Here is a 56,340-nt window from a genome sequence, read left to right as displayed (position 1 = left end):
CCCCATATCCGCGTGGACCTCGAAGTCTCGACCCAGTTGCTGAGCCTGAGCCGCCGGCAGGTCGATATCGCGTTTCGCAATGTCCGGCCCGACACGCCCGATCTCGTGGTGCGCCGCGTGGTCTCCTGGCCCGTGGGCCTGTTCGCGAGCCAGGCCTATCTTGAACGCTTTGGCGAGCCCGTTGCCGACGACGAACTGCGCGGCCACCACCTCGTGGCCTATGGCCCCTATCTGGAGCGCGAACCGTTCCTGACCATGGCCGGCGTGCCCGCGCGCCAGGCGCGGGTGGCGATGGGCGTGAGCTCCAGCCTGCTGACCCGCAAGGCCGTGGCCGCCGGCATAGGCCTGGGCGAAATGCCGCTATGGATGGGCGAACGCGAAGGCCTGGTGCGCATCTGGCCGCAACGCCGCCGCGCGCACGACTATGAAGTCTGGCAAGTCATGCATCCCGATCTGCAGCGCACGGCGCGGGTCAGGGCGACGGCGGAGTTTTTGTCGGGGGCGCTGGTGGGGGAGTGAGCTTTCCCGCCACCTGCGAGCGCGCATTCGGCTGCGCCGGGGCGCCAGCGGCGGCCCCGAAATGCGATCACCCAGCGCTCACGACCGCTGGCTTCTCCCATAGAGGTTCTCAAGGCTCGACCAGACCTTGGACGTCAGGGGTTTGGTCTGCTCGGTGGTGCGCTTGTACAGGCGCACATGGAGGGGCACGTCCTTGTCCGCGCCGGCGGCGCGTGCCAGGCGTCCCTGCGCAAGGTCGGATTGGACCAGGGTCTGCGGCAGCCAGGCCAGACCCAGGCCCTGGTGGACCATGGCGTGCAGCGAATCCGCCAGATCGGCCTCGCAGACCGTGCGCAGGCGCGAGGTGTCGCACAGCGCGTGGATATGGCTGCGCAGGATTTTTCCCAGCGACATGCTCTGCGCGTACGACAGAAAAGGCACGAGCGGGCCGCCGCCGTGGCCGGGCAGCGCATATTTTGGCAGTTGCGCGACGAGGGGGATGCTGACGGGAATCAGCGTGTCCTGGCCCACGGGCAGATAGGTCAGGTCATGCCCTTGCAGGCTGCTTTCTATCGATGGCTGGGCATGGCACAGCAGCAGGTCCACCTTGCCCTGCAGCAGCATGTCCACGCCGTAGTCCAGGCTGGTGGTGATCACTTTCCAGCACAGGTGCGGCATGGCTTGCTTGATGGCCGCAATGCTGGCCGGCAGCACCGTGTGCGACAGCGTGCGCCCCGCCGCGATGGTGATGGTTTCGTCGCGCGCACGGCGCGGGCGCTGCAGCAGGCTGTGTGTCTGCTCCAGAATGCTCAGCACTTCGTGGGCCGAGGCCAGCAGGGTCTTGCCGGCCGGGGTCAATGTGGTCGACTGGTGACCGCGCTCGACCAGCGGCGTGCCCGCCCATTCCTCGAGCGCACGGATGCGGCGGCCAAAGGCCGGATGGGTGATGTGGCGGCGCTCGGCGGCCTTGTAGAGGCTGCCGGTCTCGGCCAGGGCCTGCAAATCCTGCAGCAGTTTGACGTTCAGTTCGTGCATGGATGCCTGGAGGCTGGAGGTGTGCCGAAGCGGCACAAGGTGGCTGCAATTGGCACAGCAGAAAGTGCCAGCGAATCTAGCATGCTCCCATGCAAGAGACACGTTTATATGCCGAAATTTGCCTGCGGAAGATGCAGAGTCATTTCATCGGCGGCACGCAGCGTTCGGTGCTGGATCTGCCGATCCAGCACAGGGAGGTGGTGCGCAATGGCGGCGAGCGGTGCCTGAACATGAACGGCAGCTATGCCGTGGGCCAGATGTATGCCATGGAATACCGGCTGGCGCGCCCGCGCAGTTCCTTGCCGGTGCTGCTGTGGCATGGCGGCGGCATGACCGGCGCGCAGTGGGAGTCCACGCCCGACGGCCGCCAGGGCTGGCTGTGGCAACTGCTGCAGGCGGGCCATGACGTGGTGGTCTGCGATGCCGTGGAGCGCGGGCGCGCGGGCTGGGCGATGTTTCCCGAAATCTACGCCGAGGCGCCGGTGTTTCGCAGCGCGCAGGAGGCCTGGCGCTTGTTTCGCATTGGCCATGACGCGCCTTCAGGGTATGGCGCGCCATTTGCGGGCCAGCGTTTTCCGTCCGAAAGCTTCGGTGAACTGGTCAAGCAGATGGTGCCCCGCTGGCTGGGCCATGAAGCCATGGCGTCAGCGGCCTACGACGCGCTGCTGGAGCAATTCGGCCCCTGTGTGGTGATGGGCCACAGCCAGGGTGGAGGTTTTGCCGCGCATGCGGCCTGCCGCAAGCCCGAGTGGGTCAGAGCGGTCGTGGGCCTGGAGCCCACGGGCATGCCTGCCCTGCACGACGGCCCCCACCCCGCGGCAACGGTTGCGCACCTGGCGGTATGGGGCGACCACTTCGCCCACAGCCCGCAATGGCAGACCTACCGCGGCCAGACCGACGCCTACTGGCAGGCCCTTGCCCTGGCCGGAGGCCGTGCCGATGTGCTGGATCTGCCGGCCGCCGGTGTGCCCGGCAACTCGCATTTCTGCATGCTCGATACCAATGGCGACGAGGTATTGAAGCGTGTGCTGGACTGGCTTGAAGACTTGACGCAATGAAAATTCAATAAGGAGATGATTCGTATGCAACGCCGTATTTTTGTGACCAGCAGCCTGTCTGCCGCCTCGGCACTGGTGGCCGTGACCGCCATCGCCGGCCTTCAGCCCGCGATGGCCGCCGATGCCGCCTGGCCCAGCCCGGACCAGCCCATTCGCCTGGTGGTGCCGTTTCCGCCCGGCGGCACGGCCGATGTGGTCAACCGCCTTTTCGCCCAGCAATTGGGGCAGGTGCTCAAGACGACGGTCATCGTGGAGAACAAGGCCGGTGCGGGCGGGTCCGTGGGCACGCGCCAGGTGGCCGACGCCAGGCCTGACGGCTACACCTTGCTGGGCGCGACCTCCAGCACCCACGGCACGAACCCCGCCGTCTACACCAAGCTGCCGTACGACCCGGTCAAGGATTTCACGCCCATCACCCAGGTCATCACCGTGCCCGGCGTGCTCAGCGTCCATCCCTCGGTCAAGGCCAGCAACATCAAGGAGCTGATTGCGCTGAGCAAGGCCCAGCCGGGCCAGCTCTCCTATGCGTCTGCGGGTGCCGGCGGACTTGGGCATCTGGCCATGGAGCTGTTCAAGGCCAGAGCCGGGATCGAGTTGATGCACATACCCTACCGCGGCGCCGGCCCGGCCTTCACCGATCTGATCGGCGGCCAGGTGTCCATGCTGTGGGAGCCGCTGCCGGCTTCGCTGCCGCATATCAAGTCCGGCAAGATCCGCCCCCTGGCCGTGGCCACGGCCCAGCGCAGCAGCGAGTTGCCCGATGTACCCACCTTTGCCGAGTTGGGCGTTCCAGGCTATGCCGTGCAGGCCTGGAACGGACTGCTGGCGCCCAAGGGCCTGCCCAGGGACATTCGCGACAAGCTGCACAAGGCCAGCGTGCAGGCCTTGGCCGACCCGCAATTGCGCCAGCGCCTGGCGGAGCTGGGTGGCACGGTGATTGCCAACGCGCCGAACGAATTTGCGGCCATCATTGAAAACGATGTGGCGACCTGGAAGCGCGTGGCAGCAACGTCCAGGATCAGTCTGGATTGAGCGGGTTTGCTCGATGCATGGTTGGCCCACCAGGCGTCGCGGCGCTCGGGCACGCTGTTTTGCGAAGTGGCCGAGTTGAGCGTTGAAGTTGCGGGACACGGCGTGCGCTACCTGACTGGCACGATCACGATCTAGCCCGCGGTTGGCGTACGACCCAGTCCCGCCGCCGATCTTGACTTTTGGCGCTCAGCTGGCGAAGTCCGCGAGCACCTGCACGACGCTGTCCACCGCCAGATTCGGTGCCTGCAAGTGCCGATGCGCGACGGCCATCGGCCGCATGAGCTGCGGCGACAGGTGGCGTATCTGCACATCGGGTGAGTTGCGCTGATCCTGCACCTCTTCGAGCGGCAGGAGGGCGGCACTCTGGCTGGCTGAGGCCAGGCTTTTGAGGGCGCCGGGATAGCTCAGCGTCAAGAAGGGGCGTGGATTGAAACCAGCCTGCCCAAACCAGGCGGTGATAAGGCCATGCATCTGCGTTGCGGGCGCAAAGGATGCCCAGCGGCGGCCTGCCAGCCATTCGGGCGTGACCAGCTCGGGCGCGTCCCAGGAGGAAGGCAGCAGCACCACCATCGGGTCATTGCGCCAGGGCGTCAGGCGGATATTTGCAACCGCTGGCTGAGGGCTGGCAACGATTCCAATGTCCAGCGTTCCCGCCTTGAGGCGCAGCATGGCTTCGGCGGAGCCCACGGCTTCAAGCTTCACTTCGACGCCCGGGCTGCGCTGTGTCAACGCTTCGAGCATCAGTGGCAACAGCCTGGTGCTGACCCCCGCCGAGACCCCCACTTTCACCAGCCCCTCGCGCCCCGTGGCGCGGCGCTGTACCAGGTCGATCAGGTCGTCGCTGGCTGCCAACAGCTTGCGCCCTTCGGCGACCAGGGCATCGCCCGCGGGTGTCAATTCCGCATGCCTTCGGCCGCGCACGACCAGCGCGGCTTGCATGCGCGATTCCAGCTCCTTGATATGCAGGCTCACGGTGGGTGGCGCGAGGTGCAGCGCCTGTGCCGCTGCGGCGAAGGTGCCCAGGTCCGCGATGGCAATGAGCGTCTGCAGTTGGTCGAGGTTCAAATTACGCATCAGGAATTATGAAGTTAAGCGTCATTGAATTCAACTTTACAGAGGTCAGGCCTGGCGCGAGCATCGAGCCATGCCAAATCAAACCTACCCCACGCAGCCCATAGACCATCCCGGCAATGCAGAGGTCGACCCGAAAGTAAAAGCAGGAGGCCGCTTGCGGGCGTGGTGGGAGAGCGCGGTGCGCGTGCTGGAGCGCGCGGAGAAAAGCATCACGGAGAATTTCAGGGTGCCGCCCAATGGGGGGTGACAGCGCGGCGCGGCATCTGGCAAGCTGTGGAACACTCATCCAGGCCGGTCGTGCGTCGCTGGAAAGCCTGCTGGAGCCACAGACGGGGAGCCCCGCGCGGCGCTTTGGCAATGGCTTTGCGCTGTCGCGGCGCCAAGTGATCGTAAACACGTTCTAAAGGCGAGCCGCATGAGCATGGCGTAAATGTATTCATCCCCCCAGACCCCCTCAAAGCGGTCGTTCTGAATGAGATGCGCCTCCCGGCGCATGCGCAGGCGCTCGACCACGCCCACCGATCCCGCATTGAGCGCATCGAGTCGGGCAAAGATCCGGTGGCAGTCGAGCGCTTCGAAGCCCAGGCCCAGCATGGCGCCCACAGCTTCGGTGGCATAGCCCTTGCAGGCGAAATCCGGGTGGAAGATATAGCCGACTTCGGCCTGCAGCGCGGCAAGGCTGGCGATCTTCAGCAGGACTGGGCGTACTGGCCAAACACTTCGGTCGCATGCAAGCTGGGTTTCATGCGAGCACCAGCACGCCGTCGGCCGCGCGCACGCCCTGGCCTGCGGGCAGCACGAAGACCGGGTTGATTTCGGCCTCGAGCACGCGCTCGCCCAATTGCGCGGCCATGGCCGAGAACGCGACGATGGCGTCGACCAGCGCCGGCACGTCGGCCAGGGGCCGGCCGCGAAAGCCATCGAGCAGCGGCCAGGTCTTGAGTTCCTGCGCCATGGCCAGGGCCTGGGCGCGGCTCAATGCCGTGAGTTTGCCGCTGTCATGCGGCAGCAGGCGCAGCGTGGTGTCCTGGAACAGCTCGGCCGTGACGCCGCCCATGCCCAGCAGCACGGCCGTGCCCAGCGCGTCGCGGTGCAGGCCCAGGATCAGCTCGGTGCCGCCGGCGACCATCTGCTGCACCAGGAATTGCTGGACTTGCACGCCGGCCTTGGCTTCGACGTCGCTGCGCATCTGCGCCAGCCGCGCGCCAATGGTCTCGGCCGTCAGGCCCACGGCCACACCGCCCACATCGCTCTTGTGGGTGATCTGCGCCGACAGGATCTTGAGCACCACGCGGCCACCAAGTTCGCGCGCCGCCGCCTCGGCCTCTTCGGCCGTGCGCACCACGCGCTCGGCCGCGCAGGGCAGGCCAAAGCGGCTGAAAATGGCCTTGGCCTGGGCTTCGTCCAGCGAACCGCTGGGCAGCTGGCCGATCTCAATGGGGGCCGGCGCGTCGGCCTGGGCTGCGGTGGCGGGCTCGAAGCGGCTCACGCCCAGCATGCCGGCGAGCGCGGCGGTGCAGCTCTCGGCCGCGGCAAACGCCGGCACGCCGCGCTGCGTCAGCAGCGCGGCTATCTCGGGCGCATGCGGGCTCACATAGGCCAGCACCGGCTTGTCGGAGTTCGGCAGGCAGTCCTGAATGGCTCCGGCCAGCAGCTCGGGCATGGCCAGGCTGGACGAGCCGACAATGATCACCAGCGCGTCGTAGCTGGGGCTGGCGAGCAGGGCGTTGATCGCGCCGCGCAGCAGGTCGGGGCGCAGGCCCGCAAGCGTGACGTCGATGGGGTTGCGGTCCAGCACGGCCTCGCCGCCGGTCTGTAGCGCGCGCAATGCGTCGGCCGTTGCAGCATCGGGGGCCGGCGTCTCGAAGCCGGCCACGCCCAGGTCGTCGGAAACCAGGGTGCCGGCGCCGCCGGTGGAGGTCAGGATGGCGACGCGCCTGCCGCGCAGCACGCGGCCTGTGGCCAGCGCGACCGGAATGTCCAGGAGGTCGGCAAAGCTTTGCGCGCGGATCACGCCGACCTGCTTGAACAGCGCGTCGTACATGCGGTCGGCGCCGGCCATGGCGCCGGTGTGCGAGACCGCCGCCTGGGCACCGGCCTCGGAGCGCCCGATCTTGAATGCCACCACGGGCTTGCCGGCGCGCGCCGCCTTGAGGCAGGCCGCGCGGAATTTCTCCGGATTGCGCACCGTCTCCACATACAGCGCGATGACCTTGGTCGCGGGGTCGTCGGCGAGATGGTCTATGAAGTCGGCCAGCTCCAGGTCGACTTCGTTGCTGGTGGAAATCAGCTTGGACAGGCCTATGCCGCGCGCCGCGGCGCGCGACAGCAGCGAGCCCAGAATGCCGCCGCTTTGCGACACCACGCCTATGCTGCCGACAGGGAACTCGTCCATCTCGAGCGCGCCGGATGGCGACAGCACGATGCGGTCCGTGAGGTTGACCAGGCCTATGGTGTTGGGCCCGAGCAGGCGCATGCTGCCCGCGGCCTCGACCAGTTGCTGCTGGCGGCGCGCGCCGTCTTCACCGGTCTCGGTGTAGCCGCTGGCCAGCACGATGGCGGCCGCGCAGCCGCGTGCGGCGAGTTCCCTGACGGCCAGATGCGCGCGCCCGGCACCCAGCAGCACGACGGCCACATCGGGCACTTCGGGCAGCGAGGCGATGTCGGGATAGCAGGGCAGGCCGTCGATGTGGTCGACCTTGGGGTTCATGGGCAGGATGCGGCCCGCAAACCCGTGTTTGCGCAGATAGGCCACGGGGCGGCCCGCCGTCTTGCGCGGATCTGCCGAGGCACCGATGATGGCGACGCTGCGCGGCGACAGCAGCTTGGCGATGGCTTGGCTCATTCCATCACTCCTTGGCGGCCGTCTTGGCGAGAAAGGCTTCGACCGAAGCGCGGTGCTCGCTGCTGGTGTAGCAGATGCCCTGGGCCTGGCTGCCCTGGGCGAAGACGTCGTGCGACGACAGCTCGAAGCTCTGGTTCAGTATGGTCTTGGTCAGCGCCAGCGCCGTCGCGGACGCGGCCGACAGCTCCACGGCCCAGGCCTGGGCGTCGGCCAGCAGCGTTTCGGCACTGGTCTTGCGGTCGACGATGCCCAGCGCGAGCGCCTCGTCCACCTTGAGCTGGCGGCCCGTGAAGATCAGCTCCTTGGCCCTGGCCAGGCCCACCCGGCGCGGCAGGAAGTACATGCCGCCGCCGTCGGGAATGATGCCGCGCAGCATATAGCTCCAGGCGAAGCTCGCCCATTCGCTGGCGATCACGAAGTCGCAGGCCAGCGCGGTGTCCGCGCCCAGGCCCGAGGCCGCGCCGTTGACGGCGGCGATCACCGGCTTGGGCATGGTGTGCAGCAGCGCCTGCACATGGTGTACGCGCTGCTGGCGCTGCCAGCCGTTGAAGCCGATCTCGCCCGCGGGAGCGTTCATGCGCTTTTGCATTCCGCTGATGTCTCCGCCCGCGCAAAAGCCCTTGCCGGCACCGGTCAGCACCAGGGCCTTGATGGCCTTGTCGGCCGCGACATGCTCGAGCGCGGCGATGAACTCGGTGCGCATGTCGTCGCTCATGGCGTTGCGCTTGTCGGGCCGGTTCAGGGTGATGGTTGCCACCGCATCGGTGACCTGCAGTTGAATCAGGGTGTAGTTCATGGTGCTCTCCAAAGACGATCGCTTGGCTGGGCGATCAATCGGGTTTGATGTTGCTTTCCTTGACGATCTGTGCCCAGCGCCTTTCTTCGGTCTGGACATAGGCCTCGAGTTCTGCGGGGGGGCCGGCGTTGATCACCAGGCCTTCGTGTTCGAGCTTGCGCACGAAGTCGGGAGCGCGCGCGGCCTTGCGCGCCGCGGCGTTGAGCCGGTCGATGACGGCCGCGGGCGTGCCCGCCGGGACATACAGTCCGTACCAGCTCTCTACGCGGTAACCGGGAACGCTGCTGGCAATGGTTGGCACGCCCTTGAACGCGGCCGAAGGTTCGGCGGTGGTGACGCCGAGCGCGCGCAGCTTGCCATTGCCGTTGCCGATGAAGGGGGAGACGGCGGCGGCGGTCGCGAACATCATGTCGACCTGTCCGCCCATGAGGTCGGTCAGCGCCGGGCCCGCGCCGCGATAGGGCACATGGGTGAGCTTGACTTTGGCCTGGTTGGCGAACAGCTCACCCGCGAGGTGGGCGGAAGTGCCTGCGCCTTGCGAGGCATAGGTCAGCTTGTCGGGCTGGGCCTGGGCGGCGGCCAGCACGTCGGCCACGGTCTTGTAGGGGCTCTCGTTGCGCACCACGAGCACGTTGGGTCCGCGGCCGATCAGCATGACGGGCGCAAAGGCCTGGTTGCTGCCATAGGGCAGCTTGGGCTGCAGCGCGGGATTGGTCGCATGGGCAAACGAGGCGACGACTACCGAGTAGCCGTCGGGCGCGCTCTTGGCGACGTTGTCGGTGCCTATCATCGTGCCCGCGCCCGGCTTGTTTTCGACGATGACGGGCTGGCCCAGGTCCTTGGACATCTCCGTGCCCAGCGTGCGCGCGATCAGGTCCGTGCCGCCGCCGGGAGCGAAGGGCACGACCATGCGCACCGGCTTTTCCGGAAAGGCGGCGAAGGCGCCTGCGGCGCCGATGAGTGCCGCGAGAAAGACCGTTGAGGCCGCGCTGCGGCGAGCGATGGAATGAAGCATGGCGTTGTCTCCTGGATTTTTACGGTCATGGACCGGATCTGTTCTTTGGCCTTCGCAGCAAATGCTGATGCCGGCTGCGCCAGCTTAGGGGATGGCTGGCCATTTGTGACCCCATCAGTTCCAGCAGGTGGAATTGGCCGCCCATGCGGCGTGCGAGAATGCAGCACGACGCTGCGCGCAGTTCCTGCCCATTCCTATGCGAAAGACTTCCAGCACCATGGACCATGGACGTTCCGAAATCCTCCACGACAAGCCCGGGCAGTCACCCGCGAACCGATCGCTGGAGCGCGGCATAGAGATACTGCGGGCGTTCAGGCCCGGCTCCGAACTGCTGGGCAATGGCGATCTCGTGGAGCGCACGGGGCTGTCCAAGGCCACCGTGAGCCGGCTGACCCAGACCCTGGTGGGTGCGGGCATGCTGCAGGTCGACCCGCAGCGGCGCGCCTACCGCCTCGCACCCGCGGTGCTGAGCCTGGCGCATGCCATGCGCACCGGCTCGAGCGTGCTGTCCGTGGCCGCGCCGCTGATGCGCGCGCTGGCCGAAAGCCGCAAGATCAACGTCGGCCTGGCCTGCCCCGACCGCGATGAAATGGTCTATCTGGAGTCGATACGCTACAGCCGGCGCATCGTGCTGCGGCATGTGGTGTCCGGGCAGCGCGTGCCCATGGAGCTGACATCGCTGGGGCGCGCCTATCTCGCGGTCGCGCCCGAGGCCAAACGCGAAGCGCTGCTTGAGCGCTTCCAGGCGAGAAGACCGGCGCAGTGGGCGCCGCTGCACCGCGAAATCCAGCAGGCGATCCGGTCCGTGCAGGTGCATGGCTTTTGCGCCGCGGCCTGGCAGCCCGAAGTGGTGGCACTGGCGACGCCGCTGGTCACGGCCGATGCGGTCTATGTGCTCAATTGCAGCCTGTCCACGGCCGAGCCGCTGGCGCGTGTCGCCGAGGAGCTTTGCGCGCCGCTGCTGCAATTGCGCCGCGAGATACAGCAGGGGCTGGATGCGGCGGCGGCATTCTGAAGGGCGCAGTCTTGCGCTGCGCGCAGCCTGGGCGCGTTCACGCGCGAGCCCGATCTGCACTACACCGAACTGTTCGACGACCCGCTGGTCGCGGCACTGCCTGTCCAGCACCCGCTTGCAGCGCGCGCGGCTATCGTTGCCGCCGATCTCGAGGCCCTGCCGTATGTGAGCTATCCCAAGGTGGCCAATGCGCACTTTTCGCGCCAGGTGCTCAACATCCTGGCGCAGGCCGGCGCCCGCGTTCAGGTCGGCCACGAAGCCAAGGAGATCCACACCGCGCTGGGCCTCGTGGCGGCGGGCCTGGGCACGACCATCGTCGGGCGCAGCGTGGCCGCGAACAACCGCACCGACATCCGCTTCGTGCCAATCGCGGACCTGCGGGAGAAAAGCAAGGTGCTCGCGGTGCGCAAGAACGGCCCCGCCCATTCGCTGGTTGACGCGTTTCTGGCCAGGCTGCGCGAACAGGTGCCGGACTGATGCGCGGCAGCGGGGCTTTTTAGCCGCTAAAAAACGCTGCGCTGCTCAGAAACGGCAGCTTGCGGTGCCGGTGGCGCGGCCCGCGATGCCGTGACGGCTTATTCTTATTTGAAAGCCAATAATTCAACAATTGTTGTATTATTGATTTATGCAAGAAACCCAAGCCATACGTTCCCTCGCCGCGCTGGCCCACGAAGCCCGGCTGCGCGTATTCCGTGCGCTCGTGGTCGCCGGCCCCGAAGGCCTGACGCCCAGCGCGCTGGCCGAGCAACTGGGCATCGCGGCCAACGCGCTGTCGTTCCATCTCAAGGAGCTGGCCCACGCCGAGCTCGTGAGCCAGGAGCGCCAGGGCCGCAATGTGCGCTACCGCGCGGCGTTTGCCGCAATGAACGATCTGCTCGCCTATCTCACCGAAAACTGCTGTCAGGGCGCGCCGTGCCTCCCCGCTTCTGCCACTTCCAAGCCCTGCTGCTGAACCACCATGCCTGATACGACCACGCCTCTCAATGTCCTGTTCCTGTGCACCCACAATTCGGCGCGCAGCATCCTGGCCGAAGCCCTGCTCAACGATATGGCACGGGGCCGCTTCAAGGCCTTCTCGGCCGGCAGCAGCCCTCGGGCACAGCAGCAGCCCCACCCGCTGGGCCTGCAGGTGCTGCAGCGTGCCGGCGTATCGGTGCAAGGCCTGCGCAGCAAGAGCTGGGACGAGTTCGCAGTCGCGGGTGCGCCGCAGATGGACTTGATCATCACCGTCTGCGACAACGCGGCGGGCGAGGTCTGCCCGATCTGGCCCGGCCACCCGGCAACCGCCCACTGGGGCTATGCAGATCCTTCGGAAGGTGAGGCTGGCGAAGAAGCCAGGCTCGAAGCCTTCCGGCAGACCATGCACATGATTCGACGCCGGCTGGAGTTGCTGGTCAACCTGCCTGCCGAAAAGCTGGAGAAGGCGCGGCTGCAAAGCACCGCCCGTGAACTCCCGGGTCAATGAGCGGGCCCGCTGCGGCGCACCCATAGGCAAAAGCTCCACTCCTTTCGACTCCTCTGACAAACCAATGCGTCATGCTGACCGCTATCCTGATATTCGTTCTTACCCTGGTCCTGGTCATCTGGCAGCCGCGTGGCCTGGGCATTGGCTGGAGCGCGTCGCTGGGCGCCGCGGCTGCATTGCTGCTGGGCGTGGTGCAGTTCGCGGACATTGCCGTGGTCTGGCGCATTGTCTGGAACGCGACCGCCACATTTGTCGCGATCATCGTCATCAGCCTGGTGCTCGATGAAGCCGGCTTCTTTGAATGGGCGGCGCTGCATGTCGCGCGCTGGGGCGGCGGCAAGGGGCCGCGGCTGTTCGCTTTCATCGTGCTGCTGGGCGCCGCGGTGTCGGCGCTGTTCGCCAACGATGGCGCGGCGCTGATTCTCACGCCCATCGTCATGGCCATGCTGCTGGCCCTGGGCTTTTCGCCCGCGGCGACGCTGGCCTTCGTCATGGCGGCAGGCTTCATTGCCGACACCGCGAGCCTGCCGCTGCTCGTGTCCAATCTCGTGAACATCGTGTCCGCCGACTTCTTTCAGATCGGCTTCAACGACTACGCGGCCGTGATGCTGCCCGTCAACCTGGTGGCCGTGGCGGCGAGCCTGGCCGTGCTGCTGCTGTTCTTCCGGCGCAGCATCCCCGCGCGCTATGACTTCGCCCAGCTCAAGTCGCCGACCGAGGCGATCCGCGACCGCGCGACTTTTCGCGCCGGCTGGGCGGTGCTGGGCCTGCTGCTGCTGGGCTTTCTTGTGCTCGAGCCGCGCGGGGTGCCGGTCAGCGCCGTGGCCGCGGCCGCGGCGGCGCTGCTGCTGGCCGTCGCAGGGCGCGGCCGGGTCATCAGCACGCGCCGGGTGCTGCGCGGCGCGCCCTGGCAGATCGTGGTGTTCTCGCTGGGCATGTACCTGGTCGTCTATGGCCTGCGCAATGCCGGGCTGACCGATGACCTCGCGGCGCTGCTCAACCTCTTTGCGCAGGGCGGCGTCTGGGGTGCGGCAATGGGAACGGGACTGCTTGCGGCCCTGCTGTCGTCGGCGATGAACAACATGCCCACGGTGTTGATAGGCGCGCTGTCCATAGACGCTTCCACGGCCACGGGGGTGGTCAAGGAGGCCATGATTTATGCCAATGTGATCGGCTGTGATCTCGGTCCCAAGATCACGCCCATAGGCAGTCTCGCGACGCTGCTGTGGCTGCATGTGCTGGCGCAAAAGGGCATGCGCATCGGCTGGGGCTACTACTTCAGGGTCGGTGCCGTGCTCACGCTGCCGGTGCTGGTCGCCACCCTTGCGGCCCTCGCATTGCGCCTGAGCCTGTTTGTTTGAAGGAAACCAAATGAGCGAGATCTCGATCCATCACAACCCTGTCTGTGGCGCGTCGCGCAATGTGCTGGCGCTGATCGGCAACAGCGGTGAAGAACCCTGCGTCATCGTGCCCAGCCATGATCTGCCCCATCTCGACGCGCAGGCATTCGCGGCGCCCGCGCTCGCGCAGTTGCTGCCTGCGCAGCGCGCATCGCATGCGCCGCGCATTCTGCTGCTCTATGGCTCGGTGCGTGAGCGCTCGTATAGCCGCTTGCTGACAGAGGAGGCCGCGCGGCTGCTGCAGGCCATGGGCGCGCAAACGTGTATTTTCGACCCGCGCGGCCTGCCGCTGCCCGACGATGCGCCCGACGACCACCCCAAGGTGAAAGAGCTGCGCGAACTCGCGCTGTGGGCCGAAGGCATGGTCTGGACCTCGCCCGAGCGCCATGGCGCGATGACCGGCATTCTGAAAGCGCAAATCGACTGGATTCCGCTGGCCGCGGGCGCCGTGCGCCCCACGCAGGGCAAGACGCTGGCCGTGATGCAGGTGTCGGGCGGCTCGCAGTCGTTCAATGCCGTGAACCAGCTGCGCGTGCTGGGTCGCTGGATGCGCATGCTCACGATTCCCAACCAGTCCTCGGTGGCCAAGGCTTTCCAGGAGTTCGATGGCGACGGCCGCATGAAGGCTTCGCCTTACTACGAGCGTGTAGTCGATGTGATGGAGGAGCTGGTCAAGTTCACGCTGCTCACGCGCGACTGCGCGGACTATCTCGTGGACCGTTACAGTGAACGGCGCGAAAGTGCGCAGGCGCTGTCCGAGCGCGTCAACCAGCGCAGCAGCTAGAACCCCTGCAGCGGCACGGGGGCCGGCGTGCTGCGGGCCCCGCATGGGCAGGCTCAGGCGGCAGTCTCGCCCGGCGCACCCATGGCCTGCGCCAGCGCGCCGTTACCCCGTGCCATCAGCGCCTGGGCGGCTCCGGCCTGGTCGCGCTGCGCCTTGTTCTGGCTGAGCTTGCGCTTGCCCACCAGCGAAGTCACCGCGATCTCGATGCCGACAATCTGGCGCAGCAGATCGTCGATGAACTCGGGTGGCGAATCCGCCATTTTCCAGGGCTGGGGCTCGGTGGCCTCATGGCGGCGTGTGAGTTTGCCCACCATGCCGCGCACGAAGCGCTCATCGTCGCGAATGGTCAGCAGGCCGTGGGCGTGCACCACTTCGTAGTTCCAGGTCGGCACCTGCCGGTGCGCCTGGTGCTTGCTGGGGTACCAGTTGGGCGAGATATAGCCATCGGTCGCGCGGAAGATCACCATCACCGGCGTGCCCGTGGGGCAGCGCTGCCAGACTGGGTTGGCGCGCGCCACATGCGCTGTCAGCAGGCCGCGGTCGCCGGCAGCCGGGTCGAACTCGAACGGCAGGTGGTCGGCATCGAGCCCCTGCGCCCCGTGGGAGACCAGAATGCCCAGGGGGTTCTGGCGAATGATGCGCGTCAGCTCCTGGGGGCGGGTTTCGGAAAAATGCGCGGGTAGGTACATAGGGTCTCCAGATGCGCCCACTTTGGCCGGTGCGCGGCACAATCACAAGATCCAGTTTTCTTTAATTTATATGAGCCAGTTGAAAGCCAAGGCAGACCGCCGCAGAGGCGCGAATGGCGGTGGCCGGCGCGTCTACGCCTTGCTGCGCGCGCAGATCGCCGACGGCAGCCTGGCGGTGGGCGCGAAACTCCCTTCGACGCGCGCGCTGGCCGCGGACTTGGGCGTGGCGCGCAGCACCGTCACGGTGGCCTACGAACAGCTGGCCGCCGAAGGCTTTCTGGCCACGGCGCCCGGACGGGCCGCCAGGGTGGCGGCGCCGCTGGCGCCGGATGCGTTGGCGCAGGCGCAACCGGGATCCCAACCGCGGCTGGCGTCCGTACTCTCGGCGTATGGCCAGCGCGTCGCCGGAATGGAGCTGCTGACGGCCCAGACGTCGGCAGCGGCACCGGCGCGCATTGATTTCCTCTACGGCGCCGTGGCGGCGCGCGACTTTCCCACGCTGGCCTGGAAGCGCGCCTACCAGGCCGAACTGCTGCGCCAGCAGCCCAGCCTCTACTACGCGGCGCCGGAAGGGGACAGCGGGCTGAGGCAGGCGCTGCAAGGCTATCTGCGCCGCGCCCGCGGCCTGGCATGCTCCGCCGAGCAGATTGTGATCGTGCAGGGCGCGCAGCAGGCCATAGACCTGTGCGCACGGCTGTTGCTCGAGCCGGGCAGTGCCTACGTGTTCGAGGACCCGGGCTATGTCATGGCACGCCGCTGCTTTGAAGCCAGCGGCGCGCGCGGCGTGGCCGTGCCTGTGGATGCCCTTGGCATGGACACCTCCAGCCTTCCGTTTGACGCGCAGGTGCGGCTGGCCTATGTCACGCCGTCGCACCAGTTTCCGCTCGGCGGAGTACTTCCCATCGCCCGGCGCCAGGCGTTGCTGCAGTGGGCGCGCCAGCACAATGCGTGGATCGTCGAAGATGACTATGACGGCGAGTTTCGCTACGGCCAGCGGCCCATAGACGCGCTGCAGTCCATCGATGCCGATGGCCGCGTGATCTACATAGGCACGTTTTCCAAGGCGCTGTCGCCGCAGCTCAGACTCGCCTATCTGGTGCTGCCCGCCAGCCTGGTGCCGCTGTTTCGCAAGGCCAAGCGGCTCGCGGACCGGCATGCGCCGGTGATCGAGCAGCGGGCGCTGGCGTCACTGATCGACAGCGGCGCTTATGAACGCCATGTGCGGCGCATGCGCCGCGAGAACGAGCGCCGGCGCAGCGCGCTGCTGGACGCGATCCGGCGCCGCTTGCCCGCGGACGCCAAGGTGGCGGGCACGGCAGCCGGCCTGCACCTGGTGCTGTGGCTGCCATCGCTGCGGCCCGGGCATGAGCCGCAGCTGATCGCCGCCGCACGCGCTGCGGGCGTGGGCGTCTATGCGGTATCGCCGTTGTTTGCCCGGCCGCAGAGCGCCATGCCGCCCCGGCCAGCGGGCCTGATACTGGGATATGCAAGCCTGACGCTGGCGCAGATCGATGAGGGCATGCAGCGCCTGGCAGACGCCATTGCCGCGCTGGCTTGACGCTTGCCCGATCCGGTCCCCGTGCGCCAGTCCGATCGGAAATCGTACTTGGCCGCCGGCAGGAACTTGCGCGGCGCGCTCCTGGCTGAGCTTGCGCCTGCCCACCAGCGAAGTCACCGCGATCGAGTGCCGGCTGGAACCGCTGCGCGCAACTGCTTTTTTACTACCGATTGGAAGTGGCCCAGCAGTATCGGCACCAGCGGATGCGCGGGTGACGGGTTCCACATGGCCTGCAGCACGGACAGCGGCGTCTTCCTGGCCATGGGCTTGAACGCCAGGCCCTGCATGCCCGCGCGCTGCAGGCAGGCGGGAACCAGGGACACGCCCTGGCCCGTGCTCACCAGCGACAGCACCGACAGCCAGTGGCGCACTTCATGGCGCAGCTCGGGGTCGAACCCGGCCTTCTGGCACATGCTGCGGATCACGCGGAAGTAATCCGGCGACACGGCTTCGGAAAACAGGATCAGGCGTTCGTTGGCCAGTTGGGCAATGGCTATATTTGCCTGCTGCGCCAGAGGGTGGCTGGCCGGAATGCAGGCGATGAAGGGCTCGCTGACGATGGTTTGCACGCTCATGCCTACGGGCGGCGCCATGGTGTGCATCAGTCCCAGGTCGATCTTTCCGCTTTGCAGCGCCGCGACCTGGTCGATGCTGTTGAGTTCATGCAGGTCCACGCGCACGTCGGGATACTGGGCGCGCACCAGCTCCAGCGCCTCGGGCAGGCCGCGGTACATGCTCGAGCCGACAAAGCCCAGGCGCAGGCTGCCGGCCATGCCATGCGCCACCGCGCGCGTGTCGACGGCGGCGCGGCGCGTGCGCTCCAGGATGTCGCGCGCCTGCGCCAGCAGATGCCGGCCCGCATGGGTCAGGCGCACGCCCCGGCTGTTGCGCTCGAACAGCTGGGCATCGAGGGCGCTTTCGAGCTGCCTGATGGCGATGCTCAGCGGCGGCTGCGAAATGCACAGCCGCTGGGCCGCGCGGCTGAAATGCAGCTCTTCGGCCAGCACCACGAAGTACTGCAACTGCCGGGTTTCCAGGTGAATCATAGGTGCTTGAGACCGTGTGGGAATGCGATGCCGTGCGCGCTTGCGGCAGAACGGAACGGCCCGCGGATTGATATCTTAAGTATATAGATCAATATATTAATAATATTCGACGCGAATAGGCTTCATCGCCAGAATTTGTTCCATGCGCGCCCTGAGGCCGCCCTGCCACCCAGGAGACAAATGAACATGAAAGCCCACCGATCCGTAGACGCGGCTGCACCCCACCCGGTGCCCGACCGCCATGGCAGCAACCTGTACACCACGGACGCGCAGTTCGCGCCCCTGCTGCGGCTGTACCTGCCGCCGGACGTGGATGCCCACCTGCAGCCGTATCTCACGCGCATGGGCGAACTCGCGGGCGGGCGCCTTGACGAACTGGCGCTGGTCGCCGACAAGAACCCGCCGACGCTCGCGCACCGCACCCGCACCGGCCAGGACGCCCAGCGCATAGACAAGCACCCGGCCTATGTGGAAATGGAGCGTGTCGCCTACGGTGACTTCAGCCTGGCCATCATGTCGCACCGCGAAGGCGTGCTGGGCTGGGCCGGCAAGCTGCCCCCCCTGGCCAAGTACGCGCTGACCTATCTGTTCGTGCAGGCCGAGTTCGGCCTGTGCTGCCCGCTGTCGATGACCGACTCGCTCACGCGCACGCTGCGCAAGTTCGGCGCGCCCGAGCTGGTGGGCAAATACTGGGAGCAGCTCACGGCCACGGACTTCGACGACCAGGCGCAAGGCGCGATGTTCATGACCGAGCAGGCGGCCGGCTCCGACATCGGCAACACCCAGACCCTGGCCGCGCCCCATGCCGACGGCTCCTGGCGCCTGAGCGGCGACAAATGGTTCTGCTCGAATCCGGACGCGGCGTTTGCCATGGTGCTGGCGCGCGTGGAGGGCGACCCCGCGGGCATGAAGGGCGTATCGCTGTTCCTGCTGCCGCGCACGCTAGACGACGGCAGCACCAACCACTACCACATCATCCGCCTGAAGGAAAAGCTGGGCACGCGCTCCATGGCCAGCGGCGAGATCCGCATCGATGGCGCGGTCGCCTATCTGGTGGGCGAGCAGGGCCGGGGTTTTGCCCAGATGGCCGACATGGTGAACAACTCGCGCCTGTCGAACGGCGTGCGCGCCGCCGGCATGATGCGCCGCGCCGTGGCCGAGGCCGAATACATCGCGCAGCAGCGCCACGCGTTCGGCAAGGCCTTGCAGGACATGCCGCTGATGCGCCGCCAGCTCGACAAGCTGCGCATACGCTCGGAGCAGGCGCGCACCATGGTGCTGCAGACCGCCCAGGCCCTGCAGCGCTCGGACGCCGGCGAGGAAGGCGGCTACGCGCTGCTGCGCATTCTCACGCCGCTGATCAAGTTCCGCGCCTGCCGCGACGCGCGCATGGTCACGGGCGACGCCATGGAAGTGCGCGGCGGCTGCGGCTATATCGAGGAGTGGAGCGATCCGCGCCTGGTGCGCGACGCCCACCTGGGCTCGATCTGGGAAGGCACGAGCAACATCGTGGCGCTGGACGTGCTGCGCGCCATTCGCCGCGAAGACTCCTTGACGGCGTTGCAGGCCCATGCGGCCCGGCTGCTGGCTGAAGTGCATGCGGCCCCGGCCTTCAAGCAGGCACTGCAAGGCGCAATGGAGCGCGCGGCAGGCTTTGCCGCGGCGGCCGTCGACGCGGGCGCCGAGGGCGAGCGCCTGGCACGCACCGCCGGCTCGGCCCTCTACAACAGCTTCACGGCCGTTGCCATGGCCTGGGAGGCCAGCCAGACAGGCAGCGCCGAGCGCATGCGCTGGGCCCAACTGGTGCTGGTACACCGCGTGCTGCCGCGCGATCCGCTGCAGGACATGGAAATTCCCCAGGAATGGATGCAGTAAGCCTGGGCGATGCCAAGGCCCGTTGAGCGCGCGAGAACAAGCGCGCAAGATCGGTTTCAACATAAAGGATGGAGACACACAATGAAAACACATAGCTTTTTGCTGGCCTGCGCGCTGGCCTGCACCGCCGCCACACCGGCCCTGGCCCAGGGGGAGGTCTTTCCTTCGAAGCCCATCACCTTTGTCGTGCCTTTCCCGCCGGGCGGGCCCACGGACGCGATGGCGCGCACGCTGGCCGCGGCCCTGACCGAAGAGATCGGCCAGAGCGTGGTCGTGGAGAACAAGGCCGGGGCGGGCGGCAACATCGGTGCCGATGGCGTCGCGCGCGCCAGGCCCGACGGCTACACCATCATGTTCGGCACTTCGGGGCCACTGGCCATCAACAAGAGCCTTTACAGCAAAATTTCCTACGATCCCGTGACCAGCTTCGCGCCCGTCATCCATGTGGGCTACCTGCCCAACATCCTGGTGGTGAACGCCAATGTCCAGGCCGGCAACCTCAAGGAGCTGATCGCGCTGGACAAGGCCAGGCCCCAGAGCCTGAACTACGCGTCGTCGGGCAACGGCGCCTCGTCCCACCTCGCGGGCGTGCTGTTCAACCGCATGGCCGGCACCACGCTGCAGCATGTGCCCTACAAAGGCACGGGCCCGGCGCTCAACGACCTGCTGGCGGGCCAGGTGCAGATGAGCTTCACCGACATCCTCACGGCCATGCCCTACATCAAGGCCGGCCGGCTCAAGGCGATCGGCGTGGCCACGGAAAAGCGTTCGCAGGCCATGCCCGAGGTCGCGTCCATCGCCGAGCAAGGCCTGGCGGGCTACGACGTGAGCGTGTTCTTTGGCGTGGTCGCACCCGCGGGCACGCCGGCCGATCGCATTGCCCGGCTCAACAGCGCCTTCATCCAGGCGCTGCAAAAGGAAAAAGTGCGCACCACCTTTGCCGCCCAGGGCCTGGAATCCGCGACCGACCACACGCCCGAAGGGCTGACGCGCTTCATCAAGGCGGAAATGGCCAAGTGGAAGACCGTGGTCGATGCATCGGGCGCGCAGCTGGACTGAGGGCCAAACACCATGGAAACGACACAACCACGCTGCACCGGCGCGCTCCAGGGCATACGGGTGCTGGACCTTTCGCGCATCCTGGGCGGCCCGCTGTGCGGGCAGATCCTGGGCGACCATGGCGCGGATGTGCTCAAGGTCGAGCCGCCCAGCGGCGACGACACGCGCGCCTGGGGCCCGCCGTTCAAGGAGGGCGTGGCCTCCTACTACCATGGGCTCAACCGCAACAAGCGCATCCAGTTCCTGGATCTGAGCTCGGCGCAGGGCCAGGAAAAAGTGCTGGCGCTGATGGCCCAGGCGGATGTGCTCATCGAGAACTTCAAGATCGGCACGATGGAGAAGTGGGGCATAGGCTTTCGGCAGATGCAGCAGCGCTTCCCGCGGCTGGTCTGGTGCCGCGTCAGCGGCTTTGGCGAGGACGGCCCGCTGGGCGCCTGGCCCGGCTATGACGCCGCGATCCAGGCGATGACGGGCCTGATGAGCGTCAACGGCGAGCGCGATGGCGGGCCCCTGCGCGTAGGGCTGCCGGTCGTAGACATGGTCACCGGCATGAATGCGGTGATCGGCGTGATGATGGCCTTGCACGAGCGCCAGCGCAGCGGCCAGGGCCAGCTCGTCGACGCCGCGCTCTACGACAGCGGCATCTCGCTGCTGCACCCGCACGCGGCCAACTGGTTCATGGACGGCAAGCAGCCGCAACGCACGGGCAATGCCCACCCCAACATTGCCCCTTATGACGTGCTGCAGACCGGCTCGATCCCGGTGTTCTTTGCCGTGGGCAATGACCGGCAGTTCAAGCTGCTGTGCGAACACATCGGCTGCGCGCAGCTGGTGCAGGACGCGCGCTTTGCCACGGCAGGCCAGCGCTCCGTGCACCGCGATGCGCTCAAGGCCTTGCTCGAGCAGGCGCTCGCGGCCTTCGAGGGCCATGCGCTGGCCACGGTGCTGATGGAAATCGGCGTGCCCGCCGCGCCGGTGCAGGCCGTCGATGCGGCGCTGGAGCACCCGCATACGCTGCACCGCGCGCTGCGCGTGGACATGCCGGGCTACCAGGGCGTGGGCTCGCCCATCAGGCTCTCGCGCACTCCGGCGACCTACCGCCATGTGCCGCTGACTCCCGGCGATAGTTTCGAGTAAGGGCGCAGTTCACGTTCTCAGGACTGGGCATACTCCGATGCATCTCGGGGTCTCGCGCCTTGCCTTCGTTGTTTGTCGGACCAGGCACCGCAATCAGCGGGGCGCCCACCACAGTCCCCGCCTTCAACTGCAGCCCTTTGGCTTGCAGCAGCGCATTGAACGCGGCCGGGATGCCGGGATTTGTTAGGCCGGCTTGTAGCGCTCCAGCAAATGCCGAAAGCGTGAGATGCGCGATTTGCTGGAAATCTGTTCATCCTCACCCGAATGGGATAGGCCTGCGAAGTCACGAAACGCGGGAGCGTTGTGCAGCGCTTCTTCCATCGCCGGGTCGCTGAGCTTGAACCAGTGCTGCATGAAATGGATGCGCAACAGCGTCTGCACCGCAAACGGCTGCCGGCCCCTGCGTCTTCTCTCGGGGGCCCAGGGCTCTATCAGCACCACCGGTTCGGGCCAGGGCACCACCAACTCCATCGCATCGATGAATTCGCGCTTGCGAGTGCGCTTGATTGCGACGTTCAGGCCCAGGCTGCTTTGCTTCATGCGCGCCCTGGCTTCTGGCTCTTGCCAGCCCATGAAGCAGGGATTCGTGCAGAGCTTCGCTAGTGGTTAGAATGGGAACGATTATCATTTCTATCATCGGGCGTGTCGCCCCTTCCTGCGGAAACATTGCATGCCCGTCATCGTGGACGCCGCCCACCGCGAAGTTGCGGGTCTTTACAACGAGCATCATCGCTGGCTGAGCGCCTGGCTGCGCAACCGCCTCGGTGACGCCCACCAGGCGGCCGATATCGCCCACGACATTTTCGTGCGCCTGCTGGCGCGCGAAATGCCCGTGGAAGCGCGCGAGCCGCGCGCCTTTCTGACCACGGTGGCGCAGCGTGCGCTGTTCAGCCATTACCGCCGCCAGCAGCTCGAGCGCGCCTACCTCGACGCCCTGGCGCATTGGGCCCCCACACTCGCGGCCTCGCCCGAGGAGCGGGCTATCCTGCTCGAAACGCTGGTGGAGATCGACCGCATGCTTGACGGCCTTCCGGCCCTGGTGCGGCGCGCATTCCTGCTGAGCCAGCTTGACGGGCTCAAGCAGGCCGAGATCGCGCAGGAACTCAATATCTCGCTCGCAACCGTCAAGCGCTACCTGGTCAAGGCCGGCATGCATTGCATGTTCGCCGTCGCGCCATGACCCGGGCGCCAGGCCGTGCAGCGGCGCACGAAATTCCCCAGGAGGTCGCGCGCCGCGCTGTTGAATGGATGCTGGAGTTGCAGTCCGCGCCGGTCACGCCTGCGCTGCGCCAGGCCTGGACCGACTGGCGCGCCGCGCACCCGGCGCATGAAGCCGCATGGCAGCGCATCGAAAGCGTACGCCAGCGGTTCGGCGGCGCGTCGGGCGCGACGGCCGTGGCGCATGCGACGCTGGGCGCGGGCGCGCATTCGCGCCGCCGCGCGGTGAAGGCGCTGGCGGTGCTGCTGTTCGCCGGCGGCGCGGCCCGTACCGTGGAGCAGCGCACGCCGTGGCGCCAATGGGCCGCCGACCACCGCACGCGCCCCGGCGAGCAGCGCCGAATTCTGCTGGCCGACGGCAGCACGCTGATGCTCAACACCGACACCGCGGTCGATGTGCGCTTCGGCCCCACCGAGCGGCGCCTTGTGCTGCTGCGCGGCGAGATCTTCATGGTGACGGCCAAGGACCCGGGGCGACGCTTTCTGGTCGAGATGCCGCAAGGCCTGGCCGAGGCGCTGGGCACGCAGTTCACTGCACACACGGCGGGCGACCGTGCCGTGGTGCGCGTCTTCGAGGGCGCGGTGGAAATCACGCCGGCCGCGGCCGCAGCACCGGCGCAGATCCTGCAGGCCGGGCAGGGGGCGGGGTTCACGGCGCAGTCCGTGGACACGCCGCAGCCCGTGGCCGATGCCGACAAGTCGTGGGTGCAGGGCACGCTCATCGCCAAGAGCATGCGGCTGGCGGATCTGCTGGCGCAGCTCAGTCGCTACAGCCCGCATCCGATTGTCTGCAGCGACGCCGTGGCCGAGCTGCGCGTCTCCGGCGCCTACCCGGTCGCGCAGATTCCGCTGATCCTGGAGTCGCTCAGCGCGACGCTGCAACTGCAGATCGAGACCCAGACCCGCTTTGGGGGCCGGCAGGTGGTGCAGGTGCGGCTGGCAGCGCGCGACGCCTAGAAGAAACCCGCTATCGCCTGAGCTGTTTTCCAAAGTCGTGCGACAGGGAAAGAGAGAGCAGAAATCCTGCTGCTCCCGCATCGCAAACAAGGAACACTTTCATGGCCCATCGTCCGGCGCGGCACTGCCGCACGCTCCCTCTTTCATTCCTGCCCAGCGCGCTCGCGCTGGCCGTGGCGCAACTGGGCGCGGTCGCGCCGCTGTTGGTCACCTCCGGCGCCGCGCAGGCGCAGGCCGCGTCGGCGCGCAGCTTCGACATTCCCGCCGGGCCGCTCGAAGACGCGCTCAATCGCTTCGGCCAGGACGCGGGCCTGGTGCTGGCCTTCGCGCCGGAAACCGTGGCCGGCCTGCGCAGCGGCGGCCTCAAGGGCAGCCACAGCGTGCGCAGCGGGCTTGACGCACTGCTGCAGGGCACGGGCGTGCGGGCCGTGCAGCAGCCCAATGGCGTCTATGTGTTCCAGCGGCAGGCGGCGGCGTCGGGCGCGGATGTCTTGGGCGCAGCCGCCGCGCCTGCGCCCGCGCGTTCGCTGGCCGAGATCCGGGTCCAGGCCCGGCGTGACGCCAACGGCACGACCGAAGGCACGGGGTCGTACACCAACCAGATCACCAGCATCGCCTCGAAGACCGACCAGTCGCTGCGCGAGATTCCGCAGTCGGTGTCGGTCATCACGCGCCAGCTGATGGACGACAAGAAGGTGGTCGATGTCGAGCAGGCGCTGGCGCTCACGCCCGGCGTAATCGTCGCCGACAATTCGGGCCGCTATTTCTCGCGCGGCTTCCAGGTCACGAGCATGCAGATGGATGGCGGCGCGCCGCTGGCGCTGGGCGCCTACACCTACCAGCCCCAGCAGGAAATGGCTTTCTACGACCGCGTCGAAGTCATGCGCGGCGCTTCGGGCCTGCTCGGCGGCGTCGGCGACCCGGGTGGCATCATCAACCTGGTGCGCAAGAAGCCGTTGGCCAGGGCGCAGGTCGATGTGTCGCTGTCGGCCGGCAGCTGGGACCACCGCCGCACTGAACTGGATGTGACCGGCCCGCTCAACGCCGAGCGCAGCGTGCGCGGCCGTGCGGTGCTGGCCTACCAGGACGCGGACTCGTACTTCGATTACGTCAGTATCGAGAAGCCTTCGCTCTACGGCGTGCTCGAAGCCGATCTCACGCCCGACACGCTGCTGACCGTGGGCGCGTCCTATGGCAAGGTCAAGCAGACCGGCGACTACGGCGGCCTGCCGCGTTTTTCCGATGGCCGCCGACTGGGTCTGCCCGGCAATACCGCGTTCTCCAACCCCTGGTCGTTTTTTCATTACGAGAACCAGGAGGTGTTCGCCCAGCTCGCGCACCGTTTCGACAACCACTGGCAGCTCAAGCTCAACGCCTCGCATGCCCAGACCGAACAGAACCGGATGTGGAGCAGCCTGTCGGGCCCGGTCAACCCCCAGACGCTGACGGGCCCGCTGTGGCGCGGCGGTGTGCTGGACTCGTCGAACACGCAGGACATCGTCGACCTCAACCTCAGCGGCCCGTTCTCTGCGCTGGGGCGCCGCCACGAGCTGCTGCTGGGCCTGGACTGGCAGCGCGTGCGCAGCCATTGGCAGAACCTGAGCTTTGCCGACAGCGCCCAGGTGGGTGGCAATGTGTTCGACCTGCAGCCCTGGACGCCGCAGTTCGGCCAGTACAACCTGGGCCTGAGCGAACGCTATGCGCCCTGGGGCCAGGAGCAGGTCGGAGGCTATGGCGTGCTGCGCCTGAACCCGAGCGACCGGCTGCACGTGATTGCGGGCGCGCGCGTGAGCCGCTACGAGTTCACGCAGACCATCTCCAACATCCTCGACACCGCGGGTACGACCGCGCCGCGCTCGGCAAAATCCTTCGAGGAAAGTTCCAAGGTCACGCCCTATGGCGGCGTCATCTACGACCTGAATGCGCAATGGTCGGCCTATGTCAGCTATTCCTCGATTTTCAAGCCGCAGGCGCTGATGATGTCGGGCCCGCTGCCGGGCACGCCGCTCGATCCGATCAAGGGCCGCAGCTACGAGGCCGGCGTCAAGGGCGAGCTCATGGACGGCAAGCTCAACGCCACCTTCAGCGTCTTCAACGTCGAGCGCACCGGCACCGCGGTGCTCGATACGCGTTACACCGCCACCCCCAGCCTCTGGGGCGCGGCCTGCTGCTATCTGCCCCAGGGCAAAGTCACGAGCCAGGGCTTCGACGTCGAAGTTGGCGGCCAACTCGCCGCGGGCTGGCAGGTCGCAGCAGGCTACACCTTCAACGAGACCCGGGACAAGACCGAAAGCAAGGTTTTCAGCAGCATCACGCCGCGTCACCTGTTCAAGCTGTCGACAGCCTATACCTTGCCGGGCGAGTGGTCGCGCTGGCGCGTGGGCGGCAGCGGCCGCGTCCAGAGCGCGCAGTTCGTCTCGGGCACGGTCACCGGTGCCGGCGGCTCCTCGCAGCCCTACGACTTCACGCAGCCGGGCCATGCGGTCTGGGATCTGATGCTGCAATACCGCATAGCTCCCAACTGGAGCCTGAGCCTCAACGTGAACAATGTGCTCGACAAGCGCTACTACCAGACCGTGGGCACGGTGTTCTCGGGCAATATGCAGGGCTTGCCGCGCAATGCGATGGTGACGCTGCGCGGGACGTTCTAGCCAGCCCCCGAGCGGCTTTGCCGCTGGGGCGCTGACAGATCAGCGCGGAAAATCCATTCTTCCGTCGAGACGATTCAAGAAGGTCTGGACGCTCGCACTCCTGAATTTTCAGGAGTGGCGAAGTCCATGGCTTCTTGAACAAACCTGTTCTCCCACGTCCCATGACCGGGGTGGCCGGCTAATGAATCTCAGTACAATGGCGCGTTGCATTCCTTCGGGAGTGAGAGATTGTGCAAATATTCCAATGAATTCCAAAGAAACCATTATTAGCGCTGCTGCCGATTACATTCTTGAAAAAGGCGATCTTTCCGATTCCATTCGGGATATCGCAAAAAATGTGGGCACCAGCCATAGAATGGTCAATTACCACTTCGGCGGGTCGGATGGTTTCTGGGAAGCCTTGGTCAATGAGATAAGAAAAAAGGAAATTCTGCGCATACGGCATCTGCACGAGGAAAACAAATACCCCTTGAGCGTTTCGCCTTATGTGAATACTTTCATCACCCAGGAATACAAGAAGGTTTTCAATATCGTTCTGGAAATCTACCTGAAAGCGCTGAAAAATCCTGAAGGGTTTTCGGCTTTCAGGGATTCATATATTGACGATTGGATTGCATCCATCAGCCAGGGAATTGATAGGCAATATCCGGAAAGCAGGAATATCTCCGGCACGCTGGCGCGTATCAAGGTGGCATTCATTCGCGGAATACTGCTTGATTATTTCATGACGAATGACGCGCAGGCGCTCATGGATGCATGCAAATATATGGACAACATGCTGCAGGAATCGATTGCGCATTGAAGCTGCGCGCGGGCAAGGGCGCCGGGCAGGCGGTCGGCACCCGTCTTGGCGGCCGGTTGCCGCCGGTGCCGGCCGCCCGCGATCACACGTCCAGCGTGACCCATTCGATGTGGGACGGCGTGCTGACCAGCACTTCGGGCGTGTCGCCGACGACGACGGTGTCGTCGATGCGAAAGCCCCCCAGTCCATAGACATAGAGGCCTGGTTCGCAGGAATACACTTCGTTGGCCAGAAGGGGGCGCGTACTGAACGCCATGTCTTCCGGATACTCGTGCAGCATCAGGCCCACGCCGTGCCCGGTGCGGTGGTAGACATATTCGTCAAGCCCGGCTTTGCGGATCACGGCAAATGCGGCAGCATCGATGTCGCATACACGATTGCCGGTTCTCGCCGCCGCCACGCCAGCCGCGGTGGCTGCGCGCGCCGTCTCGAAACAGCGTTTTTGCATGTCGCTGGGCGGGCCCACAAACCAGGTGCGCTCGTTTTCCACATAGTAGCCATTGAGACGCGGAAGAACAAAGTTGACGATGTTGTCGCCCTTGCGGATGATCGCGCCCACGTTCGCACCATCGCCGTGGGGCGAAGCCGACGCGGGGCCGCTCAAGGTCCAGCAGCGCATCAGGTCGAAACTCTCGCCGGGAAAACGTTGCGCGGCTTCTTGCGCAATCAGTGCTGCCACCTGATAGTCCAGCACCTGGGTTTTGAGGCCGGGCTGGTACAACTCCTTGAAGCGTTCCTGGGCCCAGTCGGTCAGTTTCGCGAGCGAGCGCATGATGTGCAGCTCTTCCGCGGTCTTGACCCAGCGCAACGAGCGCAGCAACTGCAACTCACCTGTGGCCACCGTCCCGGGCAGTGCCTGGACGGCTGCGGCGAGCACCGGACCGAGCGCGTCGCAAATCAGCTTTTTTCCCGCGAGTCCCATGCGTTCCAATACCGAGGCCAGCAGTTTTGGCAACTCCTGTATGGTCGCGATCACATTCGTGACCCGAGGGTGCTCCGAGTAGGAGTGGATCTGGTCCTCGGTCAGCCATAGCGTGCCTTTGGCGCGGCTGAACTTGAGGTGGTTGGTCGAAAGCTCGTTGAAAACAGCATTGATCGTGCCGTCCCGGGTAATGATCGCGAAAATCGGCCGCTCCCAAGGGAGTACGTCGACGGCAAAGTTGGTGGCGAACTGGATGAAGTCCGCGCTGGAGAAGACAATCGCATCCGCGCCAGCTTTGTCCATCGCCTGCTGCATGGACTGAAAACGGATGTCGCGCGTGGCCGTGGTCAATTTGTACATTACTGCTGGATTCCGAGTTTGGAGATGATGGGCGCCCATTCGGTGGAGATCTTCTCGGCCTGGAGCATCACATCTTCCGGTTTGCTGACCACGGCCTGCAGCGACTGGGCTTCGAGCCGTTTGATCATTTCCGGGTCCTTGAGTGCTTCGTTGATTGCCGCATTGACCTGGCTGATGATGTCCTTGGGCACGCCCTTGCGCATCACCACCGAGTACCAGCCGGGCACATGGATGTCATAGCCCAGTTCCTTGTAGGTAGGCACATCGGGCAAGGCGGCCAGGCGCACGCTGCCCGTGACCGCCAGGGGCACGAGCTTGTGGGACTTGATCAAGGACATGATTCCGCCCGGTGGAATCGTCATGAACGGCGTGTCGCCATTCATCACGCTGACACTTGCGCCCGCGCCATTGAACGGCGAGTGCTGCAATTGCAGGCCGGTCTTTTGCTTTACCAACTCCGTGGACAGATGCGTTGAATTGCCGATGCCGGCCGAGGCATAGGTGTATTTGTTGGGGTTGCTTTTCACCAGCGCTTCAAATGCCTTGAAGTCCTTCACGCCCAGGGTCGGCGACGTGACGCTGACGAAAGGGGTGTCCGCGAAGATCGCCACGCCTTCGAGGTCCGAATTGCGGTAGCTGATGTTCTTGTAGAGCAGAGGGTTCCAGGCGAGGTTGGAGAAGCCGGCCATGAACCAGGTATGGCCGTCGGCAGGCTGGCTGACCAGGTAGGACAGCCCCAGGATTCCATTCGCGCCGGGCTTGTTTTCAATTACCACGGGTTTGTGGAGCAGCTTGGAGACGGACTCCGCGAGCGTGCGGGCCAGAACGTCATTGGCCGAGCCTCCCGCTTGCGGAATGACGAACTTGATCGGCTTGTTGGGGAAAGCCGGTTGCGCGTGGGCCGGGGCCGCGCCGCAAAGCACCGCCAGGATGGCGGCTGAAAAAACGCTGGGTTGCATATGGACCTTTCTGTACCAGTTGGTACATTTTAGGCAAACAACATGCATTTCGTACAAGGGTTGCTACCTAGTGCTCAGCGTTGGAAAAAATGCAAGAGGGTTGGCAGCGGGCATGCATCTACCCGCAATCTCATGTGCCGGGCTGGCCGAGGCGGCGGCGCGGGCGGCAGTTGGCAGTCCCGCGGCGGTGGGCCGGGAGCTGCGCGCTTCATGAGCCATTGGCGGCATGGCCGCCATGGGCCTGCCGCCTTGAGCGCCCTCAGGCGTAGTTCACCACCGAGCGGATCGACTTGCCTTCGTGCATCAGATCGAAGGCTTCGTTGATGTCGGTCAGCGGCATGGTGTGGGTCACGAAAGGCTCGAGCTGGATGTCGCCACGCATCGCTTCCTCGACCATGCCCGGCAGTTCCGAGCGGCCCTTGACGCCGCCGAAAGCCGTGCCCAGCCAGCGCCGGCCGGTGACCAGCTGAAAGGGGCGGGTGGAGATTTCCTGGCCCGCGCCGGCCACGCCGATGATCACCGACTGGCCCCAGCCGCGGTGCGCGCATTCGAGCGCCGCGCGCATCACGTTGACGTTGCCTATGCATTCGAACGAGTGGTCCACGCCCCAGCCCGTCATCTCGACGATGACCTGCTGGATGGGCTTGTCGAAGTCCTTGGGGTTGACGCAGTCGGTCGCGCCGAAGGTGCGCGCCAGGTCGAACTTCGAGGGGTTGGTGTCGATGGCGATGATGCGCCCGGCCTGGGCCAGCTTGGCGCCCTGCAGCACGGCCAGGCCGATGCCGCCCAGGCCGAACACGGCAACGGTGTCACCGGGCTGGACCTTGGCAGTGTTCTTCACCGCGCCCAGGCCCGTGGTCACGCCGCAGCCCAGCAGGCAGACCTGCTCGGGATTGGCGTCGGGGCTGATCTTGGCCAGCGAGACTTCGGCCACCACGGTGTACTCGCTGAACGTCGAGCAACCCATGTAGTGGTAGATGGGCTTGCCTTCGTAGGAGAAGCGCGTCGTGCCGTCGGGCATCACGCCCTTGCCCTGGGTGGCGCGCACGGCGACGCACAGGTTGGTCTTGCCCGACTTGCAGAACAGGCATTCCTTGCATTCTGCGGTGTACAGCGGAATCACATGGTCGCCGGGCTTGACGCTGGTCACGCCTTCGCCGACTTCGACCACGATGCCCGCGCCTTCGTGGCCGAGCACGGCGGGGAAGATGCCTTCCGGGTCATCGCCCGACAGCGTGAACGCGTCGGTGTGGCACACGCCGGTGTGGGTGATCCTGACCAGGACTTCGCCCTTGCGCGGTGGCTCTACGTCGATCTCGACGATCTGCAGTGGTTGACCAGCAGCAAAAGCGACGGCTGCGCGTGATTTCATGGCGTTTTTCCTTGAGAGTCATCGGGGCCGATGACGGGATGGATGAAGGTGAAGGGCAGACGCCCGCCAGGTCAGGTACACAGGGGCGGGGCGACCAAGCCTGCATTTTCCCATCTGCGCGGCCGTATTGGCGCAAGCCGGGACGAAACGGCGCAAATGGCGCAGCGCCAGCCCGGCAAAGACCTGTCACCTGGGGCTCCCATGCAGACTGTCCGGCGCCAATCGGCCTGGGTGATCGGGCATCATGGCCAAGGATGGTGCTCTGCGCCGCCCGCAGCGCTGCGGCGCTCCGGGGCCGCGACTATACTTTTACAGACACGCGAATGGATTACCTCACCGATGACTGAACCCGGCTCCGATGGCGCATCCAGCGCGCCCCCGCTCGATTACGATTTCACCGAACAGATCGGTCACCTGCTGCGGCGCGCCTACCAGCGCCATACCGCGATCTTCTCCGAGATCATTCCCGACTCGAAATTGACGGCCACGCAGTTTGTCGTGCTGCACGCCGTCAACGAGCGCGGCTCCTGCTCGGTCAACGAAATCGTGCGTGCGACCGCCATCGACCAGGGAACGATGCGCGGCATCATCGAGCGGCTCAAGGCACGCAAGCTGATCCGCATCGGCGCCGACAAGACCGACAGGCGCAAGCTCGTGGTCCAGCTGACCAAGGCGGGTGAGCAGTTGATCGCCGAAGTCGTGCCCTATGCCAAGCAGGTCACCGAGCTGACCTATGGCGACTTCAACGCGGCCGAGCGTGTGGCGGTGGCTTTTTTGCTGCGCCGCATGATCGACGGCGGCACGCAGGCGGTCAACGCCGCGGGCACCTGAACGGTGCTGGCGCGGCAGGCGGCGCTTGCCCGCCTGGGTTACTTCCCGGACGAGAGAAGCTTCAAGCCCACGATGCCCGCCAGGATCAGCAGGAAACAGAGAATGCGCGGCAAGCTGCGGTCTTCATCCAGCATGAGGGCGCCGTAGACCGCCGTACCCACGGCGCCGATGCCTACCCAGACCGCATAGGCCGTGCCGACGGGAATGGTGCGCGTTGCGATCGACAGCAAATACATGCTGAAACAGATGAACACCATGCAGAACGCGCTGGGGCCCAGTTTCGTGAAGCCATCGGTGCGCGGCATGGCAGCGGCGTAGAAGATTTCACACACGCCCGCCAGCAGCAAATAAATCCAACCCAAGTTCAACTCCAAGTCATGTCCGGTGGCGGCCGAGGATAAGGCATGGATGGCGCGCAATCTGGATGACTTCCTGGGGCCCTTGCGTGGTGTCAGGTCTTGCTGCGCGCTGTCCTGCCGGGCGCGGCCTCTGCGTGCCTGTCTGGTCGTTCTTTGTTGTCTTGTGTTGGATAGAGTGTGTACTCTTTATAAATTGATGTATGGAATGGGCCTGCGTTCTCGAAATAGCTGCGAAGGAAGAAATTGCAGCGCATTCCTCAGTGAATTCCTTGACGGGTTTTCTTTTTTCTGGCCCATGCGGGCGATTTTTCTGTTCTGCGCTGTACTTTTGTTAATCGAGTGTCTACACTTCATTTTGTGTTGAACCCCGGCAATCTTGCCGTCACAGGAGCATGAAGATGAAGGACACAACCCGTATTGCCGTCGTTGGCGCTGGTCTGGGCGGCACGGCCGCGGCGGCCTTGCTGCAGCGCGCCGGTTTCAATGTGAAGCTCTACGAGCAGGCGCCGGGCTTTTCGCGCCTGGGCGCGGGCATTCATGTCGGGCCCAATGTGATGAAGATCATGCGCAGGATAGGCATAGAGGACGCGCTCAATGCCATGGGCTGCCACCCCGACTACTGGTACAGCCGCGACGGCCTGACCAGCGAAGTTATCGCGCAGATTCCGCTGGGCGAGCACGCGCTCAAGCATTACGGCGCCAGCTATCTCACGGTGCACCGCGGCGATTTCCACGCGCTGCTGACCCAGGCGGTCACGGGCGGCGTGCTCGAATTCAACAAGCGGCTCACCGCCATCGACGACCAGGGCGATGTCGTGGAGCTGAAGTTTGCCGACGGCAGCAGTGCGCAGGCCGATATCGTGATCGGCGCCGATGGCATCAACTCGCGCATCCGCGAGACGCTGCTCGGCGCCGAGCCGCCCAGGTACACCGGCTATATCGCCCACCGCGCGGTGTTTCCCATAGCGCGCGTCCAGGGCTTTACGCACGAGCGCTGCTGCAAGTGGTGGACCGACGACCGCCACATGATGGTCTACTTCGACACCGGCAAGCTCGACGAGATCTACTACGTGACCGGCGTGCCCGAGCCCACCTGGGACCTGAGCAAGAGCTGGCTGCCCAGCAGCCGCGACGAGATGCGCGCGGCCTTCGACGGCTGGCACCCGGGCGTGCAGTCGCTGATCGACGCCACCTTGGAAGTCACCAAGTGGCCGCTGCTCGAGCGCGATCCGCTGCCGCTGTGGAGCCGCGGCCGGCTGGTGCTGCTGGGCGATGCCTGCCACCCGATGAAACCGCACATGGCCCAGGGCGCAGCCATGGCCATCGAGGACGCGGCCATGCTCACGCGCTGCCTGCTCGAAGTCGGCACCGGCGATCTGCAGACCGCGTTCGCGCTCTACGAAGCCAACCGCGCCGAGCGCGCGAGCAAGGTGCAACGGGTTTCGCACAACAACACCTGGCTGCGCGGCAACGAGAACCCCGACTGGTGCTTTGGCTACGATGCGTTCCAGGTGCCGCTGGTCGAGCCGAAGAAGGTCGCCGCGTAAACACCGGCCTGGCCATGGGGCGGGCGGCAATGCGGCCTTGTGCCGGATACTGCGCGCCCGGCCGCATAATTTGGACCATTGCGCGCCGGCGCGCGCCGCCCTCCACTCCAGACCAGCGACACAATGGACAAGCAAAAAATTGAGTTCTACCCCGGCCCGGCGGGCGGATGGGGTGCGCTGCGCAGCGTGAAGAACACGCTGCTGCGCAACGACATCGCGCTCAAGGGCGCGCGCACGCTGCTGTCGGCCAACCAGCAGGGCGGCTTCGACTGCCCCGGCTGCGCCTGGCCCGACCGCAACCATGCGTCGAGCTTCGAGTTCTGCGAGAACGGCGCCAAGGCCGTGGCCGCCGAAGCCACGGCGCGGCGCGCAGGCCCCGAGTTCTTTGCGCGCCACACCGTGAGCGAGATGATGGCGCAAAGCGACTTCTGGCTCGAGGACCAGGGCCGGCTCACGCACCCCATGCGCTATGACGCCGCCAGCGACCGCTATCTGCCGCTCGACTGGGACGCGGCCTTCGCGCTGATCGCACAGCAGTTGCAGGCGCTGCCCGACCCGAACCAGGCGATTTTCTACACCTCGGGCCGGGCCAGCAACGAGGCCGCCTTCCTCTACCAGCTGTTCGTGCGCGAGTACGGCACCAACAATTTCCCCGACTGCTCGAACATGTGCCACGAGGCCAGCGGCAACGGCATGCGGCCGCAGATCGGCGTGGGCAAGGGCACGGTGACGCTCGAGGACTTCGAGCATGCCGACGCGATCTTCATCTTCGGCCAGAACCCTGGCACCAACCACCCGCGCATGCTGGGCGAGCTGCGCGCGGCGCACAAGCGCGGCGCGCGCATCGTCAGCTTCAACCCGCTGCACGAGCGCGGCCTCGAGCGTTTCCAGGACCCGCAAAGCAAGCTCGAGATGGCGACCATGAGCGCCACGCCCATCAGCACGCACTACTTCCAGGTGCGCGCGGGCGGCGATCTGGCCGCGGTCAAGGGCATGATGAAACATGTGCTCGAGCAGCAAGCCGCGCGCGGCGGCGTGCTCGATCAGGCGTTCATTGCCGAGCACACCAGCGGTTTCGAGGCCCTGGCCGCCGACCTGCAGGCCGAGGACTGGGAGGTGCTGGCGCGCGAGTCCGGCCTGAGCGAAGCGCAGATGCGCGCCGCCGGCGAGGTCTACATCGGCGCGGGCAGCGCCATCGTCTGCTGGGGCATGGGCATCACCCAGCACACGCATTCGGTGGCGACGGTGCAGATGCTGGTCAACCTGCTGCTGCTGCGCGGCAACCTGGGCCGCCAGGGCGCGGGCGCCTGCCCGGTGCGCGGCCACAGCAATGTGCAGGGTGACCGCAGCATGGGCATCTGGGAAAAGCCGCCGGCCGCGCTGCTCGACCGGCTGCAGCAGGTGTTCGGCTTTGCGCCGCCGCGCGCCGATGGCGTGGACACCGTCGAAGCGATCCGCCTGATGCTCGATGGCCATGGACGCGTGTTCTTTGCGCTGGGCGGCAACTTCGCCGCGGCCGCGCCCGACACCGATGCCACCTGGCGCGCGCTGCGCCAGTGCGATCTCACGGTGCATGTGACGACCAAGCTCAACCGCAGCCACCTGGTGCACGGGCGCGATGCGCTGATACTGCCCTGTCTGGGCCGCACCGAGATCGACATGCAGGCCGGCGGGGCGCAGAGCGTGTCCGTCGAGGATTCGATGAGCATGGTGCATCTGTCCGCGGGCATCAACGCGCCGGCGTCGGAGCTGCTGCTGTCCGAGCCCGCGATCGTCGCGCGCCTGGCCGCGGCCACGCTGACGCAAAGTCGCATACCTTGGCGCTGGCTGGTCGAGGACTATGCGCGCGTGCGCGATCTGATTGCCCAGGTGTTCGACGACTTCAAGGATTTCAATGCGCTGGTCGCCAAGCCCGGGGGCTTCCGGCTGCGCAACACGGCCAGCGAGCGCGTCTGGAACACGCCCGGCGGCAAGGCCGTGTTTGTCGCGCATGCCGTGCCCTGCGATACGCCGGTGCACCGCGCGCGCGTGCGCACCCCTGACCAGATCGTGTTCTCGCTGATGACCATGCGCTCGCACGACCAGTACAACACCACCGTGTACGGCATGGACGACCGCTACCGCGGCGTGTTCGGCCAGCGCCGCGTGGTGTTCATCCACGCCGAGGACATCCGTGCACTGGGCATGAACGACGGCGACTGGGTCGATCTGCTGTCGGTCTGGGACGATGGCCAGGAGCGGCGCGCCGACGGCTTTCGCCTGGTCGCCTACGACATTCCGCGCGGCAATATCGGCGCCTACTACCCCGAGACCAACCCGCTGGTGCCGCTGGCGTCCACGGCCATAGGTGCGGGCACGCCGACTTCCAAGTCGGTGCCCGTGGTGCTCAAGGCGCATGCTGCAGCGCTCACCTGACACCGCTCGGTGCAGGGGTGAAGCCAAGGTGGCTTGCATGGGAAACCCTGTAGTTGCTACAGTGTTAGCTTGCCCGGCGAAATGCCTTTGCCGTCCCATGCAGCCATTCGGAGACTCCCATGCAAATCAAGGAACTGGCGCGCGCCACCGGTGTCGACATAGAGACCATACGCTTCTACGAGAAGCAGGGCCTGTGGCCCGAGCCCGCGCGGCTGGACAACGGCTACCGCGACTACGCGCCGCTGCATCTGGAGCGGCTGTCCTTCATACGCCATTGCCGCGCACTCGATATTCCGCTGCCCGACGTGCGCCGCCTGCTCACGGCCATCGACGCGCCCCAGGACGCCTGCCTGGACGTGGACCAACTGGTCGACGCGCAACTGAGCCGCGTGCGCGCCCGGCTGCAGAGCATGCAGGCGCTGGAGCAGCAACTGCTGCAGCTGCGCCGGGCCTGCAACGGCGACCATGCCCACCAGGGCTGCGGCATTCTCAAGGAGCTGGTCGGCGCGGCGCATGGCGAGGCCTGTGCCTGCCATTGAAGTGCGCTTCAGGCATGGCGTGCCGCGCAGGCCTGCAAGGCGCTGCCGGCCTGGGTTCGCGCCTGCTCGACCAGGTAGTCGAGAAACACCCGCGTGCGCTGCGGAATGAACTTGCGGCTGGGCAGGACCGCGTACATCACCAGGCGACCGGTGATCCAGGGGGCGAGCACCCGCACCAGGTCACCGCGCGTGAGGTAGGGCGCGACGGTGTCCAGGGCCACCGAAGTGATGCCCGCGCCGTCGAGCGCCGCGCGCAGCAGCGTGTCGGTGTGGTTGGCGGCGATCACCGGCGTCACGGTGATCTCGCGCGAGTTGTCGGGGTCGGCCACGCACCACATGCGCCAGGCGCGCGGGCGGCCGTTCGATTGCTTGAGCCGCAGGCAGTCGTGGTTCACGAGGTTCTCGGGCTGCTGCGGCGTTCCCCGGCGCTGCAGGTAAGCCGGTGATGCGACCAGAATGGCTTCGGACGCTATCACCTTGCGCGCGATGACTTCGCCATTGAAGCCTTCGTCCGTGCCCATCAGCGTGATGTCGAACTCCTCGAACGGCGGCTCAGTCGTCGTTTCGACCTCGACGTCGAACTGAATCCTGGGGTAGCGCTGCCTGAAATTGGCGAGCATGGGCGCGAGCACATAGCTGGCGAGCACGGGCGGCGCGTGCACGCGCAGCAGACCCTCGAGTTCGGTGCTCTGCGAGCGGGTCACGGCATCGGCTTCGTCTATGTCCTGCAGGATGTTGCGCACGCGGCTCAGATAGCTCTGGCCGGCCTCGGTCAGCGACAGGCGGCGCGTCGAGCGCTGCAGCAGGCGCGTTCCCAGATGGTCTTCGAGGTCGGCCACCAGGCGCGTGACCACGGGCGCCGACATGTCGAGCGCCCTGGCCGCCGCGGCAAACCCGCCTTCGTTGACCACGCGTTCAAACACCCGCATTGAAAGCAAACGGTCCATGTCCAAGCTCCGGGGCAGGTAAAACTGGATTATTTCATTTTTAGAAACACATGGATTCTTTTTGCACTGTTTATCTTTGATCGTGGAAATTTTAAAGTTCATCCCATGGACCGGACAGCAGTCCTCCACATCAAGCAAGCAGACACAGGACCGAACATCATGAAAAGCACCTACCTCTCCATTCTCGCCGTCACCATCGCCGCTTTCACCGCAGGCCAGGCCGTTGCCGCCGACGCGTCGACGGCGCTGAGCCGCGAGCAAGTACAGGCCGAACTGGCGCAAGCCGTGCGCACGGGCGACATCGTCATCGACCATGAAACCGGGCGCAAGGCCAACGAAGTTTTCCCAGGCAGCTACCCCGCCAGGGCCGCGGTGCAGGGCAAGACCCGCGAACAGGTCAAGGCCGAACTCGCCGAGGCCATTCGCACGGGCGATGTTCCCGTCGATGGCGTGAGCGGCCTGAAGATGAACGAGCTGTTTCCCGGCAACTATCCTGCGCCGGCCACCGCTCAAGGCCGCAGCCGCGAAGAGGTGCAGGCGGAGTTGATGAATGCCATCCGCAGCGGTGCGCTGCCCGTGCACGGCTCCGTCTGAGCCCGGCAGTTACAAGCTTCGGGCGATCAAGGCTTCGCTGCCTGCCTGAATGCCGAGTTCCCGCCCCAGCCCCGAGACCGCGAGCGCCTGCACGGCGCGCGCGGTCTTGCCGCCATAGTCCTTGAGCGGGTTGTACTCGGCGATTTCCAGGCCGACAAAGCGGGGATCGTTGCGGCAGCGGCGCAAGGCCGCGCTGGCCTGGGCCAGGGAGATGCCCTGTGCAACGGGCGTGCCGGTCGCGGGCGCGTCGTCGGGATCGAGGCCGTCGAGATCGAAGCTCACGCCCCAGCCCGCGCAGCCGGCCGACACCGTGGCTTGCGCCTCGGCGAAGCAGGCCGCGAAGCCCCGGCGCGCGACTTCCTCCATGTAGATCACGCGCACGCCCAGCGTTTCGAGCAGCTGGCGCTCTGCGCTTTCATAGCTGCGCGCGCCGATGACGACCAGGTGCGCGGGCGCAATCTTTCCCGACCAGCCAAAAAGCCCGGTGAAGGCCGCGCTGCCGTGGCCCAGCAAGGCCGCCAGCGGCATGCCATGCGGCGCCTTGGACTCCGAGGAGTCGGGCGTATGCGCGTCGAGGTGTGCATCGACCCAGATCAATCCCAGCCGGCCCTGCGGCGACAGCGCCTGTGCGACGCCGCTCCAGGTGCCGATCGCGCAGGAGTGGTCGCCGCCGAGCACCAGCAACTGCGTGCCGCTGCGCACCCGGTGCGCAACGGCCTCGGCGAGCGCGCGGTTGAAGCGGGCCACGGTGTCCATGCGGTCGCGGGCGCGCAGGGGGGCGGAGGTCACTTTGGCGAGGGCCTGCACCTCGCAGCCCGCATCGGTCAGCGCCTGGACGAAGCCCGCGTCCAGCAGTGCGCGCGCGCCGTACTTGCAGCCGCCGTCGACCGCGCCTTCGCCGATTTCCGCGCTGATGATCTGCAGGCGTCTGGTGGCGTAGTCCATGGTGAGGCTCCTCATTGCGCGGTTACGAGAGACGGGGCGGTGCCTACGGCGCAGCCAAAGAGATCCTTGGGGTCGTGCAGGCGCGGAACGATTTCAAGCGGCCTTCCGATATGCATGCTGCTCGCCCGCTGGTGCAGGTAGCGCAGCGCGGACAGGTCCTCGAGCGCGAAGCCCACGGAGTCGAAGACCGTGATCTCGCGCGCGTGGCTTCTGCCGCTTTCCAGGCCCTGGAGCACTTTCCACAGTTCGAGCACGCGAAAATCCGCAGGCATCTGCTGCAGTTCGCCTTCGATGCGCGTTTGCGGCTCGAACTCCACCACCACGGTGGCCTGCTGCAGGATGCGTGGGTCAAGCTCGGTCTTGCCGGGGCAATCGCCGCCGACCGCGTTGAGGTGCATTCCCGGCACGATCATGTCGGCGCTGAGTATCGTGGCCCTGGACTTGTCGGCCGTGAGCGTCGTGACGATGTCGGCGCCGGCGACGGCGTCGCGCACCGAGTCCATGGGCATGACCTGCAGCCGGCCCGTGCGGATATGGGGTGCGAGGTTGGCGATCAGCTTGTCGGTCGCCTCGCGGTCGACGTCGTAGGCGCGGATTTCGCGGATGCCAAGCGCATCCATGAAGGCAATCGCCTGGAACTCGCTTTGCGCGCCGTTGCCGATCAGCGCCATGCAGCGGCTGTCGGCACGCGCGAACAGCCGTGCGGCCAGCACCGAGGTCGCGGCGGTGCGCAGCGCCGTCGTGATCGTCAACTCGCTGAGCAGCAGCGGATAGCCGGTCGCGACTTCGGCGAGCACGCCGAAGGCCATCACCGTGGGCAGTTGCCGCAGCGGGTTGCGCGGATGGCCGTTGACGTACTTGAAGGCAAACAAGCTGTCGTCCGAAGCCGGCATGAGTTCGATCACGCCTTCGGGCGAGTGGTTGGCCGTGCGCGCCGACTTCTGGTAGCTTTGCCAGCGCAGGAAGTCTTCGCGGATGAAGCCGGCGATGTCGGCGATCATGGTCTGCACGCCGATCTCGCCGACCATGCGCTGGAGATCCTTGACACCCAGGTATCTGGTCATATCGTGCTCCTCGCCGTTTTGCCGTTTGCCGCGTCGCGGCCATGCCCCCAGTCTAGGCCGGCGGGCGCACGACAAGCGCGCAAAAACCGCGCTCGCGCCGCCGAAACGGCTGAAGGTGGGCTGCCGATCAGCCCATTCGGCGTGGCGCGGTGAAAAGGGGAAAGCCGCTGAACTCCTTGACCGTCTTCAACTCGGTGCTGGTCACGATTTTCTCTATGCCCAGCGCGGGTTGGTCGAGCCAGGCGTCGGTCAGTTCCTGGTAGTGCGCGAGGTCCCGGCAGCAAAACCGCACCAGGTAGTCAAAGCGCCCGCTGACCAGATGGCAGGCGATGACTTCGGGGCAGGCCGCGGCATGCTGCTCGAACAGGCGCACCGTCGCCTGGCGCTGGTCCTTGAGCGCGACTTCGGCGAACACCGCGACATGCGCGCCGAGCACCGCGCGGTCGATTTCGGCGTGGTAGCCGCGCAGATGCCCATGCGCCTCGAGCGCGCGTATGCGTGCCAGCGCGGCCCGCGGGGACAGGTTCACGACCTGGGACACGGCCCTGGCGCTGCTGCGGCCGTGCTTTTGCAGGTGTTCCATGATCCTGTAGTCGATAGCGTCAGGCTGCATTGTCACCCTCCGTGCGGGCTGTGGCGCCCCGGTGTCCAGCTTAGCAGCCCACGGGCCGGTGCTGTCGGACATGCGGCTGCGCACGCAGATGTTGCCGCATTGCAGTGAGTTAAGAAAATAACTATCGTAGTTAATTTCTTACAAAACAAAAACTATTGTCAACTTAGGCTTGGCGTTGACGGAATCCGGAGAACTCCACGACCCCATCTGCAGGAAGCCTGTGATGAGCAAACGCCTAAGCCCGGCCATTTTCCTGTGCACATTCGTGTGCAGCAGCACCGCTGCGGCCCAGCTACAGCCCGTATCGCCAGCGTTGCCCGCAGTGGCGCCCGAGGCCCGCCTCGATCAGCTGCAGCAGCAGCGCCAGCAGGAGCGCGAAAGAGCGCTGCGCGAACGCATCGCGCCCGATGTCGATGTGCTGCAGGAGCAGCCCAAGGCGCAGGCGCTGGAAATGCCCGAGGACGAGTCGCCGTGCTTTCCCTTGCATGAAATCCGGATCACCGGCGCGCAGTCCGGCGACGTGCCCTGGCTGCAGGATGCCGCAGGCCTGGACCTGCGGCGCGCACCCTGCATTGGTGCCAAAGGCGTGGAAATCATTCTGGCAAGAATGCAGCACGCGCTCGTGGCGCGCGGCTTCATCACTTCGCGGGTGATGGTTGTGCCGCAGAATCTGCAAAACGGCGTGCTGGAGATTGCGTTTCTTCCCGGCGTCTTGCGCGATGTGCGTTTGAGCCCCGACAGCGCGGGCGATGCATCGATTCTGAGCGCGCTGCCGTCGCGGCGCGGCGAACTGCTGCAGCTGCGCGACATCGAGCAGGGGCTGGAGAACCTCAAGCGCGTTCCCACGGCCGACGCCGACATCCAGATCGTCCCGGCCGAAGGCCCTGGCGTGGCGCCCGGGCAAAGCGATCTGCTGGTCAGCTACCGCAAATCGACGCCGTTTCGACTGAATCTGGCTTTGGACGATGGCGGCACGAAAGCGACCGGCAAGCTGCAGGGCACGGCCACGCTGTCCTGGGACAACCCTCTGCTGCGCAACGATTTGATCTACCTGAGCCTGGGCCGCGGCATCCGAAACGGTGACCGCCGCGGCACGGAAAACCTTGCGCTGCACTATTCCGTGCCGCTCGACTACTGGTTGCTGGGCCTCACGGGTTCCTCCAACCGCTATCACCAGACCGTGGCCGGCGCCTATGAAGAGTACGCCTACAGCGGTGAATCCAGCCAGCTCGATGCCAAGCTCAGCCGGGTCATCCACCGCAACGCCTGGTCCCGCACCATCGCTGGCGTGCGTGCCTTTCACCGCGCATCGTCCAACTTCATCGACGACACCGAAATCGATGTGCAGCGCCGCAGCACCGCGGGCTATGAGCTGAGCCTCGCGCAGCGCAGCTATCTGGGTGCGGCGCTCTTCGAGGGCAACCTGGCATTCAAGCGCGGCACGGGCGCGTTCGGCGCGCTGCATGCACCCGAAGAGCTCTGGGGTGAAGGCACTTCGCGCATGAAGCTCTACATCGCCGACCTGGCGCTGACCCGGCCTTTCGAGGTGGCGGGCAAGCGCCTGAGATTTTCCACGGCATGGCATGGCCAGTGGAACAAGACGGCGCTGACGCCGCAGGACCGTATCGGCATAGGCGGGCGCTACACCGTGCGCGGCTTCGATGGCGAAAGCAATCTGCTGGCCGAGCGCGGCCGCACCTGGCGCAACGAGATCGGTCTGCCGTTGAATGCCCACGCCGAGGCATTCCTCGCGCTGGATACCGGCCGGGTCAGCGGCCCGTCGGCCGAGTACCTCGTGGGCCGATCCCTGGCGGGTGCGGCCATCGGTCTGCGCGGCGCCGGGAGCGGCTTCTCCTACGAGGTGTTCCTGGCCACGCCGGTCAGAAAGCCCGAGCACTTTCGCACTGCGCACACCAATGTGGCGTTCAGCCTGGCCTACAGCTTTTGAGATCGCGCCATGAACAAGCATCTATTTCGCGTCATTTTCAACAAGTCCCGTGGCCTGCGCATGGTCGTGCAGGAAACCGCCTCCAGCGGCGGCCAGGGCAGCAATGCCGACACGCCTCCAGGGGCGGCACCGGTCTGGGAGCGAACCGGTGACTTTGCACTCAAACCGGTCGCGGCCGCCTTGGTTTTATTGCTCGGCGGGCATGCCGGCTTTGCGCAGATCATTCCCGATCGGGCTGCGCCCGGCCACCAGCGCCCCACGGTGCTGAACTCCGCGAATGGCACGCTGACGGTCAATATCCAGACGCCTTCGGCCGCCGGCGTGAGCCGCAACCGTTATCAGCAGTTCGACATGGGCGCCAAAGGCGCCATCCTCAACAACAGCCGCACGGCTGTACAGAGCCAGATCGGTGGCTGGCTGTAAGGCAATGCCAGGCTGGCGAAAGGCAGCGCCAAAGTGATCGTCAACGAGGTCAACTCGGCGACCCGGTCGCGGCTGATGGGGCCCTTGGAAGTCGCGGGGCAAAGAGCCGACGTAATCATTGCCAATCCCTCGGGTCTGGTGGTGGATGGCCTGTCTTTTCTCAACGCCGCGGGCGTGACCTTGACCACGGGCAGGCCGCTGTATGGCACAGGAGGCAGTCTCGACGGCTTCAGCGTGCAATCCGGTTTGATCCATGCCCAGGGCCAGGGCCTGGACGCGAGCCAAGCCGACTATGCTCACATCCTGGCGCGCGCAGTCTCGCTGAATGCAGGCGTCTGGGCCCAGGATCTGCGGGTGGTCATGGGGGTCAATGAAATTGCCGCGGACGGCAAGCCCAGCACCGCCGCCACCGCGCCCCAGGACAGACCGCAGTTCGCGCTCGATGTGGCGCAGCTCGGCGGCATGTATGCCGGCAGGATCTTCATTGTCGGCACCGAGGCCGGACTGGGAGCGCGCAATGCCGGCACGTTTTCGGCGATGCACGCTGGTCTGACCTTGTCTGTCGATGGCGAGCTGCGCAACACCGGCGCCATCGCCAGCAATGCCACCTCGGCCGATCTGAAGATCTCGGCCCAGGGCATAGCCAACAGCGGCACGCTGACCAGCCAACAGGATCTGCTGCTGGCCGATGGCGGCGCAGTCACGACCAACGCGGGAACCCTGCAGGCCCAGCGCCAGTTGCTCGCCCAGATGGGGCATCTGGACAATCAGCAGGCGGGCGTGGTCGTAGCCCAGCGGCTGGAAATCAGCGCCGCGCACCTGAGCAATGCGGGCAGCATCACCCAGACCGGATCGCAGGCACTGGCTATTTCCAGCACCACGCTGTCGAGTACCGGCCCCCAAGCCGTGCTGGGTGCGCGCGCTGCGCCGGCAGTCGCCGCGCCCTTGGTCATTGCGCAAAGACTGCGCGCTGCCAATGGTGCCGCCGGTGTTGTCCATGCGCTGGGCCACGAGGCCCAGGTCGCTCTCGATGTGAATGGCGCCGGCACGGTTCACCAGCGCGCCATGCGTGCCGTGCAGCTGCTGCGCCAGCAGCGTTCCCTGGCTGTTGTCGAGCAGGCCATCGCTGTGCAGATCGCGCACTTGAATGGTTCCGCTGTTGGTCAGCGCCGCCGTGGTCTGCAGATCGGTGGCGCCGTTGGCCAGCAGCTCGCCGGTGTTGTCCAGATGCTGCGCCACCTCGATACGGCCGGGGGCCAGCACCAGCGGTGCAGCAGGCATGGCCTGGATCAGACTGCCGTCCAGGCCGGTACCGGGGGCGGCGAAGCCGGCGTAGGGCAAGTCGTCGGCACGCGCCTGACCGCACAGGTACAGGAGACGATAGACAACCAAGCCGGCACGCTCAGCGCAGCGAGCGACCTGTCCCTTTCTGCACGCAATCTGGCGAACAACGCCCAGGTGCGCATCGTCAGCAATGCCGGCAGCGTGCATCTGGCGATGTCCGGCACGCTGAGCAACCGGCAGGGGGAAATCACCACGGCCTCCCATGGCAACTTGCAGATAGCCAAGAGCAAGATCGATAGTGAGTATGCAAGTGTCAACGAGCAAAGCGGTTTGAAGGCGGGCAATGGGGGATTCATCATCGATGTGGCGAAAGACACCGATCTGCGCGGCGCTGTTATTTCCAGCACCCAGCAGGCCATAGATGACAAGAAAAACACATTCCACACCGGGGGGGAACTGACGACCAGCGATATCGAAAACATCGCACGTTACAAGGCTCAAGGTTTCAGCGCCAGCGGCGGCATGACCCCCTCCCAAAAAGGTCTCACTCCGACAGGCGGTATGGGCATAGGTCACAAAAGCAGCAATGCCACCAGCACGACCTACTCGGGCATCAGCGGCATTGCCGGCAAGGCAGACATCAGGACAGGAGATTCTGAAACGGGTGTCATGAATAGTTTTGATGCGCAAAAGGTACGCGAAGACGTCGATGCGCAAGTTGAAATAACGAAGCAGGCTGGGAAAAATCTTAGTAGAACGATTGGTGACTATGGGCAGGAAAAAAAAGAAGAAGCCGTAGATTTATTGACACAAGCTGAGGCGATCAAAGAAAGCAACCCAGAGCTATCTGAAGAACTTCAACACAATGCCATTCAAATTGAAAAAGATTGGGGTGATAACGGTAACTGGCGTATAGGGTTGCATGCGATTGCGGGAGGGCTCACTGGAGGAATCGGTGGCGCTCTGGGCGGTGCCGTGGGTTCTGCCACGGCACCGCAAGTAGCCGCAATGCTGGACGATGCAGATATCCAGGGGCCACTGGCTGATACGTTGGTTGCAGCCGCGAGCACGGTAGCGGCTACGACTGTAGGCGGTACTGCGGGGGTGGCGGCTGGTTTAAATGAAGTGATAAACAATAGTCTTGGTCATCAGGCTGTAAATAAATTGAAAAATTGCTTGAGCGGCAAGAGTTGTAAAAGTGATGAGGAAAAAGAGTTAGCAATAAGGTGGGCCGAAGAATCAAGTCAAAAGATAGATGAGGAAACGAAGTCAATATGCGGAAGAGATCCCGTTGGAGATGCCTGTCGAAACGCTATTAGTACAGCGACGAAATATGTAGCAATGCGAGATGCGTGGGATTTTATGAAAAAAGATGTTGCCCGTTCATCGGTGAGCTTGTTTGATTATGTATATAACAGCGATGCTGCGAAGGAAAGGATAAATTTATATTACAGCACCATCGATAAGAGGGCAGATTTCTTTGCAGCCAGTAATCTGTATGAGAAAAATATGGGTGCAGGTGTAAAGTGGTATGAAGGAGCTGAATTTGTGTCACGCGCGCCTTGGACCGGCCTAGGCGCGGACGGAAATTTCTCTTATTTAACGTTCGGTGTCGGTAGAGCTTTGGCTCCAGTTTATTCATGGAGAGAAGCCGCTGGTAAAGAGCTTATGAGTGGAGGCTTCAATAATTTTAGGGGCGTATATAATGATAAAAAATCCAATCCTATTGCTTGGGATATCAACCAGCTTCAAGATGAGCAAAAAATTCTACAGCCGATACATGAGAAATATTTGGGTGGGGGGTATGGTATTTTTAGAAAATCCATAAAATTTTTCACCGATGAAAAATTAGATATTTTGAATGGAAGGCAAACCATTGAAAATGGAATTGATATTCTTGATTTGGATTCAAGGGTGAAGTATGGGTGTAAATTACTGGGGTATGGCGCTGAGCAAGGCTGTAAGTGATGAAGAATAAAGTTTTTGCTTTTATGAGAACTATATTAATATTTTCTATCAGTCCAGGATTTGTGGGTGCACCCTATCTTGCCATCGGTGTATCTCTGCATAGCGGGCTTGGGTTGAAGTACTGGATTGATAATTTATATTTAATTCCTGGTGTTGTTTTTGTTGGGTTTATGTATGGCATATTCTTGTATGGAGCTCCCGCTATGATGTTGGGGGTGATATATGGATTTTTTGAGTTCAAGAGGGGGTGGAGGTCATACATTTTTGTTATTTTTTTCTCTCCAGTTTTTCTTATTATGTTTGATAATTTTTTTAAATACTTTATTCCGGAAATGAGATTTCCTATATTTTATGCATCAGACGCTGGGGATAAGTTCTTTTATACCATGGTCTTGCCGCTAAGTTCTTTGGCATCGATAGTGGCTGGACGGCTTTCTTTTTATAAATAATGGTTTAAGTTAATAATTCCTGGTAGATATGGCTGTAATGGATGGATTTTTCTTGGGGCGGCTCACAACACCCTTGCTGCGTCGTTGCTTTACCCGGGGAGCCGCGCCTGCCCGTCCACGCCCAGTTTCAGCCGTAAATCTGTGATTTACTGGGTTGTGTTGGCCGCCGGGTTGTCGACACGTGCAATGAAGGGCGCTGAAGCCACATTTCACCAGCGAAACTGAGCAGTTGTCGCAGACCGGCCAGATCGCCGCCGAAACCATTGCTTGCATTTTCCGTGACGTGCTGACTGGCGATGGTGCCAAAGGCCTGAATAAGAGCTGGAGCATCCAGGAACTGATGACCAAGTATCAGGCCGATGCGGACATCATGAAAAGTTTTTGGCGCAGAAAATGACGTAAAAAAGGATTGGAAGGTTCTTGGTATTTTCTAAGAAGTCATGAAGACTGGCCGCAACTTCTGGGCGAAATGTCCGATTTGCATATGGATCGGAATAAATATCAGAAAATGTACTGGAAAGAGCGATTGTGTTGGCGATGATGAAGGGGGATCTAATCGCATTCACACTGGGTGGCGCAGGCGTATGAAGCAATAGGCTTGGCTAAATCGTCAATGAATGACTGCCCGATATGTAATATTGGGTTGGGAGTTGCTGAAAATTGCATTGACGGAGCAAAATATTTTGCGCAAACCGCTAAAACAGGGGGCAAGGCACTGGCCGGTGACTCAGAAGAAAAAATGATGAAAAACAGGGGTTGAAGGCCTCCTGGGATTTTCTGAGAAATCATGAAAATTGGCCGAAATTTCTCGGCGCAATGTCTGATGCGGAGAAAGAGGAGATACTGCCAAACTTCTTCCAAAATGGCCGGGGGCGTTGGGGAAAGACATACCTTACAATCCAAAGCTGAAACGCGCAGAGTTGGAGTTGGAATATCCCGGGAAAGTTATCTCCACCGCAGTGCCGCCCACAACGGCAGCGAATCAACATCTTGCTGGAAAAAAACATCCCGTCACAGAGGTTGTTCTTGATGGGCGTGGATTTCCAATATTTGATGATGTGGCTGTATTTGATACGAAAATATCAAGTAATGAATTCAATTCGTTAAGCTACGATGATCAAATGAAATTTGCTTCAGTCGATTTGTGGAATTCAATAAAGAAAGGTGAGGCGCCTGAACATAAATTCACAAAGAATCAGATTGAGCAAATTAAACGTGAAGCCAAAAAGATTGATGGTTATACATGGCATCATCATCAAGACTATGGGAGAATGCAGCTGGTTCCTGCATTAATACATAATAAAACCGACATATTGGTGGAAATGTAATTCCTAAAGGGAAATGAAGTGAGCTGTTCTGGAATCACGTTTGAAGAAAGTGACACAATTTGCTTTGTGGTTACATGTTTGTTTGCCTCTGCTATAGATCGTTCGGAATTGCGACGTTGGTGTACCGATGTCGTAATAAAGAATTGCACCGTCGATGAAATACCTGGTTATATTTTTGAGCTAATGAGCTTTGAAAAAAATCTTGGGCATGTATTTGAAGTTATTGGATTTGTTCCCTCGTGGGAACCTAGCGAGGATGAGGGTCGCGCGATATACGGTATTGCAGCATTGAGAGGCAGGCTTGCTGAAGATGCTCCAATTACTGCAGATGAAGCAAAAAAATGCTGACCTTAAACAAGGGTATATATGAAAAATTCAAATTGGTATTTTCTTTTGTGACCTTGGATATTTGAGATTTTCAGGATGATGTCCATTGCGAAAAGCAGTGAGCGATATGACTTGGCGCTGGAAGAATCCAGGCGGATGAGAGCACCGAATCGGTGCCAGCGTGACCCGCAACGCTGTCGAAATCTCCATCACCAGCGAAGCTGGTCAAAGGCCGGCCAGACTGCCATCGAGAGCGTTGCGCATTGCCCGTGATTGCTGCCAGCGGTCCGAGTTGGGTGGTCACATTTGTGCCTTCGGCCGCATCCGCTGCAGGCGCAATGCCTGAAGAATTCCGGAATCAATTTGCCGCCGAGCTCGGCGCTGTCCGCGTCGGGTCAGGGGCGTGAAGACGGTGCGCCGTGGTGGATTGGGGTTGCCGCAACAACCCTCCTTAAGGGGCAAATGGAAAAGATGTCCATGGAAAATACCCTGGGTTTTGTCTGTGTTACAATTGTAATTATTGTTATGAAACGCAATAAAGACCCGTTGTGGATCATTTGGGGAGTGGCACTCCTGCCATTGGAGGGCCAGCGCCGCCCCTGTTTTTTTGTCATCAGGGTTGAAGAGCACTCTTAGGAAGCCGCTTCGATATCCATATAAACCTCTTATCCCCGTGGCATTTGTCTGGCGTCGAACGTGTTCGCACTTGAGCAAGAAGTCCAATGAGATGGCGCAGCCGCCCCAATGGCGCGTGAAGCCCAAGAATTCATCATGGACCACATCCCATGGTGGACGCTGGCGCGTTTGCGCTGGCTCAAATCAGCACCACCAGGTACCAGTGCGCTGCGCTGCCACTGCCGAAGCTTGGCCGGGCCTTGTGCCTGATGGCCCCACCGGGGTGCAGAACGTGGCGTGAAGCCTGAATCGGTGGGCAGCGTGTCGCCGGGTCCGGCCTCGGCATCTTGATGGTCCGGGCCGCGGGCCTGGCCCGCCGTGACACGGCATGCTGGCCGAAACCGCCCTCCCAACGACGGGAATCACCATCGCAATGAATTTGCTGCCCCCTCGGTTCGGGGGGGCGGCGCATGTGGCGCATTCATTTTCTTTGAGAGACAAAACAATGAACCAATTAAAAATCTCGTCACGACTGATCGTGGCATTCAGTATTTTGGTGTTGCTGCTGGTCGCCTTGGCGGGGATTGGCCTTTGGCGTTCCGCCAGCCAGCGCGCCGAGCTGGCCGATGTGGTGGAGCAGCGCATACCGCTGAGCAAGGCCTTGAATACCGTGATCGATGAGGTCAACGAACAGGCGATCCAGGTGCGCAATCTGGCGATCTTCACATCGAGCGCGATCAAGAAAGCCTCCCTCGAGCGGATCGCTGCGGCAAGAGCCGATGTGGAGGTCCAGTTCAAGACGCTTGATGCGATGATCACCTCCAGCGAAGGCAAGGCCATCCTGGCGAAGATGCAGACTTTGCGGGCGGCATTTCTCCAGTCAGGCAACCAGTACCTGGCGCTGCTGCAGCAGGGGCAGACGGAAGAAGCCATCCTGTCGCTCGAGGAACAATTTCGCCCGGCCCAGCTGGCCTACCAGGCCGCTGTCCATGAGCAGATGGCTTTGCAGGCGCGAATGACCGAGGAGGCCGGCGGGCGCGCCGAGGCCAGCGCCAAGGCGCTGGAGCGCGACATCCTGATTGCCGCGAGCATTGCGGTGCTGGTGGCTATTTTTCTGGCGATCAGCATCACCAGCTCCATCGTTCGCCCGCTGCGGCGCGCGGTGGAAGTATCGGACCGCATCGCCGGCGGCGATCTCAGTTCGCAGATCGTGGTGCAGTCCAACGACGAGACCGGCCAGCTGCTGCGCTCCATGCAGAAGATGCAGCAAAGCCTGGCCACTACCGTGAGCCTGGTGCGGCAAAACGCCGAAGGCGTGGCGACGGGGAGTTCGCAGATTGCCTCGGGCAACAACGACCTGTCGGCGCGCACGGAAGAGCAGGCCTCGGCGCTGGAGCAGACCGCAGCCTCGATGGAGGAGCTGGGCTCCACCGTGCGCCAGAATGCCGAGAATGCACGCGCCGCCAACCAGCTGGCCGTCAATGCGTCCACGGTCGCAGCCCAGGGCGGCGAGGTGGTGGCCGAAGTCATAGCGACGATGAAAAGCATCAACGCCAGCAGCGCCAGGATTGCGGACATCATCTCCGTGATCGACGGAATTGCGTTCCAGACCAATATCCTGGCGCTCAACGCTGCCGTAGAGGCCGCGCGCGCGGGCGAGCAAGGCCGCGGCTTTGCCGTGGTCGCTAGCGAAGTGCGCAGCCTGGCCCAGCGCAGCGCCGACGCCGCCAAGGAAATCAAGGGCCTGATCACGGCAAGCGTGGAGCGCGTGGAGCAGGGCAGCGCCCTGGTGGACAAGGCCGGAGCGACCATGACCGAAGTCGTCAAGGCCATTCGCAACGTGACCGACATCATGGGCGAGATCAGCGCGGCCAGCAGCGAACAGAGTGCGGGCGTGGGCCAGATTGGCGAAGCCGTCACGCAGATGGATCAGGCCACGCAGCAAAATGCGTCGCTGGTCGAGGAAATGGCGGCCGCCGCGAGCGCGCTGAACGTACAGGCGGGCGAACTCGTCAAGGCGGTGGCGGTGTTCAATCTCGGCGGCGGCAGCGCGGTCGTCGCCGTGCGCGTGGAGCCGGAGCGCAGCCGTGTTGCCCCCTCGAAGACGGCCGTGGCCCAGCCTGCCCAACGCATTCAGCCGCCGACCACGGCCCAAATTCCTGCAGCCCCGGCCAAGACCGCGGCGGCACGCGCCAGCGAGAACGAATGGGAGAGCTTCTGAACTGAAGGCGACAGGAGCCGGATTCCCGACGGTCACAGCATGGCCTTCTAGCGCACGAAAAAGCCCGCGACACGCGGGCTTTTTCACGTCTTCACTTCCGGAATATGCAGGATGATTGTTTTTTTGTTTCATTTAGACACAAACCTGCCGATAGTACGGGTGAAGAGAAATGCCAAATCAACAAGGAGTGCCATGAGGTTTTGCGTCGTCAATGTGGGTGGCTTTTGCTATACCGCCTTCTCCCCCAGCACCTGTGAAGCCGTCGCGGATGCCTTGAAGCGCTTTCCCAATGCCAGACGAATCAGCGTGCGCTCCAGGCTGCATTGGGTTTTTCCCAGTTTTCCGGGGGCGGCGAATGACCTGCTGTGTCTGGCCGGCCGACACGCCACAGGCGAGAGAAATGTCTACGCCCGACTTCCCGCGGCCGGCGATGAAGCGGGTCAGGCCGCCTGGGGAAAGGGTCTGGCCTATTGCGAGGAAGCGCGGCATTGAGCGCAGCCGCCAGATGAGCCGTGGCACGGCGCTGGATGCGGAGCCACAATGCTACGGCAACGTTGCAGTTCATGGAGGAGCGAGAGTGGATGACAGAGCATTGCAAGCCTGCACCGAGGCCCGCCTGCAGGAAGCGCGGCGCATGACCGCGCCCGCCGACACCGGCCTGCACGAGGCATGGATCCCGACCGCGTTGGGCCATGTCCATGCGCAGCGCTGGCCCGCCGATGCCGGCGCCGATACGCGCCTGCCCATCGTGCTGCTGCACGATTCGCTGGGCTGCACCGCGCTGTGGCGCAGCTTCCCGGCGGATCTGGCGCGCGTGACCGGGCAGGCCGTCATCAGCTATGACCGGCTGGGTTTTGGCCGGTCCGACGTTCACCCCGGCCTGCTCACAGCGGATTTTGTCGCCTCCGAGGCGCAGGGCAGTTTTGCCGCAGTGCTCGACGCGTTCAGCATCGACCGCTTCATGGTGTTCGGCCACAGCGTGGGCGGCGGCATGGCGGTGTCGATCGCCGCCGCCTACTCCGCGCGTTGCGAGGCGGTCATCACCGAATCGGCGCAGTCCTTCGTCGAGACACTGACGCTCGATGGCATTCGCGCGGCGCGGGACGCGTTTGCCGCGCCGGGGCAAATGCAGCGGCTGGAGAAATACCACCCCGGCAAGGCGCAGTGGGTCCTGGATGCCTGGGTCGATACCTGGCTCTCGCCCGCGTTCCGCGACTGGAGCCTCGATGCGGCGCTGGCGCAGGTGCGCTGTCCCATGCTGGTGTTCCAGGGCGCCGACGACGAATTCGGCTCGGCGCGCCAGCCCGAGCGCATTGCGGCGCTTTCGGGCGGGCCGGTGTCGCTTGCGTATCTCGCCGGCTGCGGCCATGTGCCGCACCGCGAGAGCGCGGCCCAGGTGCTCGAGCGGGTGCAGGGCTTTGTGGCGCAGCACGGGCGCTGAAGCCAGGCAAAGAGGCCTTTGGGCCTCCCGCCTCGCGCAGGCCTTTTCATGCGCCTGCGGCGCTGGCGTTCAATCCAGGACGCGATTGCGCGATTCGACGTCGACCGACCAGATCGAGACCGCGCCTGCGACCAGCATGGCCGACAGAACGAACAGCGACAGCGTGAAGTGGGTGGTCATGATGGGCGCGATGATCGCTGGCGCGAACAGGCCGCCAAAACGCGCGACCGCACCGGCCATGCCCATGCCGCTGGCACGCAGGCTGGTCGGGTAGACCTCGGGAGTGAACGCATACAGTGCGCCCCAGACGCCGAGCAGCGAGAAGCTCATCAGCAGCGTGGAGCCGACCACGACGGCTGTCGACGTGCCCAGGCTGTACAGCAGGCAGCCGAAGGCGCTGAGCAACAGGAAGCCGATCAGCGTGGGCTTGCGTCCCCAGCGTTCGACGCCATAGGCCGACAGCGCAAAGCCGGGCAGCTGGACCAGGGCCAGCACCACCAGGAACTCCTGGCCGCGCATGAAGCCGAAGCCCGAGCTCGAGAGCTGGATGGGCAGGTAGACGAATACGCCGTAGTAGGCGATCGAAATCAGCGCCCAGGCGAGCAGCAAGCCTATGCTGCGGCGGCGCAGTTCGAGTGAGAACAGCGCAAAGACCGACTTGTGCTCCTGCTTCTCGGGCTGCAGCGCGGGGATCTGGACCAGGCTGCCATTGACGTTGGCAACGCGTTGCAGCACGTCACGGGCTTCGCGTGACTTGCCGCTGCGGTTGAGGAACAGCGGAGATTCGGGAATGTAAAAGCGCAGCACCACACCGATCAGCGCCGGGATTCCGGTCACGAAGAAGATCAGGCGCCAGGCGTCATCGCCCCAGGACACGGCGATCAGCGACAGGACCGCAAGACAGATCGTGCCCACGGCCCAGAAGGACTCGAGCAGCACCAGCCAGCGGCCGCGCTTGTTGCTCGGCAGGAACTCGGCCATCATCGTGTAGTCGACGGGCAGCGTGCCGCCCACGCCTATGCCGGTGATGAAGCGCAGGACCAGAAGCCAGGCCAGATCGGGTGCGAACGCCGAGGCGACACCCGCGCAGGCATCGATGACCACGGCCATCATCAGCACGGGACGGCGGCCGATGCGGTCGGCGAGGCGGCCGAACACGAAGGCACCGATCAGCATGCCGATGAAGAACAGCGTGCCGGTGCTCAATGCCTGGGGCATGGTGATGCCAAAGGTCTTGGCGATCGACGGCGCGCTGAAGCCGATGGACAGCACCTGCATGGCATCGGCAAGCCATACCAGACCGAAAATCACGAAAAGTCGGTACTGGAACTTCCCGACACCTGCGGTCTGTATCCCTTTTTCGACGGAAATTAATGTAGCTGACATATAAGGCTTCCTTGGTAAGTCATGGCGATGTTTTCAAGCCGGTGCTTGCAAGGCGAAACGCCTTGCAATACTTCGGCGGCTTTTGTTGAGTGCGTTTGAATATCCATCCCGGGGCTGCATTGGTTCTCAGCCGTCAGGGAAATAGCGCTTGTCCAGATTGAATGCGATGGGCTGGTTTGCCGGAGCTCCTCATGGGTGCAGAAGAATGGATTCCTGGCCTGGGCCGGTATCCGCGTGGTTTTTTTCACTTTTCTCAATGCGCCGCTGCTGACGCGCGCAGTTTGCTGATCGCCTTCGTTTCATGGGGCCAAGCTTTTTCCTCCGGTGCAAATCGTTCACGCAAATAAGCAATCAAATCCAGGATCTGGGCGTCGTCGAGGCTGTCCCTGAAGCCCGGCATATGGCCTAGTGCTTCATTCGCCGGGGTCTGGATGCCATTGAGAATCACCTGGACCAGGTTGTCCGGCGTGGCCGCATGCACGTTGGTGTTGAGCGCCAGCAGCGGCTTGACGCCGAACAGCGTCGGACCGCTCCCCGCTTCGTGGCAGACCGCGCAGGCGTTCTGGTAGATGCGCTCGCCGTTGACATGCTGGGCATAGACCGGGGGCGCTGCGGGCTGGATGACTGCGGCAGGCGCAGCCGGTGCGGCAGCCGCCACGCTCTTCCCGGGAGCAGCCGCAGGCTGTGCCGTCGATGGCGCCAACTCCAGCAGATAGGTGGTGATCGCGCGCAGGTCGCTGTCGGGCAGTTCGGCCAGGCCGTGGATGACCGGCGCCATGGGGCCGGCGGCAACGCCGTGCTGCGGCGAGAAGCCGGTGCGCAGATATTGGTAGAGCGTGTCGCGCGTCCAGGGGCGCTTGCCTTCGGCCAGTTGATTGAGGGCCGGAGCGCTCCAGCCTTCGGCTTCGCCGCCGCCGAGGTAGTGAATGCCGGTCTTTTCCGCGCCCAGCGCATTGCGCGGCGAATGGCAAGCGGCGCAGTGGCCCGCGCCTTCGACCAGATAGGCGCCGCGGTTCCATTCGGGCGTGCGCGCTGGGTCGGGCTTGAACGGTGTGGCATCGTGGAACAGCGCGTTCCAGCCGGCCATGGCCGGGCGCAGGTTATAGGGGAAGGCCAGCTGCGTCTGCGGCGCCTGGGCCTTGACGGGCGCTTGCGACATCAGATAGCCATAGAGCGCCTGCAGGTCGCCGTCGCTGAGCTTGGCAAACGCCGTGTACGGGAAGGCGGGATAGAGCTGGCGGCCGTCCTGGTGAATCCCCTGGCGCATTGCACGCTCGAACGCGGGGTACGACCAGCGGCCAATGCCGGTCTCGTTGTCGGGCGTGATATTGGTCGAGTAGATCGTGCCGAACGGCGTTTCGAGCCCGAATCCGCCGGCGTTGGCTGCGCCGCCGGGGGCGGTATGGCAGACCACGCAGTCGCCCGCGGCGGCCACCAGGCGGCCGCGCTCTATGGCCTGCGCGGAATACAGCGTCACGTCGGGGCCGGAGGTCAATGGCAGCGCGGGCTTGAGCGGCCAGGCCATGGCGGCGATACCGGAAACCGCAGCCACGCCCGCGGCCCACCAGCCCCAGGGGCGTTGGCGTACGGGCGCGGCAGCGGCGTCGGCGCTGGTCAAGGAAAGGCGCAGTTGCTCGGAATCGAATGGCACTTCGCGCAGGCGCACGCCGGTCGCATGCGCAACGGCATTGGCGATGGCCGCGGCCGCGGGCAGGGTTTCGACGCCGTCGAGGGCGAGTCGGCCTTGCTGGATCAGGCCGCTCTGCGGCGTGGCGGGGCTGGCCAGGTCGGTCTGCTGCGCGCGCGGCACCAGGCCATGGGCGTCTTTCCAGTCGTCGAACGCCGATGCCGTGCCCAGCAGTTGGCGGGCATTGGCCAGCAGTTGCGGATCCTGTTCCTGCCATTGGATTTCGGGCCGCAGCGTCGCGCCTTGCGCGGCATGCAACTGCTGGCTGTCGTGGCCGGCAACCACGCGCGTGACTTCGATCGCGCCGGTCTGCGGGTGCACGGCGACTTCGGCGACCCAGGCGCTCCAGACCACGCGCTGCGCGCCCGAGGCGTCAAGCGTCTGCAACTGCGCGGTCGCAAAGCCGCGGCCATGCAGCCGGCCATTGGCGTCGGGCTGGCTGGCAGGAAGGTCTTGTTCTGCTTCTGGCCACTGCGCGCGCTCGGCGACCTGGCGCGCGAGGTCCTGGGCCCGGCCCTGCAGATGCTGCAGGCGCCAGGCCAGCGGGTCCCGGCCCTGGGCCACGGCCTGTTCATGCCACAGGCTTTCCTGCGCGAACACCTGGGCGGCGTTGAGGTCGTGCACGCCCGCGTGCCGGGTGTCGGTACCGGCCTTGAGGGCCATCCCTTTCAAGGTCTTTTCCCCGAAGCCTGTTTAAGCACACGAGCAGTGGAGACATGTGAGCGGGCGATGCGGCCATCGACATAGCCTTTGGCCTGAGCAGCCTTGGGCTTGCGCTTGGAGGTCG

At 64.4% G+C, this 56,340-nt stretch carries 51 protein-coding genes and 3 pseudogenes (1 of these 54 only partly in view); 34 read left to right on the top strand and 20 right to left on the bottom strand.

Translation table 11 applies throughout. The features are described 5' to 3' along the window. A protein-coding gene (locus GVL12_RS18870; protein WP_159916913.1) for a LysR family transcriptional regulator crosses the window boundary here: on the top strand, positions 1–519 show its 3' portion. Its footprint begins 351 nt before the window's first position; 519 of the gene's 870 nt are visible here — the last part of the coding sequence; the start codon falls outside the window, past its left edge; its stop codon occupies positions 517–519. 78 nt (positions 520–597) lie between these two features. Here GVL12_RS18870 and GVL12_RS18865 read toward each other — a convergent pair whose 3' ends face one another. Next, the gene (locus GVL12_RS18865; protein WP_159916911.1) at positions 598–1,533 is read right to left on the bottom strand and encodes a LysR family transcriptional regulator; all 936 of its coding nucleotides are present in this window, start codon (positions 1,531–1,533) and stop codon (positions 598–600) included. 131 nt (positions 1,534–1,664) lie between these two features. Here GVL12_RS18865 and GVL12_RS18860 point away from each other — a divergent pair, with 131 nt between their 5' ends. Together GVL12_RS18860 and GVL12_RS18855 are read left to right on the top strand one after the other, a co-directional pair. Next, positions 1,665–2,591 (top strand): alpha/beta fold hydrolase, encoded by a 927-nt coding sequence (locus GVL12_RS18860; RefSeq protein WP_159916909.1) that lies wholly within the window; start codon positions 1,665–1,667, stop codon positions 2,589–2,591. Between the two features lie 24 nt (positions 2,592–2,615). Then, positions 2,616–3,623 (top strand): tripartite tricarboxylate transporter substrate binding protein BugE, encoded by a 1,008-nt coding sequence (locus GVL12_RS18855; protein WP_159916907.1) that lies wholly within the window; start codon positions 2,616–2,618, stop codon positions 3,621–3,623. A 186-nt stretch (positions 3,624–3,809) separates the two neighbouring features. Here GVL12_RS18855 and GVL12_RS18845 read toward each other — a convergent pair whose 3' ends face one another. From GVL12_RS18845 to GVL12_RS18825, 5 genes are all read right to left on the bottom strand, one after another. Next, positions 3,810–4,697: a LysR family transcriptional regulator gene (locus tag GVL12_RS18845; protein WP_159916905.1), complete on the bottom strand. Its 888-nt coding sequence runs from the start codon at positions 4,695–4,697 to the stop codon at positions 3,810–3,812. 282 nt (positions 4,698–4,979) lie between these two features. Then, positions 4,980–5,366 carry a GNAT family N-acetyltransferase gene (locus GVL12_RS18840; protein WP_306770606.1) on the bottom strand — a complete coding sequence of 129 codons (387 nt, stop codon included), beginning with the start codon at positions 5,364–5,366 and terminating at the stop codon, positions 4,980–4,982. Positions 5,367–5,439: 73 nt separating this feature from the next. Continuing rightward, positions 5,440–7,542 carry an acetate--CoA ligase family protein gene (locus GVL12_RS18835; RefSeq protein ID WP_159916903.1) on the bottom strand — a complete coding sequence of 701 codons (2,103 nt, stop codon included), beginning with the start codon at positions 7,540–7,542 and terminating at the stop codon, positions 5,440–5,442. A gap of 4 nt (positions 7,543–7,546) precedes the next feature. Further along, positions 7,547–8,338, bottom strand: coding sequence for an enoyl-CoA hydratase/isomerase family protein (locus GVL12_RS18830; protein ID WP_159916901.1), 792 nt, complete (start codon positions 8,336–8,338; stop codon positions 7,547–7,549). Positions 8,339–8,372: 34 nt separating this feature from the next. Then, positions 8,373–9,353: a tripartite tricarboxylate transporter substrate binding protein gene (locus GVL12_RS18825; protein ID WP_159916899.1), complete on the bottom strand. Its 981-nt coding sequence runs from the start codon at positions 9,351–9,353 to the stop codon at positions 8,373–8,375. A gap of 196 nt (positions 9,354–9,549) precedes the next feature. Here GVL12_RS18825 and GVL12_RS18820 point away from each other — a divergent pair, with 196 nt between their 5' ends. The 6 genes from GVL12_RS18820 (at position 9,550) to arsH (ending at position 14,017) form a co-directional block, all read left to right on the top strand. After that, positions 9,550–10,368 (top strand): IclR family transcriptional regulator, encoded by an 819-nt coding sequence (locus tag GVL12_RS18820; RefSeq protein ID WP_200843901.1) that lies wholly within the window; start codon positions 9,550–9,552, stop codon positions 10,366–10,368. Positions 10,369–10,395: 27 nt separating this feature from the next. After that, positions 10,396–10,845 (top strand): LysR family substrate-binding domain-containing protein, encoded by a 450-nt coding sequence (locus GVL12_RS18815; protein ID WP_159916974.1) that lies wholly within the window; start codon positions 10,396–10,398, stop codon positions 10,843–10,845. Positions 10,846–10,993: 148 nt separating this feature from the next. Further along, positions 10,994–11,320: a helix-turn-helix transcriptional regulator gene (locus GVL12_RS18810; protein WP_159916897.1), complete on the top strand. Its 327-nt coding sequence runs from the start codon at positions 10,994–10,996 to the stop codon at positions 11,318–11,320. A 6-nt stretch (positions 11,321–11,326) separates the two neighbouring features. Next, positions 11,327–11,833 (top strand): arsenate reductase ArsC, encoded by a 507-nt coding sequence (locus GVL12_RS18805; RefSeq protein ID WP_159916895.1) that lies wholly within the window; start codon positions 11,327–11,329, stop codon positions 11,831–11,833. 71 nt (positions 11,834–11,904) lie between these two features. Continuing rightward, on the top strand, positions 11,905–13,194 hold the full coding sequence (locus GVL12_RS18800; RefSeq protein ID WP_159916893.1) for an arsenic transporter: 1,290 nt from the start codon (positions 11,905–11,907) through the stop codon (positions 13,192–13,194). Positions 13,195–13,204: 10 nt separating this feature from the next. Beyond that, complete coding sequence (gene arsH / locus GVL12_RS18795; protein WP_235033909.1) at positions 13,205–14,017, top strand: arsenical resistance protein ArsH; 813 nt, start codon at positions 13,205–13,207, stop codon at positions 14,015–14,017. A gap of 53 nt (positions 14,018–14,070) precedes the next feature. Here the strand turns inward: arsH and GVL12_RS18790 are convergent, their stop codons facing one another. Next, complete coding sequence (locus GVL12_RS18790) at positions 14,071–14,706, bottom strand: FMN-binding negative transcriptional regulator (protein ID WP_159916891.1); 636 nt, start codon at positions 14,704–14,706, stop codon at positions 14,071–14,073. Between the two features lie 70 nt (positions 14,707–14,776). Between GVL12_RS18790 and GVL12_RS18785 the strand changes: the two genes are divergently transcribed. Further along, positions 14,777–16,264, top strand: coding sequence for a PLP-dependent aminotransferase family protein (locus GVL12_RS18785; RefSeq protein ID WP_159916889.1), 1,488 nt, complete (start codon positions 14,777–14,779; stop codon positions 16,262–16,264). A 113-nt stretch (positions 16,265–16,377) separates the two neighbouring features. Here the strand turns inward: GVL12_RS18785 and GVL12_RS18780 are convergent, their stop codons facing one another. Beyond that, the gene (locus GVL12_RS18780; protein WP_200843900.1) at positions 16,378–17,310 is read right to left on the bottom strand and encodes a LysR family transcriptional regulator; all 933 of its coding nucleotides are present in this window, start codon (positions 17,308–17,310) and stop codon (positions 16,378–16,380) included. 186 nt (positions 17,311–17,496) lie between these two features. Here GVL12_RS18780 and GVL12_RS18775 point away from each other — a divergent pair, with 186 nt between their 5' ends. The 3 genes from GVL12_RS18775 (at position 17,497) to GVL12_RS18765 (ending at position 21,381) form a co-directional block, all read left to right on the top strand. Further along, entirely contained in the window at positions 17,497–19,185 is a 1,689-nt protein-coding gene (locus tag GVL12_RS18775) for an acyl-CoA dehydrogenase family protein (protein WP_235033908.1), read from the top strand. Positions 19,186–19,266: 81 nt separating this feature from the next. After that, entirely contained in the window at positions 19,267–20,244 is a 978-nt protein-coding gene (locus GVL12_RS18770) for a tripartite tricarboxylate transporter substrate binding protein (RefSeq protein ID WP_159916885.1), read from the top strand. A 12-nt stretch (positions 20,245–20,256) separates the two neighbouring features. Then, the gene (locus GVL12_RS18765) at positions 20,257–21,381 is read left to right on the top strand and encodes a CaiB/BaiF CoA-transferase family protein (RefSeq protein WP_159916883.1); all 1,125 of its coding nucleotides are present in this window, start codon (positions 20,257–20,259) and stop codon (positions 21,379–21,381) included. Positions 21,382–21,412: 31 nt separating this feature from the next. On the opposite strand, the pseudogene GVL12_RS18760 reads toward GVL12_RS18765, so the two are convergent. Continuing rightward, positions 21,413–21,921: pseudogene (locus GVL12_RS18760) on the bottom strand (transposase); the annotation flags it as partial. Between the two features lie 130 nt (positions 21,922–22,051). Here GVL12_RS18760 and GVL12_RS18755 point away from each other — a divergent pair. The 4 genes from GVL12_RS18755 (at position 22,052) to GVL12_RS18740 (ending at position 27,009) form a co-directional block, all read left to right on the top strand. Further along, positions 22,052–22,561 (top strand): sigma-70 family RNA polymerase sigma factor, encoded by a 510-nt coding sequence (locus tag GVL12_RS18755; protein ID WP_159916881.1) that lies wholly within the window; start codon positions 22,052–22,054, stop codon positions 22,559–22,561. After that, a complete protein-coding gene (locus GVL12_RS18750; protein ID WP_159916879.1) occupies positions 22,558–23,556 on the top strand; it encodes a FecR domain-containing protein in 999 nt (332 codons plus the stop codon). Before GVL12_RS18755 ends, GVL12_RS18750 begins: the two co-directional genes overlap by 4 nt. A gap of 101 nt (positions 23,557–23,657) precedes the next feature. After that, the gene (locus GVL12_RS18745; RefSeq protein ID WP_159916877.1) at positions 23,658–26,207 is read left to right on the top strand and encodes a TonB-dependent receptor; all 2,550 of its coding nucleotides are present in this window, start codon (positions 23,658–23,660) and stop codon (positions 26,205–26,207) included. A gap of 244 nt (positions 26,208–26,451) precedes the next feature. After that, complete coding sequence (locus GVL12_RS18740) at positions 26,452–27,009, top strand: TetR/AcrR family transcriptional regulator (RefSeq protein WP_159916875.1); 558 nt, start codon at positions 26,452–26,454, stop codon at positions 27,007–27,009. A gap of 82 nt (positions 27,010–27,091) precedes the next feature. Here GVL12_RS18740 and GVL12_RS18735 read toward each other — a convergent pair whose 3' ends face one another. From GVL12_RS18735 to GVL12_RS18725, 3 genes are all read right to left on the bottom strand, one after another. Further along, positions 27,092–28,282 (bottom strand): Xaa-Pro peptidase family protein, encoded by a 1,191-nt coding sequence (locus tag GVL12_RS18735; protein ID WP_200843898.1) that lies wholly within the window; start codon positions 28,280–28,282, stop codon positions 27,092–27,094. A gap of 8 nt (positions 28,283–28,290) precedes the next feature. Then, positions 28,291–29,250: a tripartite tricarboxylate transporter substrate binding protein gene (locus tag GVL12_RS18730; RefSeq protein ID WP_159916873.1), complete on the bottom strand. Its 960-nt coding sequence runs from the start codon at positions 29,248–29,250 to the stop codon at positions 28,291–28,293. A gap of 259 nt (positions 29,251–29,509) precedes the next feature. Beyond that, positions 29,510–30,622 carry an S-(hydroxymethyl)glutathione dehydrogenase/class III alcohol dehydrogenase gene (locus GVL12_RS18725; protein ID WP_159916871.1) on the bottom strand — a complete coding sequence of 371 codons (1,113 nt, stop codon included), beginning with the start codon at positions 30,620–30,622 and terminating at the stop codon, positions 29,510–29,512. 339 nt (positions 30,623–30,961) lie between these two features. Here GVL12_RS18725 and GVL12_RS18720 point away from each other — a divergent pair, with 339 nt between their 5' ends. Continuing rightward, entirely contained in the window at positions 30,962–31,453 is a 492-nt protein-coding gene (locus GVL12_RS18720; RefSeq protein WP_159916869.1) for a MarR family winged helix-turn-helix transcriptional regulator, read from the top strand. Between the two features lie 38 nt (positions 31,454–31,491). Here GVL12_RS18720 and GVL12_RS18715 read toward each other — a convergent pair whose 3' ends face one another. After that, entirely contained in the window at positions 31,492–31,815 is a 324-nt protein-coding gene (locus GVL12_RS18715) for a multidrug efflux SMR transporter (protein ID WP_159916958.1), read from the bottom strand. Positions 31,816–32,210: 395 nt separating this feature from the next. On the opposite strand from GVL12_RS18715, the gene GVL12_RS18710 reads away from it, so the two are divergent. The 3 genes from GVL12_RS18710 (at position 32,211) to GVL12_RS18700 (ending at position 36,313) form a co-directional block, all read left to right on the top strand. Further along, positions 32,211–33,359 carry an FAD-dependent monooxygenase gene (locus GVL12_RS18710; protein ID WP_159916867.1) on the top strand — a complete coding sequence of 383 codons (1,149 nt, stop codon included), beginning with the start codon at positions 32,211–32,213 and terminating at the stop codon, positions 33,357–33,359. Between the two features lie 123 nt (positions 33,360–33,482). Beyond that, positions 33,483–35,774 (top strand): FdhF/YdeP family oxidoreductase, encoded by a 2,292-nt coding sequence (locus GVL12_RS18705; protein ID WP_159916865.1) that lies wholly within the window; start codon positions 33,483–33,485, stop codon positions 35,772–35,774. Between the two features lie 119 nt (positions 35,775–35,893). After that, positions 35,894–36,313 carry a MerR family transcriptional regulator gene (locus GVL12_RS18700; RefSeq protein ID WP_159916863.1) on the top strand — a complete coding sequence of 140 codons (420 nt, stop codon included), beginning with the start codon at positions 35,894–35,896 and terminating at the stop codon, positions 36,311–36,313. An 8-nt stretch (positions 36,314–36,321) separates the two neighbouring features. On the opposite strand, the gene GVL12_RS18695 is transcribed toward GVL12_RS18700, so the two are convergent. Further along, on the bottom strand, positions 36,322–37,260 hold the full coding sequence (locus GVL12_RS18695) for a LysR family transcriptional regulator (protein WP_159916861.1): 939 nt from the start codon (positions 37,258–37,260) through the stop codon (positions 36,322–36,324). A gap of 159 nt (positions 37,261–37,419) precedes the next feature. Here GVL12_RS18695 and GVL12_RS18690 point away from each other — a divergent pair, with 159 nt between their 5' ends. After that, complete coding sequence (locus tag GVL12_RS18690; protein ID WP_159916859.1) at positions 37,420–37,854, top strand: DUF4148 domain-containing protein; 435 nt, start codon at positions 37,420–37,422, stop codon at positions 37,852–37,854. A gap of 9 nt (positions 37,855–37,863) precedes the next feature. Here GVL12_RS18690 and GVL12_RS18685 read toward each other — a convergent pair whose 3' ends face one another. The 3 genes from GVL12_RS18685 to GVL12_RS18675 all read right to left on the bottom strand — a co-directional run bounded on the left by GVL12_RS18685 (position 37,864) and on the right by GVL12_RS18675 (position 40,476). After that, positions 37,864–38,799 carry an arginase gene (locus tag GVL12_RS18685; RefSeq protein ID WP_159916858.1) on the bottom strand — a complete coding sequence of 312 codons (936 nt, stop codon included), beginning with the start codon at positions 38,797–38,799 and terminating at the stop codon, positions 37,864–37,866. 11 nt (positions 38,800–38,810) lie between these two features. Beyond that, the gene (locus tag GVL12_RS18680) at positions 38,811–39,863 is read right to left on the bottom strand and encodes an ornithine cyclodeaminase (protein ID WP_159916856.1); all 1,053 of its coding nucleotides are present in this window, start codon (positions 39,861–39,863) and stop codon (positions 38,811–38,813) included. 127 nt (positions 39,864–39,990) lie between these two features. Next, a complete protein-coding gene (locus tag GVL12_RS18675) occupies positions 39,991–40,476 on the bottom strand; it encodes an Lrp/AsnC family transcriptional regulator (protein WP_159916854.1) in 486 nt (161 codons plus the stop codon). Between the two features lie 223 nt (positions 40,477–40,699). On the opposite strand from GVL12_RS18675, the gene GVL12_RS18670 reads away from it, so the two are divergent. Both GVL12_RS18670 and GVL12_RS27050 read left to right on the top strand, forming a co-directional pair. Then, positions 40,700–42,424, top strand: a complete 1,725-nt coding sequence (locus GVL12_RS18670) for a ShlB/FhaC/HecB family hemolysin secretion/activation protein (RefSeq protein ID WP_159916852.1) — start codon at positions 40,700–40,702, stop codon at positions 42,422–42,424. A 9-nt stretch (positions 42,425–42,433) separates the two neighbouring features. After that, positions 42,434–43,414, top strand: a pseudogene (locus tag GVL12_RS27050) (filamentous hemagglutinin N-terminal domain-containing protein); the annotation flags it as partial. 459 nt (positions 43,415–43,873) lie between these two features. Here the strand turns inward: GVL12_RS27050 and GVL12_RS27045 are convergent. Continuing rightward, positions 43,874–44,128 (bottom strand): annotated as a pseudogene (locus GVL12_RS27045) (hypothetical protein); the annotation flags it as partial. Between GVL12_RS27045 and GVL12_RS27040 the strand changes: the two are divergent. From GVL12_RS27040 to GVL12_RS18615, 10 genes are all read left to right on the top strand, one after another. Continuing rightward, positions 44,075–46,099: a hypothetical protein gene (locus tag GVL12_RS27040; protein WP_368855047.1), complete on the top strand. Its 2,025-nt coding sequence runs from the start codon at positions 44,075–44,077 to the stop codon at positions 46,097–46,099. The pseudogene GVL12_RS27045 and the gene GVL12_RS27040 overlap by 54 nt on opposite strands. Further along, positions 46,099–46,548 (top strand): hypothetical protein, encoded by a 450-nt coding sequence (locus tag GVL12_RS18655; protein ID WP_159916848.1) that lies wholly within the window; start codon positions 46,099–46,101, stop codon positions 46,546–46,548. Before GVL12_RS27040 ends, GVL12_RS18655 begins: the two co-directional genes overlap by 1 nt. A 229-nt stretch (positions 46,549–46,777) precedes the next feature. Continuing rightward, complete coding sequence (locus tag GVL12_RS18650; protein WP_159916846.1) at positions 46,778–46,945, top strand: hypothetical protein; 168 nt, start codon at positions 46,778–46,780, stop codon at positions 46,943–46,945. A 201-nt stretch (positions 46,946–47,146) separates the two neighbouring features. Then, a complete protein-coding gene (locus tag GVL12_RS18645; protein ID WP_159916844.1) occupies positions 47,147–47,308 on the top strand; it encodes a hypothetical protein in 162 nt (53 codons plus the stop codon). A 115-nt stretch (positions 47,309–47,423) separates the two neighbouring features. After that, positions 47,424–47,876, top strand: a complete 453-nt coding sequence (locus tag GVL12_RS18640) for an HNH endonuclease (protein ID WP_159916842.1) — start codon at positions 47,424–47,426, stop codon at positions 47,874–47,876. A gap of 18 nt (positions 47,877–47,894) precedes the next feature. Continuing rightward, positions 47,895–48,224 carry a hypothetical protein gene (locus GVL12_RS18635; protein WP_159916840.1) on the top strand — a complete coding sequence of 110 codons (330 nt, stop codon included), beginning with the start codon at positions 47,895–47,897 and terminating at the stop codon, positions 48,222–48,224. Between the two features lie 456 nt (positions 48,225–48,680). Continuing rightward, a complete protein-coding gene (locus GVL12_RS18630) occupies positions 48,681–48,839 on the top strand; it encodes a hypothetical protein (protein ID WP_159916838.1) in 159 nt (52 codons plus the stop codon). 484 nt (positions 48,840–49,323) lie between these two features. Next, positions 49,324–51,039: a methyl-accepting chemotaxis protein gene (locus GVL12_RS26920; RefSeq protein ID WP_159916836.1), complete on the top strand. Its 1,716-nt coding sequence runs from the start codon at positions 49,324–49,326 to the stop codon at positions 51,037–51,039. Positions 51,040–51,150: 111 nt separating this feature from the next. Then, a complete protein-coding gene (locus GVL12_RS18620) occupies positions 51,151–51,531 on the top strand; it encodes a hypothetical protein (protein WP_159916834.1) in 381 nt (126 codons plus the stop codon). Between the two features lie 85 nt (positions 51,532–51,616). Continuing rightward, a complete protein-coding gene (locus GVL12_RS18615; RefSeq protein WP_235033907.1) occupies positions 51,617–52,480 on the top strand; it encodes an alpha/beta fold hydrolase in 864 nt (287 codons plus the stop codon). Between the two features lie 69 nt (positions 52,481–52,549). On the opposite strand, the gene GVL12_RS18610 is transcribed toward GVL12_RS18615, so the two are convergent. Together GVL12_RS18610 and GVL12_RS26625 are read right to left on the bottom strand one after the other, a co-directional pair. Then, positions 52,550–53,866: an MFS transporter gene (locus GVL12_RS18610; protein ID WP_159916832.1), complete on the bottom strand. Its 1,317-nt coding sequence runs from the start codon at positions 53,864–53,866 to the stop codon at positions 52,550–52,552. Between the two features lie 253 nt (positions 53,867–54,119). After that, a complete protein-coding gene (locus GVL12_RS26625; RefSeq protein ID WP_159916830.1) occupies positions 54,120–56,216 on the bottom strand; it encodes a cytochrome c in 2,097 nt (698 codons plus the stop codon). Positions 56,217–56,340: the final 124 nt, after the last annotated feature.

It is taken from the genome of Pantoea sp. 18069 (assembly GCF_902706035.1).
In the GTDB taxonomy this organism is placed as follows: domain Bacteria; phylum Pseudomonadota; class Gammaproteobacteria; order Burkholderiales; family Burkholderiaceae_C; genus Comamonas.
This window is presented reverse-complemented; position numbering and strand designations above follow the sequence as displayed.

Excerpts from the sequence above, each read along its gene's own strand:
- GVL12_RS18670 (WP_159916852.1), top strand. The coding sequence starts at position 40,700 with ATGAGCAAACGCCTAAGCCCGGCCATTTTCCTGTGCACATTCGTGTGC.
- GVL12_RS18800 (WP_159916893.1), top strand. The coding sequence starts at position 11,905 with ATGCTGACCGCTATCCTGATATTCGTTCTTACCCTGGTCCTGGTCATC.
- GVL12_RS18690 (WP_159916859.1), top strand. The coding sequence starts at position 37,420 with ATGAAAAGCACCTACCTCTCCATTCTCGCCGTCACCATCGCCGCTTTC.
- GVL12_RS18730 (WP_159916873.1), bottom strand. The coding sequence starts at position 29,250 with ATGCAACCCAGCGTTTTTTCAGCCGCCATCCTGGCGGTGCTTTGCGGC.
- GVL12_RS18755 (WP_159916881.1), top strand. The coding sequence starts at position 22,052 with ATGCCCGTCATCGTGGACGCCGCCCACCGCGAAGTTGCGGGTCTTTAC.
- GVL12_RS18810 (WP_159916897.1), top strand. The coding sequence starts at position 10,994 with ATGCAAGAAACCCAAGCCATACGTTCCCTCGCCGCGCTGGCCCACGAA.
- GVL12_RS18725 (WP_159916871.1), bottom strand. The coding sequence starts at position 30,622 with ATGAAATCACGCGCAGCCGTCGCTTTTGCTGCTGGTCAACCACTGCAG.
- GVL12_RS26625 (WP_159916830.1), bottom strand. The coding sequence starts at position 56,216 with ATGGCCCTCAAGGCCGGTACCGACACCCGGCACGCGGGCGTGCACGAC.
- GVL12_RS18685 (WP_159916858.1), bottom strand. The coding sequence starts at position 38,799 with ATGGACTACGCCACCAGACGCCTGCAGATCATCAGCGCGGAAATCGGC.
- GVL12_RS18865 (WP_159916911.1), bottom strand. The coding sequence starts at position 1,533 with ATGCACGAACTGAACGTCAAACTGCTGCAGGATTTGCAGGCCCTGGCC.
- GVL12_RS18655 (WP_159916848.1), top strand. The coding sequence starts at position 46,099 with ATGAAGAATAAAGTTTTTGCTTTTATGAGAACTATATTAATATTTTCT.
- GVL12_RS18700 (WP_159916863.1), top strand. The coding sequence starts at position 35,894 with ATGCAAATCAAGGAACTGGCGCGCGCCACCGGTGTCGACATAGAGACC.
- GVL12_RS18745 (WP_159916877.1), top strand. The coding sequence starts at position 23,658 with ATGGCCCATCGTCCGGCGCGGCACTGCCGCACGCTCCCTCTTTCATTC.
- GVL12_RS26920 (WP_159916836.1), top strand. The coding sequence starts at position 49,324 with ATGAACCAATTAAAAATCTCGTCACGACTGATCGTGGCATTCAGTATT.
- GVL12_RS27040 (WP_368855047.1), top strand. The coding sequence starts at position 44,075 with ATGCTGCGCCACCTCGATACGGCCGGGGGCCAGCACCAGCGGTGCAGC.
- GVL12_RS18765 (WP_159916883.1), top strand. The coding sequence starts at position 20,257 with ATGGAAACGACACAACCACGCTGCACCGGCGCGCTCCAGGGCATACGG.
- GVL12_RS18705 (WP_159916865.1), top strand. The coding sequence starts at position 33,483 with ATGGACAAGCAAAAAATTGAGTTCTACCCCGGCCCGGCGGGCGGATGG.
- GVL12_RS18835 (WP_159916903.1), bottom strand. The coding sequence starts at position 7,542 with ATGAGCCAAGCCATCGCCAAGCTGCTGTCGCCGCGCAGCGTCGCCATC.
- GVL12_RS18770 (WP_159916885.1), top strand. The coding sequence starts at position 19,267 with ATGAAAACACATAGCTTTTTGCTGGCCTGCGCGCTGGCCTGCACCGCC.
- GVL12_RS18785 (WP_159916889.1), top strand. The coding sequence starts at position 14,777 with ATGAGCCAGTTGAAAGCCAAGGCAGACCGCCGCAGAGGCGCGAATGGC.
- arsH (WP_235033909.1), top strand. The coding sequence starts at position 13,205 with ATGAGCGAGATCTCGATCCATCACAACCCTGTCTGTGGCGCGTCGCGC.
- GVL12_RS18845 (WP_159916905.1), bottom strand. The coding sequence starts at position 4,697 with ATGCGTAATTTGAACCTCGACCAACTGCAGACGCTCATTGCCATCGCG.
- GVL12_RS18675 (WP_159916854.1), bottom strand. The coding sequence starts at position 40,476 with ATGCAGCCTGACGCTATCGACTACAGGATCATGGAACACCTGCAAAAG.
- GVL12_RS18720 (WP_159916869.1), top strand. The coding sequence starts at position 30,962 with ATGACTGAACCCGGCTCCGATGGCGCATCCAGCGCGCCCCCGCTCGAT.
- GVL12_RS18695 (WP_159916861.1), bottom strand. The coding sequence starts at position 37,260 with ATGGACCGTTTGCTTTCAATGCGGGTGTTTGAACGCGTGGTCAACGAA.
- GVL12_RS18610 (WP_159916832.1), bottom strand. The coding sequence starts at position 53,866 with ATGTCAGCTACATTAATTTCCGTCGAAAAAGGGATACAGACCGCAGGT.
- GVL12_RS18710 (WP_159916867.1), top strand. The coding sequence starts at position 32,211 with ATGAAGGACACAACCCGTATTGCCGTCGTTGGCGCTGGTCTGGGCGGC.
- GVL12_RS18630 (WP_159916838.1), top strand. The coding sequence starts at position 48,681 with ATGGAAAATACCCTGGGTTTTGTCTGTGTTACAATTGTAATTATTGTT.
- GVL12_RS18825 (WP_159916899.1), bottom strand. The coding sequence starts at position 9,353 with ATGCTTCATTCCATCGCTCGCCGCAGCGCGGCCTCAACGGTCTTTCTC.
- GVL12_RS18775 (WP_235033908.1), top strand. The coding sequence starts at position 17,497 with ATGAAAGCCCACCGATCCGTAGACGCGGCTGCACCCCACCCGGTGCCC.
- GVL12_RS18780 (WP_200843900.1), bottom strand. The coding sequence starts at position 17,310 with ATGATTCACCTGGAAACCCGGCAGTTGCAGTACTTCGTGGTGCTGGCC.
- GVL12_RS18740 (WP_159916875.1), top strand. The coding sequence starts at position 26,452 with ATGAATTCCAAAGAAACCATTATTAGCGCTGCTGCCGATTACATTCTT.
- GVL12_RS18680 (WP_159916856.1), bottom strand. The coding sequence starts at position 39,863 with ATGACCAGATACCTGGGTGTCAAGGATCTCCAGCGCATGGTCGGCGAG.
- GVL12_RS18855 (WP_159916907.1), top strand. The coding sequence starts at position 2,616 with ATGCAACGCCGTATTTTTGTGACCAGCAGCCTGTCTGCCGCCTCGGCA.
- GVL12_RS18620 (WP_159916834.1), top strand. The coding sequence starts at position 51,151 with ATGATTGTTTTTTTGTTTCATTTAGACACAAACCTGCCGATAGTACGG.
- GVL12_RS18790 (WP_159916891.1), bottom strand. The coding sequence starts at position 14,706 with ATGTACCTACCCGCGCATTTTTCCGAAACCCGCCCCCAGGAGCTGACG.
- GVL12_RS18805 (WP_159916895.1), top strand. The coding sequence starts at position 11,327 with ATGCCTGATACGACCACGCCTCTCAATGTCCTGTTCCTGTGCACCCAC.
- GVL12_RS18750 (WP_159916879.1), top strand. The coding sequence starts at position 22,558 with ATGACCCGGGCGCCAGGCCGTGCAGCGGCGCACGAAATTCCCCAGGAG.
- GVL12_RS18830 (WP_159916901.1), bottom strand. The coding sequence starts at position 8,338 with ATGAACTACACCCTGATTCAACTGCAGGTCACCGATGCGGTGGCAACC.
- GVL12_RS18860 (WP_159916909.1), top strand. The coding sequence starts at position 1,665 with ATGCAGAGTCATTTCATCGGCGGCACGCAGCGTTCGGTGCTGGATCTG.
- GVL12_RS18820 (WP_200843901.1), top strand. The coding sequence starts at position 9,550 with ATGCGAAAGACTTCCAGCACCATGGACCATGGACGTTCCGAAATCCTC.